Origin of the sequence: Mesotoga sp. B105.6.4 (assembly GCF_002896535.1) — a bacterium.
In the GTDB taxonomy this organism is placed as follows: Bacteria; Thermotogota; Thermotogae; order Petrotogales; family Kosmotogaceae; genus Mesotoga.
Window position 1 is genome coordinate 1 of record NZ_JWIM01000074.1, and the last position, 50,478, is coordinate 50,478.

Annotated in this window: 42 protein-coding genes and 1 pseudogene; 17 read left to right on the forward strand and 26 right to left on the reverse strand. The window is 48.1% G+C overall.

The window, feature by feature from the left end:
- Window positions 1-244, reverse strand: a pseudogene (locus RJ60_RS13690) (reverse transcriptase domain-containing protein); the annotation flags it as partial.
- A 599-nt stretch (window positions 245-843) separates the two neighbouring features.
- On the opposite strand from RJ60_RS13690, the gene RJ60_RS13700 reads away from it, so the two are divergent.
- From RJ60_RS13700 to RJ60_RS13730, 7 genes are all read left to right on the forward strand, one after another.
- On the forward strand, window positions 844-1,830 hold the full coding sequence (locus tag RJ60_RS13700; RefSeq protein ID WP_243392352.1) for a LacI family DNA-binding transcriptional regulator: 987 nt from the start codon (window positions 844-846) through the stop codon (window positions 1,828-1,830).
- Window positions 1,831-1,857: 27 nt separating this feature from the next.
- Window positions 1,858-3,105 (forward strand): ABC transporter substrate-binding protein, encoded by a 1,248-nt coding sequence (locus RJ60_RS13705; RefSeq protein WP_103135111.1) that lies wholly within the window; start codon window positions 1,858-1,860, stop codon window positions 3,103-3,105.
- 56 nt (window positions 3,106-3,161) lie between these two features.
- Complete coding sequence (locus RJ60_RS13710) at window positions 3,162-4,058, forward strand: carbohydrate ABC transporter permease (RefSeq protein WP_103135112.1); 897 nt, start codon at window positions 3,162-3,164, stop codon at window positions 4,056-4,058.
- Window positions 4,055-4,885: a carbohydrate ABC transporter permease gene (locus tag RJ60_RS13715; protein ID WP_103135113.1), complete on the forward strand. Its 831-nt coding sequence runs from the start codon at window positions 4,055-4,057 to the stop codon at window positions 4,883-4,885. The genes RJ60_RS13710 and RJ60_RS13715 overlap by 4 nt, the downstream gene beginning before the upstream one ends.
- A gap of 12 nt (window positions 4,886-4,897) precedes the next feature.
- Complete coding sequence (locus tag RJ60_RS13720) at window positions 4,898-6,331, forward strand: cellulase family glycosylhydrolase (protein WP_146028934.1); 1,434 nt, start codon at window positions 4,898-4,900, stop codon at window positions 6,329-6,331.
- 44 nt (window positions 6,332-6,375) lie between these two features.
- Window positions 6,376-7,587, forward strand: coding sequence for a family 1 glycosylhydrolase (locus RJ60_RS13725; RefSeq protein WP_103135115.1), 1,212 nt, complete (start codon window positions 6,376-6,378; stop codon window positions 7,585-7,587).
- A gap of 77 nt (window positions 7,588-7,664) precedes the next feature.
- Window positions 7,665-10,121, forward strand: coding sequence for a glycoside hydrolase family 2 protein (locus RJ60_RS13730; RefSeq protein WP_103135116.1), 2,457 nt, complete (start codon window positions 7,665-7,667; stop codon window positions 10,119-10,121).
- A 763-nt stretch (window positions 10,122-10,884) separates the two neighbouring features.
- Here RJ60_RS13730 and RJ60_RS13735 read toward each other — a convergent pair.
- The 9 genes from RJ60_RS13735 to RJ60_RS13775 all read right to left on the reverse strand — a co-directional run bounded on the left by RJ60_RS13735 (window position 10,885) and on the right by RJ60_RS13775 (window position 19,849).
- Entirely contained in the window at window positions 10,885-11,718 is an 834-nt protein-coding gene (locus RJ60_RS13735; protein ID WP_219725898.1) for a carbohydrate ABC transporter permease, read from the reverse strand.
- Window positions 11,715-12,608: a carbohydrate ABC transporter permease gene (locus tag RJ60_RS13740; RefSeq protein WP_099830127.1), complete on the reverse strand. Its 894-nt coding sequence runs from the start codon at window positions 12,606-12,608 to the stop codon at window positions 11,715-11,717. The genes RJ60_RS13735 and RJ60_RS13740 overlap by 4 nt, the downstream gene beginning before the upstream one ends.
- A 31-nt stretch (window positions 12,609-12,639) precedes the next feature.
- Window positions 12,640-13,914 carry an ABC transporter substrate-binding protein gene (locus RJ60_RS13745; RefSeq protein WP_103135117.1) on the reverse strand — a complete coding sequence of 425 codons (1,275 nt, stop codon included), beginning with the start codon at window positions 13,912-13,914 and terminating at the stop codon, window positions 12,640-12,642.
- A complete protein-coding gene (locus RJ60_RS13750) occupies window positions 13,911-14,732 on the reverse strand; it encodes a metallophosphoesterase (protein ID WP_180979971.1) in 822 nt (273 codons plus the stop codon). Before RJ60_RS13750 ends, RJ60_RS13745 begins: the two co-directional genes overlap by 4 nt.
- Window positions 14,733-14,736: 4 nt before the next feature.
- Window positions 14,737-15,738 carry a LacI family DNA-binding transcriptional regulator gene (locus tag RJ60_RS13755; protein WP_180979972.1) on the reverse strand — a complete coding sequence of 334 codons (1,002 nt, stop codon included), beginning with the start codon at window positions 15,736-15,738 and terminating at the stop codon, window positions 14,737-14,739.
- Between the two features lie 397 nt (window positions 15,739-16,135).
- On the reverse strand, window positions 16,136-16,606 hold the full coding sequence (locus RJ60_RS13760; RefSeq protein ID WP_103135120.1) for a hypothetical protein: 471 nt from the start codon (window positions 16,604-16,606) through the stop codon (window positions 16,136-16,138).
- Window positions 16,607-16,621: 15 nt separating this feature from the next.
- Window positions 16,622-17,032 (reverse strand): helix-turn-helix transcriptional regulator, encoded by a 411-nt coding sequence (locus RJ60_RS13765; protein WP_103135121.1) that lies wholly within the window; start codon window positions 17,030-17,032, stop codon window positions 16,622-16,624.
- An 881-nt stretch (window positions 17,033-17,913) separates the two neighbouring features.
- Entirely contained in the window at window positions 17,914-18,651 is a 738-nt protein-coding gene (locus RJ60_RS13770) for an SGNH/GDSL hydrolase family protein (protein WP_258006351.1), read from the reverse strand.
- 751 nt (window positions 18,652-19,402) lie between these two features.
- Entirely contained in the window at window positions 19,403-19,849 is a 447-nt protein-coding gene (locus RJ60_RS13775; protein ID WP_258006352.1) for a hypothetical protein, read from the reverse strand.
- 300 nt (window positions 19,850-20,149) lie between these two features.
- On the opposite strand from RJ60_RS13775, the gene RJ60_RS13780 reads away from it, so the two are divergent.
- A complete protein-coding gene (locus tag RJ60_RS13780) occupies window positions 20,150-22,135 on the forward strand; it encodes a S9 family peptidase (RefSeq protein ID WP_103135123.1) in 1,986 nt (661 codons plus the stop codon).
- Between the two features lie 178 nt (window positions 22,136-22,313).
- Window positions 22,314-24,134, forward strand: coding sequence for a glycogen debranching N-terminal domain-containing protein (locus tag RJ60_RS13785; protein WP_103135124.1), 1,821 nt, complete (start codon window positions 22,314-22,316; stop codon window positions 24,132-24,134).
- 243 nt (window positions 24,135-24,377) lie between these two features.
- Here RJ60_RS13785 and RJ60_RS13790 read toward each other — a convergent pair whose 3' ends face one another.
- The 3 genes from RJ60_RS13790 to eis form a co-directional block, all read right to left on the reverse strand.
- On the reverse strand, window positions 24,378-24,686 hold the full coding sequence (locus RJ60_RS13790; protein ID WP_103135125.1) for a hypothetical protein: 309 nt from the start codon (window positions 24,684-24,686) through the stop codon (window positions 24,378-24,380).
- A 664-nt stretch (window positions 24,687-25,350) separates the two neighbouring features.
- The gene (locus RJ60_RS13800) at window positions 25,351-25,863 is read right to left on the reverse strand and encodes a GrpB family protein (RefSeq protein ID WP_103135127.1); all 513 of its coding nucleotides are present in this window, start codon (window positions 25,861-25,863) and stop codon (window positions 25,351-25,353) included.
- Window positions 25,864-25,900: 37 nt separating this feature from the next.
- A complete protein-coding gene (gene eis / locus RJ60_RS13805; protein WP_103135128.1) occupies window positions 25,901-27,109 on the reverse strand; it encodes an enhanced intracellular survival protein Eis in 1,209 nt (402 codons plus the stop codon).
- A 1,575-nt stretch (window positions 27,110-28,684) separates the two neighbouring features.
- Between eis and RJ60_RS15855 the strand changes: the two genes are divergently transcribed.
- Window positions 28,685-28,945 carry a hypothetical protein gene (locus tag RJ60_RS15855; RefSeq protein WP_219725899.1) on the forward strand — a complete coding sequence of 87 codons (261 nt, stop codon included), beginning with the start codon at window positions 28,685-28,687 and terminating at the stop codon, window positions 28,943-28,945.
- A gap of 20 nt (window positions 28,946-28,965) precedes the next feature.
- Complete coding sequence (locus RJ60_RS15860; RefSeq protein WP_219725900.1) at window positions 28,966-29,547, forward strand: hypothetical protein; 582 nt, start codon at window positions 28,966-28,968, stop codon at window positions 29,545-29,547.
- Window positions 29,548-29,958: 411 nt separating this feature from the next.
- On the opposite strand, the gene RJ60_RS13820 is transcribed toward RJ60_RS15860, so the two are convergent.
- Genes RJ60_RS13820 through RJ60_RS13855 form a run of 8 tightly spaced genes read right to left on the reverse strand, consistent with a single transcriptional unit; the run spans window position 29,959 to window position 38,519 of the window.
- Window positions 29,959-30,993 carry a Gfo/Idh/MocA family protein gene (locus RJ60_RS13820; RefSeq protein ID WP_103135129.1) on the reverse strand — a complete coding sequence of 345 codons (1,035 nt, stop codon included), beginning with the start codon at window positions 30,991-30,993 and terminating at the stop codon, window positions 29,959-29,961.
- 41 nt (window positions 30,994-31,034) lie between these two features.
- On the reverse strand, window positions 31,035-32,456 hold the full coding sequence (locus RJ60_RS13825; protein WP_103135130.1) for a DUF4127 family protein: 1,422 nt from the start codon (window positions 32,454-32,456) through the stop codon (window positions 31,035-31,037).
- Window positions 32,453-33,781: an FAD-dependent oxidoreductase gene (locus tag RJ60_RS13830; RefSeq protein WP_103135131.1), complete on the reverse strand. Its 1,329-nt coding sequence runs from the start codon at window positions 33,779-33,781 to the stop codon at window positions 32,453-32,455. The genes RJ60_RS13825 and RJ60_RS13830 overlap by 4 nt, the downstream gene beginning before the upstream one ends.
- Window positions 33,782-33,797: 16 nt before the next feature.
- Window positions 33,798-34,652, reverse strand: a complete 855-nt coding sequence (locus RJ60_RS13835; protein WP_103135132.1) for a carbohydrate ABC transporter permease — start codon at window positions 34,650-34,652, stop codon at window positions 33,798-33,800.
- Window positions 34,649-35,536, reverse strand: a complete 888-nt coding sequence (locus tag RJ60_RS13840; protein ID WP_099830092.1) for a carbohydrate ABC transporter permease — start codon at window positions 35,534-35,536, stop codon at window positions 34,649-34,651. Before RJ60_RS13840 ends, RJ60_RS13835 begins: the two co-directional genes overlap by 4 nt.
- 59 nt (window positions 35,537-35,595) lie before the next feature.
- Window positions 35,596-36,828 (reverse strand): ABC transporter substrate-binding protein, encoded by a 1,233-nt coding sequence (locus RJ60_RS13845; protein WP_103135133.1) that lies wholly within the window; start codon window positions 36,826-36,828, stop codon window positions 35,596-35,598.
- A 15-nt stretch (window positions 36,829-36,843) separates the two neighbouring features.
- Window positions 36,844-37,521: a hypothetical protein gene (locus tag RJ60_RS13850; RefSeq protein ID WP_103135134.1), complete on the reverse strand. Its 678-nt coding sequence runs from the start codon at window positions 37,519-37,521 to the stop codon at window positions 36,844-36,846.
- Window positions 37,521-38,519, reverse strand: a complete 999-nt coding sequence (locus RJ60_RS13855; protein WP_308410921.1) for a LacI family DNA-binding transcriptional regulator — start codon at window positions 38,517-38,519, stop codon at window positions 37,521-37,523. The genes RJ60_RS13850 and RJ60_RS13855 overlap by 1 nt, the downstream gene beginning before the upstream one ends.
- An 854-nt stretch (window positions 38,520-39,373) precedes the next feature.
- On the opposite strand from RJ60_RS13855, the gene RJ60_RS13860 reads away from it, so the two are divergent.
- Both RJ60_RS13860 and RJ60_RS13870 read left to right on the forward strand, forming a co-directional pair.
- Window positions 39,374-39,790, forward strand: a complete 417-nt coding sequence (locus RJ60_RS13860; protein WP_099830088.1) for a hypothetical protein — start codon at window positions 39,374-39,376, stop codon at window positions 39,788-39,790.
- Window positions 39,791-40,533: 743 nt separating this feature from the next.
- On the forward strand, window positions 40,534-42,642 hold the full coding sequence (locus tag RJ60_RS13870; protein WP_103135137.1) for a lipopolysaccharide assembly protein LapB: 2,109 nt from the start codon (window positions 40,534-40,536) through the stop codon (window positions 42,640-42,642).
- A 179-nt stretch (window positions 42,643-42,821) separates the two neighbouring features.
- Here RJ60_RS13870 and RJ60_RS13875 read toward each other — a convergent pair whose 3' ends face one another.
- Together RJ60_RS13875 and RJ60_RS13890 are read right to left on the reverse strand one after the other, a co-directional pair.
- Complete coding sequence (locus RJ60_RS13875; protein WP_103135138.1) at window positions 42,822-43,790, reverse strand: ABC transporter ATP-binding protein; 969 nt, start codon at window positions 43,788-43,790, stop codon at window positions 42,822-42,824.
- 775 nt (window positions 43,791-44,565) lie between these two features.
- Window positions 44,566-45,396: an ADP-ribosylglycohydrolase family protein gene (locus RJ60_RS13890; RefSeq protein ID WP_099830081.1), complete on the reverse strand. Its 831-nt coding sequence runs from the start codon at window positions 45,394-45,396 to the stop codon at window positions 44,566-44,568.
- A gap of 228 nt (window positions 45,397-45,624) precedes the next feature.
- Here RJ60_RS13890 and RJ60_RS13895 point away from each other — a divergent pair, with 228 nt between their 5' ends.
- From RJ60_RS13895 to RJ60_RS13905, 4 genes are all read left to right on the forward strand, one after another.
- Window positions 45,625-45,858 (forward strand): nucleotidyltransferase domain-containing protein, encoded by a 234-nt coding sequence (locus RJ60_RS13895; RefSeq protein ID WP_103135140.1) that lies wholly within the window; start codon window positions 45,625-45,627, stop codon window positions 45,856-45,858.
- Window positions 45,859-45,950: 92 nt separating this feature from the next.
- A complete protein-coding gene (locus tag RJ60_RS15675; protein WP_180979973.1) occupies window positions 45,951-46,124 on the forward strand; it encodes a hypothetical protein in 174 nt (57 codons plus the stop codon).
- A 21-nt stretch (window positions 46,125-46,145) separates the two neighbouring features.
- The gene (locus RJ60_RS13900) at window positions 46,146-46,448 is read left to right on the forward strand and encodes a hypothetical protein (protein WP_103135141.1); all 303 of its coding nucleotides are present in this window, start codon (window positions 46,146-46,148) and stop codon (window positions 46,446-46,448) included.
- A gap of 48 nt (window positions 46,449-46,496) precedes the next feature.
- The gene (locus RJ60_RS13905; protein ID WP_103135142.1) at window positions 46,497-46,760 is read left to right on the forward strand and encodes a hypothetical protein; all 264 of its coding nucleotides are present in this window, start codon (window positions 46,497-46,499) and stop codon (window positions 46,758-46,760) included.
- A gap of 466 nt (window positions 46,761-47,226) precedes the next feature.
- Here the strand turns inward: RJ60_RS13905 and RJ60_RS13910 are convergent, their stop codons facing one another.
- The 3 genes from RJ60_RS13910 to RJ60_RS13925 all read right to left on the reverse strand — a co-directional run bounded on the left by RJ60_RS13910 (window position 47,227) and on the right by RJ60_RS13925 (window position 49,490).
- On the reverse strand, window positions 47,227-47,817 hold the full coding sequence (locus RJ60_RS13910; protein ID WP_103135143.1) for a plasmid pRiA4b ORF-3 family protein: 591 nt from the start codon (window positions 47,815-47,817) through the stop codon (window positions 47,227-47,229).
- Between the two features lie 996 nt (window positions 47,818-48,813).
- The gene (locus tag RJ60_RS15680) at window positions 48,814-48,999 is read right to left on the reverse strand and encodes a hypothetical protein (RefSeq protein ID WP_180979974.1); all 186 of its coding nucleotides are present in this window, start codon (window positions 48,997-48,999) and stop codon (window positions 48,814-48,816) included.
- Between the two features lie 215 nt (window positions 49,000-49,214).
- Window positions 49,215-49,490 carry an AbrB/MazE/SpoVT family DNA-binding domain-containing protein gene (locus RJ60_RS13925; RefSeq protein WP_103135145.1) on the reverse strand — a complete coding sequence of 92 codons (276 nt, stop codon included), beginning with the start codon at window positions 49,488-49,490 and terminating at the stop codon, window positions 49,215-49,217.
- Window positions 49,491-50,478 lie beyond the last annotated feature (988 nt).

Genomic DNA, 50,478 nt, shown 5'->3' on the forward strand with positions numbered 1-50,478 from the left:
CTCTGAAGGTGTATCCTAGAAAGTCAAAGCTTGTATTTGGATACTCGTCCTTCCTCTTATCGTCTTTGCAGTAGACAATACGGGTCTTCTCTGGATGAAGCTCCAGTTTGCATTCTTCCATTCTTGTCTTAAGACTTTCAAGAAGAAGCTGGGCTTCCTCCAGAGTTCTACAGTGTATCACTCCATCATCTGCGTATCTGGCAAAGGGCTTATCCGGATGAGTCCTCTCCATCCATTTGTCAAAAACGGAGTCCCTATTTATTCCTGTATTCTGGTCGTGGTGAAGGGTGGCCTTTGCTGGTCCATCTTCGGTATTATCTGGGGATTGCGATCCTTAAGATCGTGCTCAAGGCCGTATTCTTCTCCAGAATGCCACTCTGGCTTTCGATGGGAGGGCACCTATTGATGGGCTGGCTATTGGTCTCTATAGTTTACGGCGTGTATATCAGACCAGGGATGTGGTCTATTCTCCTCATGCTCCGGGGCGGACTGTTCTACACGATCGGGGCGTCATATTCATAACGGAAAAATTCACTCCCTTCCTGGGAAAGATAGCACCATGAACTCTGGCTCATACTGGTTATGCTCGGAAATTTCACTTTCCTTCTCATGATGTTCCTTTATGTGCTTTCGTACTGAAATCTCTCCTATCAATAATATATTAACAGAATCAAGAAAATTGTTCCTGTTAGTTGCCTGCCATTGCTCCTGATTGTCTGTAATCTCTTCTGAGTGCTCTTGGTTATAATATGGCTATAATGTTAGAATAACTGCAAACGTTTCCGGATACGTTTGCGGAGAAATTTCCGTTCAATTCAATTTTCATGGGGGTGTTGTGTGGCAATGGCACGCGTCACTATAAAGGATGTGGCTGTATCTCTCGGTTTGTCGGCATCCACCGTTTCCAGGGCGCTTAATGACAAGGGCGATGTCGATCCGAAAACGAGAAAGAAAGTGAAAGAAAAGGCCTTGGAGCTGGGGTACTTTCCAAACATGGTGGCAAAGGCTCTGAAGGGGAAGGCGCTGGGACTGCTTGGAGTTGTGATAGACGACAACGCTAATCCCTTCTACGCCGAAGTGGTGAAGGGAATGGAACGCCAGGCAAGGGAATACGGTTTTCATCTCCTTCTGGTGAACACTTCCGCCGATTACGAAGAACAGGTCTTCGCTGTCGATTTTCTTCAGAGCAAGGGTGTCGATGGTATTCTGATAGCCCCGGTAGATGACACCAAGCCATACGAAATGGAGGCTCTCAGAGTGCCGTTCGTGGTTGTCGGAAGGCATTTCGAAGAGGGAGATTTCGTAGAGGTGTACAACGATGAGGTTCTTGGAGGTTATCTGGCCACGAAGCGTCTCCTCGACGGGGGCAGGCGCAACATTGTCACCATACAGCCGGCGATGAACATTTATCCGACGCGCGGAAGAAGTGAAGGTTACCGAAAGGCTCTAATGGAGTTTTCCGCAGAACTTTACAGCCAGTCCCGCGAGTTGAAGTCTTCTCCCGAACAGGCCGGAAATTCCCTGAAAGAGTATATCAAGACACAGGGATTGCCCGATGCCATCTTCGCTTACAACGATATGTACGCGCTCGAAGCTATAACCTGCCTGAAAGGAAGGAAACTGAGGGTTCCCGAAGACGTGGCCGTGGTCGGTTACGACGACATTCCCTATTCGGTGTATGTCCATCCCGCTCTGACGAGCGTCGCGCTTGACAAAGAGTGGATGGGCAAAACCAGTGTCGAACTGCTTGTGAGAATGGTTCAGGGTGAGGAGTTGAAAAAGAAAAAGTACATACAGAAACCCGTTCTCAGAGTCAGGGACTCTGGGTAGGAGTAATGGAATAAGGGAGGGTTTACCATGAAAAGGTTTTTTCTAGTTTCTTTGATCGGTTTGCTGCTGCTCTCGGTGTCGGCCTTTGGAGTAATTACACTTGAATTCTGGACCGGCTTCACCGGACCGGACGGGAGGTTCATGCAGGAACTGGTTAACCGGTTCAACCAGGAACACAAGGACGAGATACAGGTGAACATGAGTACCATGCTCTGGGCCGATTACAACACGAAGGTGCCGATAGCTCTCGCGAGCGGAAAGGGACCTGATGTCGGAGTCGCAGCCATCGACAATCTGAGGAGTTTTGTGAGTCAGGGCATGCTCCTGCCTCTGGACGATTATCTGGGGATCATGGGTATCAAGGAGGGCGATATCGTCTCCTCGGTCTGGGACGCGACCCATGTGGACGGAAGTATCTACGGGATCTCTCTGGACGTTCATCCCCTGGTTTTCTACTGGAACAAGGAACTCTTCAGAGAGGCCGGACTGGATCCGGAAAATCCGCCTATGACGCGCGAGGCTTTCATCGAGGCGGCGAAAGCGCTTACCAAAGACACCAACGGCGACGGCACGATAGACCAGTGGGGCACGATGATTCCAGTCGGTTGGCCGAACTACTTCATTTGGTTCTCGGCCTTCTTCTCCAACGGTGGAGAGCTTTTCAATGAAGATCTCACGAAAGCCACTTTTGCCAGTCCCGCCGGTATGGACGCCATGCAGTTCTTGGTAGATCTTGTTTTCAAGTACAAAGTCTCTCCAGAAAAGGTGCAGGTCGATGCCGATATCGACGCTTTCAAGAGAGGAACCTGCGCAATGGAATTCAACGGAATCTGGATGCTCACAAACTACATGGAAGTAGAGGGGCTAGAATTCGGCGCAGGTCCGGTGCCGCAGTTCGGTTCGGAAAGACCGGCAAACTGGGCCGGCTCTCATACGCTGGTGATTTACAAACAGAGGAAACAGGATCTGGAGAAAACTGAGGCCGCCGCCAGGTTCATCGGCTGGATAAGCAACCACAGTTATGATTGGGCTCTTGCCGGGCAGATACCGGTCAACGTATCCGTTCAGAACAGCGAGCAATTCCAGGCACTTCCATATCACAGTTCCATTGCAAAGGGTGTCGCGAACGTCGTCTTCCCGCCATTCTTCCCCAAGTACGGAGATTCGACAGGCCCGATATGGGAGGCGCTGAACCTGGCCATCCTGGGTCAGAAGACCGTCGAGCAGGCTTTGAAAGACGCTGAAAAGATCAGCAACGAAATTTTGCAGGATTGATTATCCCGACGCCTTTCCCGTAAGCGGGAGAGGCGTTCTCTCTAGAGGTGGTCGCTTTGAACACCAAAAAGGCGGTTCCTTATTTGCTCCTGTTACCGCACGCGGTTTTTTTTGGGATCTTTTTCATCTATCCGCTTTTCAAGAGCCTGTATATGAGTTTTACCGAGTGGGGGCTCTTTCAGGGAATGATCAGATACGTCGGTCTGGAGAACTACGCCAGACTTTTCGACTTCGGTGGTTACCGTTCGCAGTACTTCTGGAGTGCCATCTGGGTCACTGTGCAGTTCGTTTTGTACTCGGTACCGGTACTCGTGTCCGTTTCTCTGGCGCTGGCCCTGATTCTCAACAACAGAAAATTGAAGATGAAGAGCTTCCACCTCACGGCCTTCTTCTTGCCTACGGCCCTCTCGGTGACGGTTGTGGCCGTCATGTGGAGGTGGATATTGAACGTTCATTCCGGTCTTTTGAATTATCTGCTGGGCTTCTTCGGAATCGAAAAGATACCGTGGCTGACCGATCTTCCCTGGGTCTGGGGAGCGATGATCATCGCGACCGTCTGGTGGACTGTAGGGTGGAACACGGTTATTTTTCTGGGTGGACTGTCGAAGATACCGGAACCGCTTTACGACTCGGCAAAAGTTGACGGCGCCAACGCATTCAGAAGGTTTTTGAACGTGACGCTGCCAGGTTTGAAACAGGTCATGATGTTCGTGGTCATAACACAGGTTCTGGCCGGGTTCGGTCTCTTTGCACAGCCGCAACTCATGACCGGAGGAGGCCCGGGAAGGGCGACCATCCCGATAATGCTTCATATCTACGGTGAAGCCTTCAACCCCTCCAGACCGAGAATGGGCTATGCCACTGCCATGTCGCTTATAACCGGTGTGATCATCGTTTCAGTCACGTTCATCCAGTACTTTCTCTTCACTCGAAAGAGTAAGGAGGAGAGATGATGAAAAGAAGAGGCATAACGGTGAATATAATAGCTCTGCTGATAGCGCTGGTCTTCATCTTTCCCCTTTACTGGACTTTTTTGACGGCCTTCCGTACGGAGGCGCAGATTCTTGAATGGCCGCCGAAGTTCCTGCCGACGAACCTCACGTTAGCCAACTTCGAAGAAGTGCTGGCCCATCCTCAGGATACACCCGTGTTTCAGTGGTTTATCAACAGCCTTTTCGCGGCAGTCAGTTATGCCAGTCTTTCGGTCGTTGTGTGCGTGATGGCGGCCTTTGCGCTGGCGAGAATGCAATTCAGGTTCAGAGATGCTTACTTCAAGATTATACTGGCCTCCATGGCCGTGCCCGGCATGATACACTTTCTCCCTAACTACACAACCATAGACGCTCTGGGCTGGACTGACAACCTGGTTGCGATAATCGTTCCGGGACTGGCCTCGACCTTTGGAATATTCCTGTTGAGGCAGTTCTTCATCAGTGTTCCCAGAGAGATCGAGGAGGCAGCCATAATAGACGGGGCCAACATCCGCCAGAGAATCTTCTATGTTATCGCTCCCCTGGCTAAGGAGTCGATCATCATACTCTGGGTCATGAATTTCATGGCCAACTGGAACGATTATCTCTGGGCCCTTGTGGTTCTCTACTCACCGAACAAGAGAACGATGCCGGTTGGAATGTCGACCCTTCAGGGAAAATACGTGACCCAGTACGGTCCGCTCATGGCCGGAGCCCTCTTCATCGCGGTGCCTTCGATCCTCATCTTTCTGCTTGTGCAAAGGTACTATATCAAGGGCATCGACATAAGCGGCGCCGTGAAGGAGTAAAGGGGTGATGCTGTGAAAAAGACTTTAGTGTTTTTTACGTTTTTGATCGCGGTGATGTGTATGGCATCCTTTGTGAAAGTCTCGCCCGGAGGGAAGTACTTCCAGCACGACGGAGAGGTCTTGATCCCCATAGGATTCAACGACGCGATTACGTGGCCTTCGCTCATATCGTTGAGCTACGGGAACGTTTCGGCCGCCGAAGAGTACTTCGAGAAGCTTTCCTCCTACGGCGTCAACACGCTCAGAATCATGCTCGAATACGCCCAGGACAGATCGGGAGTCTCTCTCCTGGAAAAACCGCTCGGAGTGTACAACGATTCCGTAATTAAGATGTGGGACGAGATAGTCAGACTGGCCGAAAAGTACGATATATATTTAATCGTAATTCCATGGGATCCCTTCTGGATGTACGAGAACTGGGACGTCAATCCCTACAATGAGGCGAATGGCGGACCGATAAAGACCTTGAGCCAGTTTTTGACCGATCCACAGGTCAGGCGATGGCAGAAAGAGCGGTTAAGGTTCATGGTTGAGAGGTACGGTTCCAGTGAGAGGATACTGGCCTGGGAGATGAACAACGAGATAGAGCTCTGGTACGGTCATATCTTCTACAAGGCCGATTATACGATCGGGAACGAAGCACGGGAGTGGCTGGGAGAGATGTCGGCCTTTATCCGTGAGCTGGAGATGGAACTGTACGGCGACAACCACCTCCTGACGGTTTCCACGGCCAGGCCCGGACTGACGGGTACGCTGGCGGGAAAGCTTTACAGATTCGATTACATTGATTTTTTCACCACCCACTTCTACTTCGATACGGTGAAGAACCCATCGGATCCTCTGGCGATTGCAAGAGACGTTTCGGCCAATATAAACTATCATAACTATCTCTTCGGCGACTCCCTTCCCTTCATGGACAGCGAAAGCGGACCGATCGACCGCTGGCCCCAGCCGGCAGGCTTCGACGCGGAGTGCTACAGGGCCTTTTCCTGGTCGCATTTGGCCAGCGGAGGAACTGGCACGGGTCTACGCTGGCCCTACACTTCTCCGCACATGATGCCCGATCGCCTTCTCGAGGTACTCTCTTCCATCTCGCGGTTCGTCGCTTCGGGAGGGATAGACTGGCTGAATTTCAAGGGAGTCAACCTGGATATGGAGATCTCTCTACTTTCCGAGGGAAAGACGGTTCACACTTGCAGCGGAAACGACTACGAAAATTTGAGAGAACTGATCGGCTGGGCCATGTCGGCTTCGAAGATCGGCATGGCGACGCTGGAGCTTAAGGGGCTTGAACAGGGCAAATATAGAATGGAGATCTGGCACATCTCTGAGGAGTCCAATTCGCGGCCGGTGGAGTTCTTCGATTTCGAATTTCCGCTCCGGACAAATATAGGGCTGGATATAGACCACAGCAGTTTCGCTTACAAGATCTATAAAGTTGAATGAAGGACCTATCTTCAAGAAATGAAAAGAACACAGGCGGTGATTGAGTGAAAAGAGATTTCATGTGGATAACGGGCATAGAAGATACGTTCGTCAGCGCGACCGACAGCATCTCGGCGAGACCGCTGGACGAATACGAACTGACTCAGCACTACTCTCATTGGAAGGAAGATCTGAGAAGCATCTCCAACACGGGCTTCAAATACATCAGGTACGGAATTCCCTGGTACACGATCAACCCCGAAAAAGGCAGGTACGATTTTTCCTGGACCGACAGGGTCTTCGACTTCATGAGAGAGATCGGTCTGATACCGATCGTCGATTTCATTCACTACGGTACCCCCAGCTGGATGGACAACGGCTTCCTCAACAACGACTTTCCACTGTTAATGGCCGAATACGAATTGACCGTTATGAACAGGTACAAAGATTTCCTCAAATACTACACTCCTATGAACGAACCCTTCATAACGCAAGAATTCTGCGGAAAGCTCTCCGTATGGCCCCCATACCTGAAGGGTGACGATGGATTTGTCAAGCTGCTCAACGCCACGGCCAGGGGAATCGTAGAAACGGTTTCGTCCATCAAGCGCGAACTGCCGGAGGCCTTTGCGCTGCACGTCGAGGCGTCGGGCCTCTTTTTCAGCGACGATCCCGATCTGGCCGAAACGGTGACGCTGATGAACGAATTGAGGTATGCCACCTACGATCTTGTACAGGGGCTGATCAACAACAATCATCCGCTCATCGACTACCTCAGGAGAAACGGGATGTCCTACTCCGACCTCGACTGGTTCTTACCCAGAAAAATAGAGATAGATGGCTTCGGAGTAAACTACTATCCACAGCTCAGCGTTTACAGAGTTTTCAGATCGGGAAAAGACCTCAAGACACATTCGCACTACGGGAGCGTCGAGTATCTGAGAGAATTGCTTTTGAGCTATCACAGAAGATATGGCGGCCCGATCTTTCTCACCGAAACCAGCATCAACGGTGAACCCGATCACCAGATACGCTGGTGGAGGGAATCCAGGAAGCTCTTTGAGGATCTCCTGGATGAAGGTCTGAACCTGGGAGGATATACATGGTTCCCGGCAATGGATCTGATCAACTGGGACTACCGGTATGGTACCGCTCCGGTGGAGTGTTATCTTGAACCCATGGGATTCATACAGCTTAAAATGAATCCGGGCAGGGAGTTCGAGAGAAGAAAAGGCGAACTGGCAAGAGCTATGGAGGAAGATCTGAAACGAATCTGAAAGCGCGGAAATCTTTCCCTGCTATGAGGTAAAATCGATAGAGTTCTTCACAAATAGATGAAAGTAGGTAAGCCAAGATGCGAAGCGGAAGAAAAAGAATAAACCTGGACGGAAAATGGCGGTTCGATATGTTCGGCTGCGAGCCAGAAGATCTGGCGGAGGTCGAACCGGGAAGAACGATCGACGTTCCCGCCTGTGTTGAAAGGTACTTCCCCGCCGTTACACGCGAGCAGTTCTACCTTTACTACGAACGGAGCTTCGAGCTTGCGAAGCGGCACAACAGGCGCTATTTTCTCCACTTTGGAGCAGTTGACTATCTCTGCAAAGTCTTCCTCAACGGCGAGAAACTCGGTGAGCACATCGGGGGATACCTGCCATTCGAGTTCGAGATAACCCAATTAATTCTAGACAACAACAGGCTCCAGATTCTTGTCTTCGATCCAATCGGCGGGGGAGTTCTGGACAACAGAAAGATTCCCCACGGGAAACAGAACGGAGAGCCGAACTGGTACACCAACATCTCCGGTTTATGGCAGAGCTTATGGATCGAAGAGAGACCTGAAGTCTACATACACGACCTGAAGATAGAGGCTTCCTACCTTCAGGGAAGGGTTCGTGTGAGTTTCAAAACCGATTCAATGATCGACGGAGCAGTGCTAACGCTTCTGGATAGAAAAGGAGACACCATCTCTTCAAAGAGGGCGGTCTCGAATGAAATCGATTTACCTGTTTCCGGAGTCTTTCCGTGGTCGCCCGGAGAGCCGAATCTCTACGATCTCGTTCTGGAGATCAGCTCGAGGGGCGTCCACGATCGGTTGAGCGTCAGAACCGGGTTCAAGGACTTCCAGACAGCTTCAGGCCGCCTCCTTCTCAACGGGGGGGATTTCTACATCAAGGGTGTACTGGATCAGGACTTCTATCCCGAGACTCTGTATACGGTGCCTTCCAGGGAGTACCTGGGCGAGAGCTTCCGTAAATTGAAGAGAATGGGCATCAACACTTTGAGACATCACGTCAAAGTACCCGATCCGCTTTATATGGATCTTGCCGACGAAATCGGGCTCCTCGTCTGGCAGGATTCACCCTATTTCGACGAGTTTTCTCCCACCGGCTCGCTGGAACTTCTCACAACTATACGGGGAGCGATCGAGCGCGACCTTCACCATCCTTCTCTGTGCGTCTATTCGATAATAAACGAGTCGTGGGGGATAGATCTAACCGATCGGGAACAGGCCGGCTGGCTTGAAAGAGTCTTGGACGAACTGAAGCAGGATTATCCTTCGATTATCTTCACCGACAACTCAGCCTGCATGGGCAACTACCACCTGAAGAGCGATCTGAACGACTACCACTTCTACGCGAGCTCGATAGACCGCGGAAAGCTCTGGAATTTTCTGATAGAGTCTTTCTCGAACAACCCGGCCTCCTTCTATCTCCGAGAGTACAGAGACAACTTCGAGGAAGAACCGCTCTTGGTTTCGGAGTTCGGCAACTGGTCTCTGCCTCCGAAGAAATGGCTCGAGAAGAGAGACTGGCCTCACTGGTTTTCACACATCTTTAAAAATGTCGCCATGACCCGTCCCGGGGGGGCAGGTGAAAGATTTCTGGCTAGTGAAATTGCCCGGGAGTATTCGTACGACGAGCTCTTCGAAATCTCGGTGGAGAATCAGCTGGAAAACTTGAGGATGGAGATCGATAAAATAAGGCTTCATGACAGGATACGCGGATTCGTGATAACGGAATCGAGCGATATTTTCTGGGAGTGCAACGGACTTTTAACCTTCGATAGAGACTTCAAATTTCCCCCCGAAAGGCTCGGAGCACTTCTCGAAAACGACCTCTTCGTGGCGTCTCTTGAGAGCGACACGCTCTGGCTGGGCCAGGAGGCTAGGCTTCTGGTAAGGCTTTTGAAAAGACTTCATGGCGAAACGATCTCCGTGGAGTCCGACGGCCTTTCCATCGAGCGCAGAATAGACGGTTTGGAGGGAGAGACGGTTGCCCTGTCGCTAGATACGTCTTCCATGAGTGAGGGTGTGAGAGCGTTGACCGTTCGCGTCGGAAGGGCCGTCTCCACCGTTCCGCTCCTGGTTTGCAAGAGGGGAGAAACAAAGCTTAAATTGATTAAGACCTCGAAAAGCGGCCCTTCGGAACCGGAAGACAACACCGTCCTAGTACTCGAGAGAGCCGGAATGAACGTTGGTATCTCCCCTTATTCGGCCAGGACCGTGGAGAAAGAGGATCTCCTTTCGGGAGACTGGATAAGCGGGATATTCTGGATCGTAAAAGATCTTTCCCCCTTTGCCCCGGGTGGTCACTTCAGAAAGTGTCACGGCGGGTTGATAGCCGGTAGGCCGATGATCGAAAGCGAAGGCTTTTCGAGGAGACTGATCGGAATAACATACGGCTGGCTGGCCGGATTTTACGGTTATCTAGATATGCTGGAGGGTCACAGGTTCGTCACGACCATGAATATAGATCCCTCCACTCCGCAGGGAAATCTGCTTCTCAGACAACTCGAAACTCTTCAGTATTGAGGCGCGAAAACCCATAGACGGGGATTTCAATATATCGATGTAAATTACTCAACGATGCTTCGAATAAATTGAAGTGTTAAGTTGTATAACTCAGCTTTGACAGCAAAATGGAAGAAATCGCAGGAAGAAGATCTGAAAGTATCATGAATTCGTTGTGATACTTGAATCACTTTCGAGATGCGGTGCCATTTGATATTGCTTGTCACTTTGTGTTTGCTTGCTTTGTAGTTATGTGTAGCGATATCATATAGATACCATGTTTCTCAGACTCATGGAAAAATAGGGACTCCATTTTTAGGAACAAGAGCGGTTCCTCGTTCTGACGCTTCGCGTCCAGGTTCTTGGTCATCAGTTGCAATTTTCATGATGCAAGTTGTAAGTTATAAGAACAAAAGCTAAAAAGCGGCTCTCGGTTCTGGAGTCTGGCAAAGATTGAGCAATCACTATTCTAAATGCTCTCGAGGGTTTTATCCCAGATGTCTCTCCTGTATTCCGAGATCTAGTATTCGATTTCAACAAAGACGGCTCTAAACAGCGTACAGCGGCTCTTCCAGCGATCAGCGGGTTCATCGCCTTTAAGCGGATAGCGATTCTTCGAGCGACCAGCGGGTTCCCTGCTTTTAAGCGTACAGCGGCTCTTATTCTTGCAGCTCACAACTTGGAACTGATTCTCTCCGGAGAACTGCGAACCGTTCAACGGTCAACCAGGTTCTCTTGCTCTTTCCTACCACGAACCCACTACCCCCAACCCCGGTCCGATCCGTCACCCCTTCATTCCGGATTGCATGAAGCTTGATATGAATGCCTTCTGGAAAATAGCGAAAAAGACAATTAGTGGCAGTATAACAAGCAAGGTCGCTGCCATCAACAAAGTCCAGGCAGCCGCACTTTCTGAGGCCTCCGCAAGCATCGCAAGGCCGACGGTCAATGTGCGAGCTTTGACGCTGTCTGTAACTATCAAGGGCCAGAAAAATTCGTTCCAGTGATAGGTCACGCTTATGAGCGTAAAGGCAAGATAGGTCGGTTTAAGCAGCGGGATGGCTATCGAGATCATGAACCTGAAGGTTCCGCAGCCGTCAATAGTCGCTGCCTCTTCCAGTTCTCTCGGGATTGCTGCGAAGCCCTGTCTCAGCAAGAAGACGCCGATTGCAGAGGCCACATACGGAAGCGCAATGGCAGTCTTCGTATCTAACAGGCCCATTTTGCTGATCGTCAAGTAGTTCGGAACTATGAGCGTCTGTGGAGCGATCATGAGCTGCACAAGCAGAATCATGAAGAGAATCTTCTTGAATCTGAATTCCATTCTGGCGAATGCGTAAGCGGCGAGAGTTACTGTTACAAGTTGCACTGCGAGAAGTCCGAAGGCATAGAGAATCGTGTTGAAATAATACCTCCCGAAGGGGATTATGTTGAAGACCTCTTTGAAGTTGTCTAGAGTCCATTTTTCGGGAAGCCACTTTGGAATCATCGAAAAGACTTCAGTAGGTTCTTTGAAGGCCGTAACGACTATCCAATAGAGCGGGAAAGCGAGAATCACGGCAAAGACTATCATTAACGCGATCGAGACCCACTTAGTCGTTCTTCCTCTTTTCGTCATAGTCTCTCACCCGATTCATAGAAGACTCTCCTTTCCATGAAGAAGAAGGCGAGCATTGTGAATATCAACAAGAGCACAAGGAGTATCACGGTCAGTGCCGAGGCATATCCGAAGTCCCAGTACTTGAAGGCCACCTGATAGATGTAGTAGACAAACATGTTCGTAGTGTTTGCCGGACCGCCTCTCGTCATGAGATAGATCTGATCGACCGCCTGGAAGGAGTTTATTACCGCGATTATGAATGCGAAGAATGTTGTCGGTGATAGCAAGGGCCAGGTTATCTTCCAGAATTTGCGCCAGGCAGAGGCACCGTCTATCGTAGCGACCTCATAGATTTCTGTCGGTAACTGCTGCAGCCCGCCGAGAAAGATCACCATATAGTATCCCGCGTTCTTCCAGATGGCAACAATGATCAAAGCCCACATAGCAAACCTGCTGTCGCTTACCCATTCAATACTGGGTATGCCGATCTTCCCGAGAATGTAGTTTAGGAAACCATATCCAGGGAGGAATATGTAAAGCCAGATCATCGATGCGGCGGCCATCGGTATGACGTTGGGGTAGAAGTAAGCCGTCTTAAAGAAAGAGCTTCCGATAATTTTCTGATTTACCAGAAGTGCAAGAGCCAACGCCAGAGCCATGGTTATGGGGACTGTCACAAATGCATAGAAGAGATTGTTCCCAGCTACCTGCCAGAACAGGGGAGTCGAGAAGGCTCTCTTAAAATTGTCGAGGCCCGTGAATACCGGCTCCGGCGTTGCCATATTCATTCTCATGAAACTCAGAAAGAGAGACCTGAATGCCGGGTAGTATGTAAACATGCCAAGGAAAAAGAATGTCGGCGCTATGAAAATCCACGGCAGAATTTTCTTTTTCGTTTTCGTCTTCAATCTACACACCTCCCGGCACTGGACAGGTTGATTACTTCTTATAAGGAGCAAGAATCATTTCGACTTCTTCCTGCAACTGTTTAAGCCCTGCGGAGATCGACACTCTCTCATCGAGGATATTCTGAAGAGTTGTCAAGAAAACCTCCCTAATCTGCGAGTTACTGTGGAAGGCCATCTCCCTTCTAGCAACATCAAGTTGATCTCTTGCCACCAGAATGTACGGGAATCCCTCCGCGAACTCCTTAAGAGCCTCAGTTTCGAAGGCGTCTTTGCGAACCGGTATGTATCCCGTACCTATGCTCCACCTCGCCGAGTTCTCCGGTTTGCTGAGCCACTTGACGAAGGTCCATGCGGCCTCCTTGTTCTCTTCGGGAATTCCTTTGAAGATGTAGAGGTTTCCACCTCCCGTTGGAACTGCTTTCTTGGCTTCTCCGGGAAGCGGAGCCACTCCAAAATCGAACGTGGCCGAGTTCTTTACGAAGCTGAGACTACCGGTAGAGTTGTACATCATCGATGCGGCGCCGGCAACGAAGTCCTGAGAAGCGGCTCCGTAGCTTCTGTGCCTTGGCATGACTCTCTCGACATTGGCCATGTAGGTCCACTGTTCGACGGCCTTTGCCACTTCGGGCGTGTCGAAGTAAGACTCCGTTCCCGTTTCATTCGCGTACTTTCCACCTGCCTGAAGAATCCATGCCTGAATTGTCCATGTGTCGTCTGTAATGTCTTCGAAGCCCCAGCGAGTAACGTTGCCGCGCGAATCCTTGACGGTGAGTTTTTTGGCTGCCTCAAGCAATTCCGCCCAGGTTTTCGGGGGATTTTCGGGATCTAGCCCCACTTCTCTAAAGTGGTCCTTGTTGTAGTAGAAGATCGGGGTGCTTCTCTGGAACGGTATGCTCCATGTCACGCCGTCGATCATCGAATTCTCGAGGAAACCGGCATAGAAAGGTTCTGTGAAGTTCGCGTCTTCTCCCACCATGAACTGATCCATATCTTCGATAAGATTCATGTCAAGAAGCGAGAAGATGTCGATGGCGAGAAGTAGCGCAACATCTGGAGGATTCTTTCCCTGAGCGGCTGTTACAGCCTTCTGCATTGTCTGATCGTAATTTCCGCTGTAAATCGGTTCGACGAAGATATCTGGATGCTCGCTGTTGAAGTCTGCAACGACTTCATCCATTAGAACGGCGAGCGCTCCGGCTACCTGAACGGGAAAGAAGAATCTAAGGTTAGTTACCGAAAATGCTGTTCCCGCAATAAGCACAAGTGAAACCAAGATTACTAAGAAAGTCTTGAAACCGAGTTTCATCTCTTACCCCTCCTTTTCGCGTTTTTTCTGAAGCGACCCATGAGGATGGACGGTCTAAACATATGGTTTTCTACGATAACCTCTTCTCCACTGAAATCGATCAAAGTAAACGAACCCGGGATACTACTCAGTTGATTCCATGTGTCGGTGAATGAGGGCACCGAGACGTAAAGAATTCCGTTTTCAGAGGCAATGCTTGGCCAGTGAACGTGGCCATTTATTGCGGCGATTACGTTTTCGCCTCTTTCAAACATCTGAAGCAACTCTCGCTTGTTTTCTACGTAGGCGAGATTCTCAATGCTCTCAAAATGGACATTCCTTTTTAGAGGTTGTTCATCGAGAGCCTGGTGAGTGAAAACGACTTTCTTTTCCGAAGAAGCCACAATCTCCTTTTCCAGCCATCGGAGTGCTTCGTCTGAAACCATCCCTCCAACACCCTGAACAATTGGGTCCTGCGTATTTAAAAGCAGTAAACGTAATCCTTTCAATACAACGGATCGGTTGCCGAGCTTGTTGCCTATTGCTTTTTCATGTTCCTCCTGAGTGAGATTGTCCAGATCGTGGTTCCCAGGAATGTAGTATACCGGGCATCTAGACCGGGCCAGAATGCCCGATATCTCTCGTAGTGTTCTGGCATCGCTTTCCTTGTCTACGGGGTTCAGTCTGTCTCCTAGATCGACAATCGCGTCCGGTTGGATGTTTTCGTTAACGAAATCGATCCATTCGCTCAGGAGACCGTTAACGAGGCTTCCTTTGAGTGACGACCTGTCGGGTCCGGCATGCAGATCCCCTATAACGACGAGCCTTGTGGCTATCACGAAATCACTTCCCTCTCGCCCTTGAAGATTCTCTGACAATCAGCCTGGTTCCGAGTTGAAAAGAGATCTTGTTCTTCCTCTCGCCGCTTATATACTGGAGTAGTAGGTTCGCGGCCCTTGTCCCTATTTCGTATGTATTCTGATCCAGAGTTGTCAGAGCCGGAGTGAACTGGGCCGAAAGGAAGATGTTGTCGAATCCGGTGACCGATATCTCTTCGGGAACTCCGATAGAAAGAGCCTTGCATGACACAATAGCGCCGAAGGCAATCAGATCGTTTGCACAGACAACTGCGTCATAACCACTTCCGGGGTCTGACAGCTCAGAGAATGCCCTTTCATAACCGGACTCGTATGTGAATTGCCCTCTCGTTACCTTAACATCCACACTGGAATATTCTTGCGCGACGGCCCTGGCAGCCTCCTCTCTATCTAAAGAACTCGAAACGTCTTCAGGACCGCCAAGATAAAGAAAACTCCTGTGACCTTCGTCGTAAAGATAATCAAAAACGTGCTTCATTGCACTGAAGTTGTCTATGGAAACGGATGGAAGAGTCTTTGACCAGCGTCTTCCCAACAGCACAATCGGACAACCAGATTCCTCTATCAAGGTTTCGACTGATCTGTTGTAGCCGGATCCAATGAAGAGGATACCGTCGACATGCTTTGAGAGAAGAGTGTTTATTGCTTCCCTCTCGAATTCAAGCTTTCCATCTGAATTGGCAATTATCAGGTTATAGCTCTTTCTTCGGAGTTCTTCCTCTGCACCCTTCATCATCAATGGGAAGTGTGGATTGGATAGGTCGGGAAGGACCATTCCCACGGTGAAAGTCTTCTTCATTCTGAAGCCCCTCGCCAGAACGTTAGGACTGTAGCCCATCTCCTTGACCGCTTTGAGAACGTTTTCTCTATTCTCTTCACTGACTGTGGAAACGTTATTCAAGACTCTTGAAACGGTGGCAGTCGAAACGCCTGCCTTCCGCGCTACATCTTTAATTCTAACGGTCATCTCCAATTCTCCTTCATCAAGTAATCGATTACGTAATCGATTACTCATAAAGAGAATACCATCTTGCTTCATCTGAAACAAAGTCCTCTAGAGAGGAAAGAGAGTCGTTTATTTTTGTCTGAAGGGAGATATGATGGAAATCTTTACTGAGGAAAACTCTAGTGTCGATTATGAGCTATTTGCTTAAGTTATCGTGTTTCCAGATGCCTGGAAAACACTCGTACTCTCTTCCCTAATTAACAATTTTTCTCTCGCAACAGACGCCGCAGATGCGATCGCGTTGCTTCAATTACTGAAAGTTAGTGCCTAGAAACAGTAGTAGTTGAAAGTTCAATGATTATCGACCAAAGGAAGTCTATAGAAAGCCCCGGCGCCTGGGGCTTTTGCTGCTATTTCTTCAGAAGTTTAACGGGACGGCAGATAGAATATCCATAATTCTCCGGGTCGCTCCTCTGGTAGATCGGATTCTCAGTGTTCCATTCATAACCCGAGTCTTCGGGATTCCAGTTCCAGGCCAGCTCGTTGACGGTTGACATGACTGCGGTGTTTTCTTCCTCGTAATTGTAAGGTGGGTAGTGAATACAACATACTCACTCTCTGAAACAACAGTACACTCCATACCTTTGGGAACCTCTCCGTTGTAATCCATCGGTACTTTGATTCCGTACAGATAGCCGCGCTTCTCTCCCTCGAAGTACCATCCTCCAATCTGACCATTAAGGCTTTGAATGCTTTCGAGCAAACCCGTCACTGTGTGACAGTCCTGACCGGGAATGCCTTCCTGAAGTTCCCAGAAGTGGAAGTATCCCTTAGCGTTGATATTCCTGATTCCGATGAACTTGTGTGCGGGCAGTTTCTCGATCTTCACTTCGATCCTCTCCAGTTACTTTTCGCTCAAGTTGCACCTCCTTTTGATGCCCAGAAAGTGGGGGTCGTAGACGATCCTTTTCAGCAGAAGGGGAATAGGCTTTGGGGACATTCTGAACTCTTTGGGTGAAATAGAATATGCTTTCTTGAACGATCTGCTGAAAGCCGCCTGCGAGGAAAACCCATTGTCGATAGCTATCTCGGCGATCGACTTCTCTGTATCTCGAAGCTCCAGCGCGGCCTTGCAGATCCTTCGAAGCCGGACGTAATCTCTCAGCCTAATCCCGGTAAGAGCATGGAACTTCTTTGTACAGTAGAATGGCGAGTAGAAAAGGTTCTCGCTCACTTCCGAGAGAGTTAGCCCATCTTCTAGATTTCGCTCGATAAGTTCGATTATCTGCTGAACGTTTTCGTGCCATTCGTACACAGCGATCCCCTCCTGAAACAAATATATCTGAAACGAGGGCCGAATTCTTGATTTGAGTTGCACTATATGAAATGCAATCATGAATCAAGAGCGCTAGGGCTTACTGGCAAGAAGTTCACTAGTACAATCGATTATGGGACTCATAGTAATGTGTTCCAAAATAACTACATAAGAAAACTCTGCTCGCAAAACGGAAAAGCAAAGAGAGATACTCTGTCGAATCCTAAGAAACGTAATTGGTCCTACTACTGGTCCCTTAAGAACCGCTATACGCTGTGAAGAGCAGTTCCAAGTTGTCAGTTCCGAGTTCCAGCTACAGAACCAAAATCAAAAACATCACAGCTCATCATTCTGAAGGAAAAGCCGTCCTTCGTTCGTCCAGGATCATGAACCAGTCCTTCGAAGAGCAGGTGCAAGTCGTCAGTTCCAAGAATAGCAACTGAAGCAACAATGCATTACCTTGATAGCTAGACAAGTTCATGACGGATCATGACGTTTTCTACAACGACCCCGGACGACGTGGACCGTCGACGGTCAATGATTGTGAATTCTCGTCTTTTCGCGAGCGGAGCGAGAGTCTCGACATACTCTTTCTCGATACATCCTCTATTCTGCCCGCGAAGCGGAACTGGCCTCGTGGAAGGCGAGACTGGCTCCTGAAGATCCGCTGCACGCTTATGAACATGAACCCGCTGATCGCTGATCGCTGGGTAGAGCAAGAACCCGCTGGGAAGAGCCAAGAGCCGGTGAGAAGAACCGCTGAACGCTGTGAAGAGCCGTCCTTTGCTTATGAAGAAGGAAGAGCTTCCTTAAACAGGGATTCCGGTCAAGTGCAAATGAACAGCTCTTAGTCCTTGTTCTAAGCATGAGCACTGAAGGAATCAGCTATCTGGAAGCGAAAGCTTCCTCAAGAACTCCGAGGCGCAATCTTTGATCAGGGTTGCTCCCGCGGTATTTTGATGAACATGATCTACCGTCAACAGAAATCCATTTTCCTGCGAGAGAGCGTCCCAACTCTTTCTCAACAAGGTGTGTTTGATTATCATTCTCAATGTGAATTCCCAGGAGACTTCATGCCCTGACGAAGGTCTTTTATCTGCCTTTTTCAGGTAATCGCGCTGACGTTCATTGAGATCCATATAGCACAAGTCCATCTGTGAGGTTATATTCTTGATTAGTTCAGAATACTCCACGCTTCTCTTGAAGAGAATATGTTCGGAGTCTTCTGTGATCAAAGGCAGCGACATTACGCCTATATGAGCAATGGAAGCATTCTTGAGCCTTTGCAATATTTCGGCGAGGTTTCTTGCGTAGCTCTCTTTTGAAGGTCTCTCGGGTAGTCCATTCTTTCTGATATAGGCTTTCATGGTCTTTTCTGAGTAGGTCGCCCACACGTCATTAGTTCCTACCAGGAGAATAGCAATATCTGGCTTCATGCTGGTCACTTTCTCGATTCTCTTGAGAACATCATAAGAGAGGTTTCCATTCACTCCACTATTTATAAACTGAAGCTCTCCCCCGAATTCGCTTTTCAGCATCTCGAAGTAACTCACACCCACTCGACCATAGGTAATACTATCTCCAATACAGGCAACGGTATTCATGAGCAGTCTCCTCATTTTCACTTCATACTATTATAGTCTTTATAATGCTCCATCCACTTCAATAAACTGCCGCCTTGAAAGACCATCATTTCTTTGAGGGTAGGGTCGGAAAAATAGGGACTCCATTTTATCAAGAGCGAAAGAGCGGTTCCGGCGCGCTGCGCCCAAGTTTTTCGTTCCGACGCTGCGCGTCCAGGTTCTTGCTTAAAACCGGAGAGGTGAGCGCAAGAGCGCCGAGGAACATGGACGAACGCAGGGCTGCTTCGCAGGACGCATTGCACTGAGGAGCATCGGTGGACGCAAGACTGCCTTCGGCAGGAAGCGATCTTAAAGCCAGTCAGAGGCGTTGAACCTTCTGTTTTGGTTCAACGTTGTCTTTAACAAGCGATCAGCGGGTCCTTGTTCTTAAGCGCACAGCGGATTTTCAGGAGCCAGTCACCTTCGGTGGCCAGTCTTTGCTTCGCAAAGGCCAGTCTCGCCTTCGGCGAGGTCAGTTCCGGCTGCGCCGGGCAAACATAGACAATCGAGAAAGGGCTTTGTGGAGAGGTTCGCTTCGCTCACGAGAGAAGAGAGAAGAACCAGTCACTGGTGAAATGAGACGCAAGGCTGGCGAAGAGCACGCCAGGTCGCAGTGCCCGGGAAATAATCAGCATTGACGGAAACTCATGCAGCAAAAAGAGCAAGAACTGCGAACTACGCGTCTTCACCAGAAATTAGGTTGTCGAAGATGATAAACGGAATGTGAGCCCTGGCCGAAAGACCGGGTTCAGTTCATTCTGGTGCCGACCGAGTCATCTAGCTTGACACGATACCGGGGGCCAACATAGTCAGTAACGTACATCCAGTTTCCGGCCACACCGTCGAACTGCCAGATGTTTATGTTATTGAGCTTCTCTCTTTCCGACTTCTGCAGGTAGTCCTTCGCAACGAGAAAACCGTTGAAGAGGTCGGTAGACATGATCAGTATAGATCCGAAGAAGAAGATTATCGCGGCTCCAATAATTATGGAAAGCAGCGTTCCTACTGCTCTATCCCTTTTGAGAAAAGCGATCATAGATAAGACAAAGCCCGCTACTCCCAGAGCCATAACAGAGAAGACTGGCAGCGGAATCAGTGAGAATTGTATCTGGGCAAAGAGCAAGACAACGAAGGCCAGACTAAGAAAGAAATCCCAGTTGTCTAATCGTGAATGGGGAAGGAAGGTAATCTTCATGCCAACATCTCCTTTGATTCAGCCGCTGGGATTGACACCTGCTATCTGAGGCACGAGTGAATCCTGCCAAGAGAATGGATGCGATAGCAAAAGAATGAACGATAGAAGAAACCTCTCCTATGTATCTTCTTCAAGATCATATATCTGTGAGCTAGAAAATAGAGCGATAAAGTGACTTCAATACAGGCGTTTGAAGTGGACTTTGGTGCGGTGAGAAGGCTGTTGGCAGGCCTTTTGCTTGTTTCCAAAGGATAGACTATGATAGTATTGTCTTCTTATTTCAGATGGGAGGGATATGATTTGAGCGACGGATATCTCACGATAGAGGAGCAGCTTTCGCTTCCTGTTGTAAACAGTCCCGTTATCTCGGCCGATGGCAAAAAGGTTGCCTATACGGTTAGGCGTACAGACTGGGACGACAATAAATACCTCAGTACGGTTGTTGTCTATGATGCAGAAAGTGGGACTGCTCTGCATGTCTCGAACGATGAATTCGACTCTTCTCTTCCCGATTGGGCTCCTGATTCTAGGAGACTTGCCTTTCTCCAGAAGACCGGCGGCGAAAACAAGAACGACGTTATGATCTTCGATTTCGAAGAGAAGCGAACGTTCAAACTGCTAACTTTCGAGAACGACATAAGCCAGATAAAGTGGAGCCGTAAGAACGACGGGCTTTATCTAGTTGCTGCCTCTCCCGAAAGCGAGGAACTTAAAAAGAGGAAAGAGAACTACGGCGAATTCGACTACATAGATGAAGAACCGAAGAACAGCTCTCTTTACTTCGTTCATCTATCACGCGCAATGAAGAAATACTCTTCAAGGTTCGAACTGCCCAAGGATATGAGATCTGAAGAGACGCTTTTCGATGAAGTAACCGACGGTAAAGAGTTTCATGTCTCTTCGATCGCTCTTTCTCCTGACGGAAATCATGTCGCCCTTCTTGCGCCTCCGACGAGCGATGTAAACGACTTCGACAAAGCAAAAGTATTTCTCATGAATGCCGATAGGAAACTGAAAGAACTGCCGCTGACGCATCCCAGGGGATTCGCATTCTCTCCTGATTCGAAGAAACTTGCAGTCGTTGTGCCCGAAGAAGAAGATCCCTGGATGGATAACGGGGCCGTTGAGATCGTAGATCTTTCAGATCTCTCAAAGAAACGGGTGGTGGTAAAACACGATCTGAACATAGAGCTGGTTTCCTGGACAGAGAAGGGCTTCTTCGTGAGCTGGATAGAGGACTGCACGATCAGCCTGGGCCTGCTGGGAGAGAAAGGCACCATCTCACGGCTGACGAATGAGGATCAGCTGGTTATGGCTTCCAGTACGACGCCAAATGGAGAGCACTTGGCGATGGCCATGGCCACAGATGATGAACCTGTCGAGATCTACCTCGACGGGAAGAAGATAACGGATATAGCGTCTTTGCAGCCCAAGAGAGAAAGGGTACGAAAGGAAAGGCTCTCTTGGAAGAGTAACGACGGCACCGAAATCCACGGCGTCTTGAATCTCCCGGCCGACTTCGACTCGATGAAGAAACATCCGCTTGTGGTGCTTGTTCATGGAGGCCCCACCTGGACGGCCCTTGCTGCGAGAGTGACCAGCAGTTATTACCCTATCGAGCAGCTTGTTTCAAAAGGAGTACTTGTGCTGGAGCCCAACTACCGTGGGAGCGAAGGCTATGGAAGAGACTTCAGGAAACTGAATTACAGAAATCTGGGGATTGGAGACTACGAAGACGTAATTAGCGGAGTCGATCATCTTATCGAAAAAGGTTTCGTCGACGAAGACCGCATCGGAGTAATGGGCTGGAGCCAGGGCGGGTACATCTCGGCCTTCTGTGCAACTTACGGAAAGAGATTCAAAGCCGCTTCCGTAGGAGCCGGGATATCCAACTGGATGACTTATCATGTGAACACAGACATCCATGAATTCTGTCACCGATACCTCGGCGACAACCCCTGGGAAGATCCTCAGATATACGAGCAGACTTCGCCTATCTCATACATAAAGAATGCATCAACGCCAACCCTCATTCAACACGGCGGCTCGGACACGAGAGTTCCACCGCCTAACGCCTTCGAACTTTATCAGGGGTTGAGAGAGATGAACGTTCCCGTCAGACTCGTGATCTACAAGGGCATGGGTCACGGTGCAGACAAGCCCGGCCTCCACAGGGCGATAATGATTCAGAATCTCGCCTGGTTCAGCCACTATCTTCTCGGCGAACCTTTAGAAGAGTCTTTCAAATTGAAAAGGGTCGATCGGGAGAAGACTGAGAAAAGCTAACACAGCAGGGCGTTTTGCATTGCTGCCTAGAATATACAGTGTTCTTGTCTATTTGTGCCGAGACCCTGTATTCCAAGTTCGTCTGAAACGAGTGGAGAGGTCCGGTTCAGCGGGTTTGGATAAGTGTAAAATCGAGATTCGAAGAGCCTCAGAACCCTTCAGTCCGAGAGGTGTTGAAATGAAGATCTTCAAGAATGGAAATCTCATGGTCGTGACAGATGACAAAGGGATCATCGACTGCGACAGCGAAAAGGCGGCCGGACTTTACCTGGAGGACACCCGTTTCATTTCGAGAATGGTCCTCAAATCATCGTTACCACTCAAAAGACTTCACTCTGACTTTTCATGGGACGGGATTGAAGTCCGCTATCTTGGTCTATCTAAACCCGAGGCTCCACATTTCGATATCTTTGTAACCGAAAGCCTCCGCGCGGAGGGAAACTCACTTTACGCAGAGCTCACGGTCAGGAACTATTCGGCAGAGGATATAGAAGTGTCCTTCGAATTTGAAATCAGCTGCGCCTTTGAAGACATGTTTTCTGTTAGAGGAGAAAACGACGCTTACAAAGGGCTGGATATATCTAGGACGCTGTCATCATCTACAACGAATAACTTTGAGTTTGAAAGTGACTTCGAGAAAGACATCGTTGAGAACTCTCTACCGGCTCTTTCAACTAAAATAAAGTCTGGCGGAAGTTCCAGGCTTTCCGGGAAGCTCAGACTAAGCAAAGAATTGAAGAAAGAAGCGATCTTCAAGAAGCTGTTGTCGGAAAGACCCGTGAAGGACATCTCACCTGTCAAAGACACTCCACTGCTGAATGAAAGGGAGCTGGGGGATCTCAAGACTCTCATGATTCCCACGATCTACGGGGACTTTCCTGGAGCGGGACTTCCCTGGTACGCGACCGTCTTCGGAAGGGATAGCCTCATCTTTGGCCTTCAGACAGTTGATCTTTTTCCCAAAATAGCGAGAAATATTCTTACGGTACATGCTCACCTTCAAAGTAAAGAGGAAGATCAAAAGACCGAAGCGCAGCCGGGAAAGATCGTTCACGAGACACGCCTGAACGAGCTTTCTCTGTCAGGGAAACTCCCCTTCGAAAGATACTATGGAACGATCGATGCTACCCTTCTCTTCATAATGCTAGCTCACAGGTATTACGTTCAGACAGATGACAGTAACTTCGTGAAATCCATTGAGAAGAACGTCATGGCAGCTGCAAAATGGATCGACGATTATGCCGACCCAGATAACGACGGATATATCGAGTTTGCTCCTTCGGGCAGCGGCCTCGTAAATCAGGGCTGGAAGGATTCCTCAGATTCGGTGAGCTTCGCAGACGGAAGGCTTGCAGAACCGCCCCTTGCCCTCGTAGAGGTTCAGGGATATCTGTACGACGCCTTCAAATGCCTCGAGAAGCTCGTTGTTCTCTTTGACAAACGAGAGATGGCCTCGCTCTATGCCTCTAGAGCGGCGGCTCTAAAGATCAAGTTCAATCGTGATTTCTGGCTCGAGAGCGAGAGCTACTTCGCTACGGCTCTCGATAAAGACAAGAACCCGGTCGATTCGATAACCTCAAACCCAGGCCACTGCCTCATGACAGGGATAGTGAACGAAGACTGGGCAGGTGCTCTGGCAGACAGGCTCTTTTCCGAAGAAATGTACACCGGCTGGGGAATAAGAACGCTCTCGAGCAGAATGAAGCGCTACAATCCCTTCTCTTACCACAACGGTAGCGTCTGGCCTCACGACAACTCGCTTATTCTGCTTGGGCTTATGAATTACGGCTTTTCGGAAAAGGCCAAGGAGCTCGCTCTAGACCTCTTGAAGGCGAAGGAAAGGCATCATGACAATCGCCTCCCCGAACTCTTCAGCGGTCTGTCAAAAATCGAGACGTCAGGAAAGTTAATAGAGTATCCCGCAAGTTGTTCCCCTCAGCTCTGGTCGATAGGAACGCTCTTTGTGATCTCAAGCATTCTGGCGTCTGATTCGGCCTGACACAATTTCCTGAATATTCTGGAAGACGAAAAATCAACCCGACAATGGAATCCACTCCATAGAGCTCTGATAGTCTTCGTTAGCTGTAGTGGCTTTCACTCTGAAGATGGTCCATCTCGTAGCCATAGAAGAGCTTGTAACTCCATTTACGCTTTCTGATCCTCGTCTCTTAGACATGAAAGAACTATCGAGATCTGTGCCCTTTGGCTACCATGAAGCTTTTCACGCCTGTGATAACGGTCTTCAGGCTTGACTATCTGATTTGTCGCTGTCATCTTGTCGAGACGAACTTTCGGCCAACTTCTCACCCTCTTTCCTCAGCCGCTTTGCCTTCGCTTTTGCTTTCTTTGCGCTCTTTTCTTTCATCTTTTCGTACATGTCTCTTATCCAGACATCGACAGGCGCCTTCCACTTCTCCGCTTTGTTGGGTATATTCTTTATCATCGTCTTTGGACTTATTCCCAGTTCCTTCGCCATGCGTATCGTTTCATCACCGACTCTGCATCTCTTCTTGACTTCCTTCCATTCTTCCTCTCTTTTCTTGTTAGCCATAATAACCTCCCGAAAACCTTCTTGATATTCTGAACATGAACAGGCGATATCTCGGGGCCGAAAACATGAAGCTCATCTTACAGTGCAAGATAATGAGCACGCCGGTTCTCAATAAAGAGACTTCTAACCCGGAGTTGTGAAGAAGTACTTCTTGTTTACAAATGAAAGTCTAGCATACCTCATCTTCAGAAGGAGAAATCACTGAAGAATTTGTGCCATAAACTTTACAAACAAGTCATCGTATTTCGATTATTAGACTCAGTTCCGCTCCTATAACTGAACTCATGGATTGAGTGAGCATAATTATACTAGTGGCTCAAATAGTATGATTTGCTAGAGAAGAAAGCCTCTCAAGACCATTGAAGAGTCTAGAGCGGGATCCTCCATCGAGAAGCTTCGATCGGTTTCAGAGTCAACGAAATGCAAGAAAGCGAGTCTGTCACTGAAGAGGAGACTAATAAACGTGAGAGGGATTCCGCCTGACCTTGATGTGATCTCCCGGGAGCCTGAAATATTTGGACTGTTGTCAGCATGCCCGAAATAAATAGCAAGACGGAGCCGTTCTGAGAGCAAAATGCGAAGCAGTCTCCGTTGTGGTTCTGAGGGGGCAGTGCTTTCTGCATGCCCGATTGCTCACGAATACTCTGCCCGTGTTGCGGCAATATCAATCTTCCTGCCGTCTTAGTATCCCCTGGATGAACTCGGCCTTTCCATTTGTATAGGCTTCTCTGTTGTCTCTGAACTTTTCGGCAAGCTCTTTCTTGAGAGCTGCATACTGTTCCGCAGCCTTGCTGTTTTCGCGCAAGTAGTCCCTGAAGAAGATGTGCTCTCTCCAAAACTTGCTCTCAAAAACGACCATGTGTACGTGATAATCTATCTCGCTGCCGGATCTCTCAAAGTATCTTCTCTCCGGCATTGAATCCTCGTGTTCGGGTCTGTAAAGATAGCCCGTTCCTTCAATGAGCGGTACGCAAGAGTCGGTCTGTTCAAGTGAAGATACGCCAATCATTATGTCGATAACCGGTTTTGCCCTAAGCCCCGGAACGGCCGTACTCCCTATATGTTCTATCGTCTTCTGTAGCTCATTTAGTGAAGCAGAAATCCGCCCGGCTTCCTCCTTGAAGAGTCTAGGCCAAGCAGCACTGTACTCATCTACTATTACTTGCTTTGCTCTCATTCAAATCACCGTTTTAGATTAAGTTGCTAAAAGTACCTTAAAAAGCATTATGAGTGACGATTTTGGGAAAGATCGATTCGAGAATGCAAACCTTCTCAGGAACTTCTGAGATTCCCCATGGGATGTTCTTCCAGGAGCCTTTCCGAATCCTCCCATGTCGCCACAGACTTATCGGCGAAAGCCTTCCCGCCAGGAGAGGGACAAGATCCGAAATCTCTACCTCGAAATCTTCTACGGCTTCCGTTGTCTTCGCTACACCGTCTCCGATTTCGATCTTCACATTGTTCTCGGGAAGCAGCCCGTCATGTATCTTCAGAACAACGCTTCCGGAGACAGAAGTATCCATGAGTCTTGAGATAACCTGAAGCGGGTCGAGAATTCTAACCATCCGCGATGAGGCATCTATCATCTTGAGCTCTTTTCCAGCCTGCCATCTCGAATGGAAGAAGAGTTCTATTGGAAAATCTGGTGGCATTGTCCTCATTTCGAAAGTTGCAATCTGGTCCCTATGATTCAGCAAGAATCTCTTCAGTGAATAAAGGCCGGCAAGATCGGTGAAGTTGAATTTCTCGATCACCATCTTCCTTTCTTTCTTGGAATAAATCATCATTCCATGGGGTGTGCCCTTACCATCTGTGGCAACGGCTCCGAAGAGATCTTTCTTGTGGAATATCTCCTGGCTGCAAGCGTTAATTTCCAGCGCCTCGGTGTAACGAGAGGTTTCCCACATGACTTTCCGGGCCTCTTCAATTAACGTTTTCATCTCTTCATTGTTTAGAAGCTTGCCGGAAACTAGCTTGAGACTGTCGTCTTTTAGTTCATCTGAAAGAAGAGAATGATCGAAAGTCAACTCAAGGCTCTCGAAGCCAAGCCCGAACCCCAGCCTTACGTAGAAATCATGCTTGAAAGGATCGAGCATTATGAAAGTGGCTCCATTTTCTACAGCCTCCTGTATGTCTTTAAGGAGGATCGCTTTTGTTATACCTTTGTTGCGGTATTCGGGCAGTGTAGCCACCGCCTCGACGTACCTGCATTCAAAAGGTTTGGTGCGGATCTTCGCTAGATACTTGTAGCTTATGTATGCGGCCACTAGCTTTTCCTCATCGAATGCACCCCATACATATTCCCATAGCGAGGGATCAGAAAAGAAGAATTCGCTCTCTTCTGGTTCGAAGTATTCGAATGACATAAGGAAGATCTCTACGATTCTGTCTTTATAAGAGCTGTCGACTCTTCTTATCTCCATCAAGCACCTCTTTTCCCAACAATGATACCAGATCATCATTCTATGCTCTCATTGGTATTTGCCATACTGTTAGCTTCCCAGCTTGAGAATCAGAACCGAGAGGTTATCTTATCTTTGTAAACCATTTGAATGGAATACATTTGACTTATCTAGAGAATGAGGAACCTCTTACAGAATCCTTGAGTATACTGATTAAATCCCTATAGCATCATAGCATCTTCGTTTACTGAGCTTTCCGAACTAGAGGACGAGATTTTCAGTTCATACTAGTGCGAGGGTATTCAAAAGGCACACAGTTTGTAGGTTATTAGGATATAATAAATATATGAGTGAATTGTTAAGGAAGCTGTTAGTGTCTTGACCAACAAAACATTCATGCAAAGACAATACAGCTCGACAATTGCCTGATGGCAATGTTGGAGGGGATCGTATGGGTGTAGTTAAGATTATTGGAATTGTGCTTGTTGTAGCCGGCGTCCTGGGTTTGGTGTATGGAGCGTTCACATACACTAAAGATAGTCACACTGTCGATCTTGGCGTAGCATAGATTGAGGTGAAGGAGAAAGAAACTGTACAGATTCCGATTTGGGCAGGTGTTATCTCAATAGCAGTTGGCTGTGTACTTCTGTTCTTGCCGCTTAAGAAAGGCTAGTCAGCTTTATCTGACGGCTGACGAAAACCCTCGAAATCGGTCTCCATATCCTACCACCACTCTATCAAATACTTATAGTCATCTCTTAAGCTGATTTTCTTGTGGTGCATTACGGATGTGCGCAGAGATCCAAGGACCGGGCAGATGTGTCGAAAGTGAAATCTAGAGGATTTCAAGTGTGTCTTGCCAGCTCAAGACTTCGGACTTTCGTCCAACAATATCCGAAGACGGTTCTAGACAAATCGTCTTTGCTTTAGACCACAATGTCTCGAAAGAGTTATCCTAAGTCTTTAAGAACCGGCAGTCAAGTAGTAGCAACATCCTAATTAGACTTTCAATCTCTAGTTCTTGCCACTGCCACTAACCAACGTACAGCGATGTTAGGTAATCAAAAAAAAGGACTTCTGTGGCCAGGATCTTTGAAAATAAGATCCTGGCCAACTCTTTGAAAGGCCCTTTTAGGCTGTATAGACGGCGAACGGTTTTTCCTTATCTAAGGTTTCTCAAAAGTAGTATTGAAGAGAAGGATCGGATGAGAAGAACTCGCTCCCTTCGGGTTCGCGGTATTAGTAATGAAATCAGGATAACTCGACTATCCTATCTTTGTAGGATATGTCGATTCTCCCTAGTCTGCCAAAAACCTACAGCGAGATCCCACAAAAATGATGGCAGATTTCACTACTCTCCCCTTTTAGCAAGTGGAAGCGAGGGTCACTTCTTTGCCGAAAATGCAAGTCTCTTTCGCTAGATGTGGGACGTAAAAATGATCGAATAGGGCATTTCCGGGCGGCGATCAAGGTGGTGCAAGAAACACGTGATTGGCCTTTAGAAGAGGAGAATCCTTCTGTAAGGTATTTGACGTTGACTTCTCTTCTGGGTCATGCAGAAGATTCGAGCGAATCAGAAGAACGACAGATGAAATAATGAAGCGTGGGGTGGTGCCTGCTTTGCTCGACCTCCAGAACGATGACGGCTCGTGGGGAACACCCGAGAGATTCTACACGGATAAGTATCGCGGAACCGTCTGGAATCTGATCATTCTGGCAGAGATGAGGGCAGATCCAGGCAATCCTGGGGTAAAGAAAGCCTGTGAATTCATATTGAGCAATTCGCAAGAGACAGAGCTAGGAGGGTTTCGTATTCTCGAAGCGCCAAGAGACTGTCAGGTCTCCCGGAAGGTGTAATCCCCTGCCTTACGGGCAACATGGTTTTTTCGCTCATAAGGCTCGGCTACCTTGAGGATGAGAGATTTCAGAAGGCAATCGGCTGGATATACGCCTTTCAGCGGACGGATGACGGAGTAGATAAACCACCCGTAGGAGAGGTCTACATGAGATACGAATCCTGTTGGGGACGGCAGTCATGCCACATGGGCGTAGCTCAGGCCTTGAAGGCTCTAGCTGCGATTCCGGAGGAGAAACGGAACAGGAAGATAGACGAGAAGATAGCTGAGCTCGCAGAGTACTTCCTGAAACACCGTTTCTACAAGAAGAGTCATGATCCGGAGAAAGTCGCAAAGCCGGGCTGGTTAAGACTTGGTTTTCCCCTGATGTACCAGACAGATGTTCTGGAATTGCTTGAGATATTCGCCGAGCTCAGAATCAAAGATCCCAAGCTTCAGGATGCAATCGAAATCGTTTCACTCAAGAGAAACAAAGAAGGACTCTGGAAGATGCAAAACTCCTTGAACGACGGGATGCTTGTTCCCATCGAGGAAAAGGGAAAGCCTTCGAAATGGCTTAAACTAAAGGCACTTAAGATCCTCAAGTTTTATGCCGAGCTATAGAGGTTTTGTGCCTTTGGCACGGTGCTCAGAGCAATCGTAATAACTCTGCTTACAGTGGAGGGTTTTTCAATTTGCCTCTCTTGAACCGAGATCTGCACAAAGCGCGTCGGTCGTAAAAATCAATCAAATGGAACGATTATACAAGTGATTCATACAGATCGAAGTTCTCCCTCAAAACATTTCGAGATTTTCTGAAAGAAGTTGACGCTAGAACCCTATGAAAGCCTTACATAATAACAGTTACAAGCCCTTCAGGCATCTCTTTTAAGTGTAGAGACACATAGTCACACACTTATCTGAAGTGATCTCTGTGACTCCCCAGAGCAAAAGAGTAGGAGAATTCACCTGTTTGCGAAGTGTCGAACTCCGGGATTCTCTTCACCAAATAACAGATGCTAGAACGCCTCTTCCTCAGTCTGTGGCGAAGTACTCCACCTTCACCGGGAGACGCTTCTCGGCAGACTCGAGGATCGAGAGAACGACAAGCGAGGTGTTGATGGCGTCATCGAGATTTATAAGGAATTCATCCCCAGTCGCCAGACAGTCTATGAAATGGCGGATACTCTCATATGCAAATCCCTTTGCCTTGCCATGAACGAAATGATTTACAAGTACATCGGGATGTTTGCACTCTTTCTGAGTGAAGCTCTCGATCATCTGGTTGTTGCTGAGGTCAAGATTAACCATGCCCTTGCTACCGGTGAAGTTGAACTTGATGTCGTTTACGCACGGATTCGTGTTTGGCGTTATCCAGCTGTTCTCCATTGTTGCTATCCCTCCGTTCTTGAAGGTTAGGATAGTCTGATAAATGTCGGTTGTATCATGCCCCAGGTTTTTCAGAACACCGGAAGAACTGACAGAGTAAACAGAATCTACCTCATCGCCGAAGAACCATCTCAAAGTATCTACCGAATGACTGCCCAAAAACCATAGAATAGACGATTTGCTTGACCAGGGCAGCATATCTGTCGCAACCCAGAGAACGTCATTCAATCTGAAATAGGCGCTTACCGGGTCTCCGAGTTCCCCATCATCAAGCATCTGTTTGGCGACTGCAAAGGGAGGACTCCATCTATTGTGAAGATCGGTCATTACCCGTATGTTGTTGACCTTTACCGCCTTTGATATCCTGATCAGGTCCTCTCTAGTTGTTGCAATTGGCTTCTCTACGAGGATATCCTTTCCGGCATTTGCACAATCGACAACTATCTCACCATGAGCGAAATCCGGTGTGACTACAGATACGGCATCAAAGCCAAGCCTATCTAGCATAAGGCGATGATCTTCAAATACATTTGGAATTTCAAACTCTTCGGCAAATCTCTTTGCTCTTTCTCTGTCATGATCACAGATGCCAACTAGCTCAACTTCTGGATGCTCTTTATACAGGAATGCGTGCGTTCTTCCCCATACACCTGCGCCTACAATAGCTACTCTTTTCTTCACTAAGAGCTCCCCCTTTTTTTCTCGTTGAGAAGAGATTTGCTTCAGTCAATCTTGACTTCTATTTCACATTCAAATGTCCTATCCCATGGAAGACTGAACTTCTCAATCGAGATCCGATTCTTTGAAGAGGAGAAATCATAGATGTCCAGTTTCCTCCCACGAATGAATCTCTCAAGGAACCCTTCTGCTTTCGGTACGAAAACATCGTCTCTGAAGCTTTCAAAGAGTCCTTTGGACTTGCTAACCTTGTATACGTCGCCACCGGATTCATCGATCGTTCTCTCCAGGGTGTTTCTGAGAACCCCCTGGTAAAGATGGTCGTCAAGAAGCCGTGATATGTAAAACTCGGCAAGAGCCTTCTTCTCCACTTCACAGGAACCGGAAGTCAAAGCCAGAGAAAGAAGCGTCCCCAGGCTGTTTGAAGCCGTATTCCAGGCAGAGTATCCCCAGACGTTTTTCAGCCCCAGCCCCAGATAAGCTTCAACAAAGGAAGGGTTGGACCCGTTTGGATAGAAAACGTCCAGTATGAAGACCCTCTGCTTCCTCTTGCTCAGGTTCTCCAGAGCCTCAATCGAATCGGTTGTAGATGTACCGGCGATCAGAATGCCGGTTGTAGAATCTGAAGACTGTCTCATCCCTAGAAGCTTCATATGGGACTCTACGTTCTTGCCAAATTCCCGGTCCTCGAAATCCATTACCTTGTCCCTTGTTGCTGGAGAGTCATAGATGACATCGACAGGATATTCCTGGTCTCGTCTGTAACAAATCATCTCCTGAATTACTTCATCGGCGCCGTTATGAATGAAGACTCTATCTTCGATGTCAAAGTCTTTTGCGATTCCTTCAAGTATGTCTAGTTCTCTCTCCTGAGGGCCATGCTGGAAGGTATCTTCCTGGGCAAGCACAAGAAGATCTGCACAGCCGTCTTTGACGAGCCTGAGGCATTCCTTATTCACCCGGTGATTTCTCAAACGGAGTTCACGATATCTGCTGATAAATCCTCTGGGTAGTTCATCTTCTACGGTCTCAGCCTCTTCCGCCTTTCCATGGCCCGAGAGCCACAGATACTTGTTAAGCATGGTCCACAGTTCTTTCGAGCCAGCCGATGAAACTGAGACCGACGCTCTCCTGACAATAGAAGAAAGGAAAATCTCGGCATCCGGGAATCTTCTCCTCAGCTCTCTCACCGACCTCAGCCTTTCGAGAGCTGTCTCCGCGCTTATTCCCTCCTCCCTTGAGGCTATGAGACCGCCGTAAGATAGCATATCGACAGAGATTATGAATCTGTCTGCCTCCCTTGAAAGCATCCATCCGATCAATTCCTCGCATTCTCCCGGCTTCATGTATCTTCCCAGCAGACTCTTTTTCGGGAGCTCGATCTCAATACCATTAAGATCTGCAATCATGGAAACCAGCTGGTAGTTTGGGGGTCTTTCATCCATTGGAACAACTACTGTCTTCAAAGAATTCCTCCCATCTCGACGATCTCTCTCTGTATCAGGTCAATGTTCACATCTCTGACAAGCTTTCGATGTTTCACGGCAAGTGCCGCAGAAATCCCTGCCGCCATGCCGGTTGCAGTTGCCAGCGGGCTGGTCCTTACTGCGGAAAAGGCCGTATGATCGGCACTGATAGCTCTTCCGGCAAGGATAACGTTCGCCAGACCCCTTGGTATGAGAGAACTCATGGGAATATGGTACTCGCCCGGGTAAGGAATTGAGATCGTCTTCAGTTGTGCCGAACCGGGCAGATGAATATCAATCGGATACGACCCTACTGCAATGGCGTCATCAAATGTTTTTCTATCAATCAAGTCACTAGTTCTCAAAACGTAATCTCCCACTATGTGGGTGGTCTCTCTCACCCCTATGTGACAGCCAGTCTGAATTAGAAATGAGTCTTCAAATCCGGGAATCTCTTTCTTGAGAAAGTCCATGAATCGCCAGACATCGGTGCTCCCGTTGGTCTGGGCTTCAGTTAGTTCTTTGCTTTTGTTGGCGTAACCGGCGTATCTGGTGGTGTTCATGAATATCTGCCCGGGATGGTAGGGGACTTCGAAAAACAAGAGCCTGTCCCTTTTGAAGTAGATTCCGTAGTCGTCAAGCCTTTTCATGAAGCTGAAGAACCCGGCAATTCCCAGATAGCTCAGGTCGGTATGCTCACTTATGACGAAATCATCTCTGTTCTTTGTAACATAAGACACTATCTCTTCTCTATCAACGCCCCCGATTCTCATCACCAAAGTCATCGGCTGGCAGCTGGAAGGGCTTCCGTCTCCGATGTTGTAATAGGCTCCAGCACGTATAGAAAAGTTTCCCTCGCCCGTTGAATCGATGAAAACCTTTGCATTCACTCTGTTCTGCTCGCCTGTGCTGACAGTTGTTATAGAGGTGATTGAGTCTCCCTCTCTCGAAACATGCAGGACAAGTGAGTTGAACAGAAAGTCCACGCCTTCCTCTTTGAGCATCTCAATCAGCAATGATTTCATCTTTTCGGGATCGAAAGGGGTGATTGACTTTACAAATCCAATGGGATCATCTATGTGTCCGTAACTCCCACGCATTGAAACGAGCCTGTCAATGATCTCCTGCCCGATCCCGCCTATCACCTGTCTCTCAGATGAGTGAAATGTCATCATCGGGTTTACGAGGGCAGTAGTAAGAACTCCGCCGAATGACATATCCTTCTCCAGAAGAAGCACTCTTGCTCCTGTCCTGGAGGCAGCAATAGCCGCCGATACGCCAGCCACGCCGCCGCCAACAACTACAACATCATAAACTAAATCCATTTCTTCACTTCCCAGTCTATTTGATTCCAGAACTCAAAGCGGTATCTGTGAAGTACCTTTGAAACACGAGAAATATAAGAATAACGGGCAAAATAGAAACTGTCGTTGCCGCCATAAGTGGTCCCCAGTCGGCTGTGTACCTATTCTTGAACACTTCCAGTCCCAGCTGCAGAGTCCTCATGGACCTGTCGCTTGTTACTACGAGGGGCCAGAGGAAATCATCCCAGGCCTGGGTGAATGTGAAGATCGCAAGGGCCGACATCGCAGGCTTTCCAAGCGGAAGAAAGATCTTCCTGAAGATCTTCAGTTCTGAGGCCCCATCGATCCTTGCAGCCTCCGAAAGTTCTTTTGGAAACTGCATATAGAATTGTCTCATTATGAAAACGCCAAATACGGTCATTATGTGAGGGATTACAAGACCGGCATATGTATTGAGAAGTCCGGTGCCTCCCCTTCCCAGAATATCGTTTCCGCCCACGAGCGGAAATGACTTCACCATAAGGAAAGTCGGAACCAAAGTCACCTGAACGGGTATCATCATAGTACTCAGTAGAAGGATGAACAAAACATTCTTCATAGGGAAATCAAGTCTGGCAAAAGCATAGCCTGCGAGCGAGCAAAACATGAGGTTGAACGCCATCGAAACAAGCGAGACGATTACGCTGTTCATGAAATAGTTGCTGAAGCCTCTTGTGGTGAGCGCCGACTGATAATGTTCCAGAGTAATTGTCTTCGGTAGGAATGTAGGCGGCCAGGTAAATAGCTCTGCGTTTGGCTTTAGAGAGGAGATTGCCATCCAGAAGAAGGGCGACCCGAAAATGACTGCCGCGATCGAAAGAAGTAATATGGTCCTCATCTTGTTCTTCCTCATTCGAAGGCCTCCTTCTGTCTACGTGATCGGAAACTTACGACGGACAGGGTCATGATTATTATCCCAAGAACGAACGACATTGCACTTGCATAGCCCATGTCCATGTAGTCGAAGGCAGCTCTGTAAATAAGAAGCCCGACCGTCGTTGTAGATTGCAGCGGACCCCCTCCCGTCATGACATACATCTCCGTGAAGGACTGAAGAGTGCTGATCATACCGACGATCAATACATAGATATGAACCGGTCTTAGTAGAGGGAGGGTGATCCTGAAAAACCTCCGAATAGACGAGGCACCATCTATCGCTGCCGCTTCATACAGATTCTTAGATATCCCCTGAAGACCGGCCAGATAGATGAGCATGTTCCATCCTGCTCCCCTCCATATCCTCATAGCTACAATGGAGTGAAGGGCGGTGTTTGGATTCCTGAGAAAATTTACAGGGGGTATATTGAAAAGCGAAAGGAGGAAATTCAATATACCGATTTGAGGATCATAGAGCCAGATCCAGATCATGCTTGCCGCAACCATAGGAGTAATGACTGGAAGATAGTAGATCGCCCTGAAAATTCCGATTCCTTTTAACCCACTGTTGACAAGCAAGGCAAGCAGCAGAGAGATCAGCATGTTTAGAGGCAGGACTTCAATTGAGAACTGAAAAGTCACCAGAACCGCTCTCCAAAACTCTGAGTCACCGAATATTCGGGCGTAATTCGCCAGGCCAATGAACCTGGCCTCTCCGAAACCCGAGAATTTAGTTAGACTCAGAAAGAGAGAGACAAATATCGGGACTATTTTGAAGATTATGTTGTAAACTAGCACCGGCGCAATGAATATCAAAGCCGTTACTGTTATTCGCCTCTTGAGACTGCCCGCACCGCTCACGCTTCACCTCTTAGAGATAAATGAGCCGGCCCATCCTTAGGAAGAGCCGGCTTCGGTAATTACTTCAGTTTTCTGATTTCTTCGGCCGCTCCGTCTAACGCGTTCTTCGGAGTCATGACGCCCATAATTGCACGTTCGAGATACTTGGAGATAATATCTCTTGCCTGAACCCAGAAAGGAACATTTGGATTTCCATAGGCATACTTCGAGCCTTCCACGAACTTCATCAGATTTGGATCATTCGCAATGTACTCGGCCACGACGCCGGACTGTCTTGGCGGCAGACTCCCAAGAGCCGTGTTTATAGCAACAAGCGCATCCTTCGACGTCATGAAGGAAAGGGCCTTTGTTGTTGCTTCCAGGTCCTTTGTGCTGCTTGAAACCATGAAACCCGCGAATGAGTAGAAAGCGGCTCTCCCATATCTTGCAGGTGGGAAGGCTAGACGAATCTTGGAGTAAACGTCCGGGCTGTATTCCTTGATGGCCGCGAGAGATTCGTTGTTCATGAAACACATTGCCGCTGTGCCAGCCGCAATCGGCTCAAGGTTTCCGATCGGGGTAAGACCGTATTCAGAAGCTACCTTGGCCTCTCGTATCAGGCCTACGTAATACTCTAGAGCCTCCACTCCCGGCTGGGAATTGAAAGTCGGATTGAAGTCGTTGTCGAAGAGAGCGCCGTTGTTCGCAATCAGGAAGCCTGTCCATACTTGTTGAAGATCAATCGCCGATACAGGAATGTCCAGGCCGGCCCTCACTAGCCTACCCGATTCATAGACTGTCAGCGCCTCGGCATAGGCCCTCAGCTGTTCCCAGGTTACCGGCGGTTCGTCGGGGTCGAGACCGCTCTCAATGAAGAAGTCTTCTCTGTAGGCGAGAAGTCTTCCCGAACCGAACACAGGAACCATGAAGTTCTTGCCCCTGTAAAGACCAACACCCAGAGTACCTCCAAAGTCTTCAGGGTCCTCTAGCTTGTCGATGAGACTGTCGATGTCCATTATCACGCCCGTTTCAGCAAATCCCGCGATCGCAGCCTGGCCGTGCATGAATATATCTGGTCCTATTCCGCCGGCAAAGGCAGTTGTAAGTTTTGTGGAAAGCTCTCCCCAAGGTATATACTCAACCGCGAGCTCAATGTCGGGATTAGCTTTCTCGAAGGCAGGAACCAGGTGATCATCTACGGCCTCCATCAAAGCTTCTGTAGTACCTGCAAACCAAATCGTAACCTTCGTCTTGCCAATTGCCGTGAAGCCTAGAGCAAGACAGATGATAAGAATCAAAATCCATTTCTTCATTACCACACCTCCCTGTTAGTCTCTGGTAATCTTGCTGAACTCCCTGACAATCCGTGAAAAACTCCCGATTTCAATTCCCGTTACGATCGGGCCGATAATCAGCCCCTTGAAGCCGAGATCTAGAATTCTATCTGCTTCGTCCACGGTAATCCTCTTCTGGGTTGGAATAAAGGAAGGCAGTCCTGAAAGCTCAAGCACTTCCAAATAATTGAGAAGGTCTTCCAGCGAAAGATCTTTCCCGTAGTCCTTGGGATCGATGATCGAGATCTCTACCGCATCTGCCCCAACTTTCCTTAAGTATGAAGCCATCGACTTGGAATATGTATGATTAAGAGCCAGCATCTTGCAGAGATCGTTCTTCATAACATATAGAGGGGCGTAGTCGACGTAGACGTCAAAGAAAGACAGGCCGAATTTGCTCATTTCCCCTAGTTCCTCTTCTGACGCCATTGTTTCCGCTCCGGGAACGATTCCCATACAGCAGCCAAGAGCAGAATGGATGTTCTTTGCGGTCTCTCTGACGTCGGTCCATGTGACATGAACCTTTCCAGTCACCCTGTGCTTCACATTTATGTGAAGCTTAACTGCGTCCGCACCGTTCTCAACTGCAGCCCTTGCGTATTCCAGACTGTTCTCGGGAAGACTGACTACCAAGAGTCTGCCTTTAGAATCCATTAGCTCTCTGAAATGCATTACTTCTCCCCCCTTAGAGTTTCCCCTTCCATCAAGAACGGTTCCACAAACACAACTCCCTTTGATTCAGCATTTCCCTCCATCAACTCCTGAAGCATTGTTACTGCGATTCTTCCAAGCAGATAGGGATTCAGTGCGACGGTAGTTATTTTTGGAGAGGTCATCTTGCAGAAATCTAGCCCACCAAATCCAATAACCCCTATCTCTGAAGGGATGGAAACCTTCCTGTCCTGTAGAGCCTCAATCACACCTTTCGCAAGCCAATCGGTCGTGCAGAAGATCACTTCTCTGTTTCCAGGTGTTCTGAGGTGTCTCTCGATGGCCATTCTTCCATCTTTCTCTTCGAAGGAGTTGCATTCAATAATCTTTACCCGCTCAGTTGGGAAACTGTTTTCACTAAGACATTTGAAGAAACCTTCCAGTCTATCAGCAAATGTCGAGACGTTTCTCGGCCCTGTAATGACGGTAACTGTAGAGTAGTTATACTTGATAATTTCATTGGCGGCGAGATAACCGCCTCTGACATTGTCATTGTTTACAGACGCCAGGTTTTCCAGGCCCGAGTATTTACCGATCAAGACGACCGGAATCTTCATTGCCGACAGGAAAGTCTTCAGATCGTCAGGCATTGGGATGCCTCCCACGATCAACCCTTCGACAAGATCGAGAGGGATCAGAGATTCATCGAAGCTCTTCTTGCTTCTGATCGACTGAACCAGGCAGTGAATATCCGATGACCCGGCCCCTCTCAGTATCCCCCGCTGAACTCCTGAGAAGAATTCATCGCTTTCGATTGATTTATGAGGGTTGGAAACGAAGAACATCACAACCTTACTGCCACAGCCGCTGGATATCTCGCCCGGGTATCCAAGCTTCTTCGCGACTCTCAAGACCTTCTTTTTGGTGGCTTCGCTTATGCGGCTGTCATTATTGAGTACTCTGGACACAGTTGAAATCGCCACGCCAGTGATTTCCGATATCTCTCTCAGAGTTGGCAGAAAAAGACCTCCTAACTCGTTCTTCTATGCAAATCGTGCAAAGCTGAATTCTTCATGTGATTCTAGCAATTAAGAGTCGACGAAACTAATGCCATGAGGATCGATCTACAAACTCTGCAAACGTATATCCACAATGACCAGCGATTAGAGCTATTATTCTCATCGATTAGAAAGATAGGCTAGTCCGAAAGAATGCAAACTGTGCAAAAACGTAAATAATCTGTTCTGTTAAGAGACCCGTCATAGGTAACTCGGCTACTTGTCCCGAATTCCAGTTCTTTCGACTTTCTTCTTAACAGTGCTCTCTAGAAGCAAAGTTGCTTCAGTAGACTCGCGAAAGTGATTTCTTGAGAAGGATCTCCATCTAAAACAGTTCTCCCGCTAAGTTATTCGGTTCTCATCATCACTTTCTGTCCTAGATCCGACTGACTGAACAGGCAATGGTCAAACAGAATCGATTCAAGGTTGCGTATCTGTAAATCAGCTGCAATTCTATCGTGATATTGATGATGTAGTTGTGTATTGTCTCCATGAACTCCGTAGAAGTCTGTCCTGTTTGAAAAGTCCGGTTAGAAGAACGTATCCGTTCTAGTAATGCTGCGCTTATTCCAAGTGAAGTATCTGATATCCGGGAAACGTGGTTAGAAAAGCGTTTCCAGGTGAAAGCGTGCTTGCTTGATGGCGGCTCAGAGAAGGGGGGAAGATAGAGGCAGAGGAAGTGAGCAAGAGTGGAATCTGAAATGGTAGGAATGGAGAGGCAATCGTCCAGTATGAGAGAGGAAAGGCCGTTCGCAGAGGTAAACCTGGAATACGGTCATCTTGACCTGCTGCCTGGTGCTTGAAGGAGGGAGAAAGTGATATTGGGGATCTTTCTGAAGGACAGAGAAGCCAGTTTAGAAGGTGATCGTTTTGAGGTAAAGATCGACAAAATGGAAGCGATCTATGCGGTCGCCGCTCTGGGTTCTGAAAAGCCCAGAGTTTCTTTTGAGGACTATATTACCACTGCAGATATACTTCTCAAGAGGGATGAGGAAAACATGATAATCCTGGAGTTCGAAGGCTTTGTGCCTCCGGGAAGAATAAGAGAGTTGCGGCTGATTTCAGATGAGCTGACAGTATCAGTAACTCTAGAAGAGAAAGAAACCGAAGAGATCGCCGAAGGATTCAGAGACCATCAGCCTCCCGAAGACTTTCTCTCGTACCTGAAGAGAAACATGAAGAAGAGCGAAAACCCTCTCATGATGGCCAACTTGGAGCAGGTCTCCAGTTGAGATTGCAGTTGTTTCTTGCAAGTCGAGAGCCTTATTTACGGTTGCCCAGGTGGAGAATGCGATTTTCCAACCCTTCCATGGTTACAACCAATAATTGCCGGCAAACAGGTAGAAACTGATCTTAAAACCCCGCACGATCGAGTGGACCGATTGTGTTCGTTCCGATGCGCTATTTGAAGAAAGAGGCTAGAGGTGCGAACTGATGGTTTCGAAGGTCGAGGTCTGTCACTCTGCATATCTTCACTTCTATCCTCTTTCGTCTGATCTTTGAAACACATCTTCCAGCTCTTCGTTTTTCTTCCTCAAGGAAGGATTTTAGAGGAATTGTGCCCATTCGTTCAGAAACGCTTTTGGGCAAAAGTAAGGTGGCCAAAGGGGATATGAGTGAACCCCTCTCTCACGGGAAGGGCATTTCCTCTTATGTGAGTACGCAGAAGAGAATGGATGAATAGTTGAGTTTCTGAGTTTTTTCAGCGAAAGTTCCTTCTTAACTGAACTCTTGAAAAGGGAGATGGATAGACTCAAATTCCTTATAATTGAAAAAGCAGTTGCTTAATGTGACTAGCCAAAAATCACAAATATGAGGCTTAACAATTTTAGCTAAGGACGACCGCTGCAGTTATAGTGGGTAAATCGATTCTAAAGGATAGGGAGAGGCGGTTTTCTTGAGTTCAGAGAGAATTGTGAAATCTAAGAGAATATGGAGAGCCTCTGACGATACTTGATCAAGGAGGGCAACTATCTTGAATACCTATCAGAAGAGTAGAATTGTCTATCTTCGGGATCTTATGGAGATGGGTACAGAATACTCCGGGCCGGATTTTGATCGCGAGAAGCTTCTTTATGAGGCTTCTTCCGACACCTTCGAGGAACTCGCGAAGCTACTATGCGAAGTGTTCAATCTCGAGTATGAGACGGTTATAGAGAGCGAATTGTTTTTGCTTTATTATTGGAGTGTTTTCGTCTGGGACGAAAGCATTTCCTTCGAAACAAGATTTGCTGCGGCGAAGGAGATCGTCAAAATCGGCGACAAGCTTCGACGCGAGAATCTGAATAGCGCTTCCAACAGAAATTCTGCGGGTTCAGATGATGAAGAGTCGGTCTATGAAGCAATGGGGGTAAATGAATTCAGAGGACCTGAAATGGCCCGATGGTATTATCTCGCGGGTCTCAGCGCGCTTTCGTATTTCCTTCAGCATGCCGGAACAATTGATTCAGATATTGAAGATTCTGAGGAGAAAGAACTTGAGTATCAAGCATTGAGGCTGGCGAAATACTGTCCAAGGTTCTACTTGCAGTACGTTAATCCTTATTCCGATGTCGTGTTCGGGCTTATTGAGCCTATGGTGGCACACTATGCCCTTGGTCTGAAGAAAAATGTTGAAGTGTCACTGCTGCAGTATATTTTCGAAGATACTCCTGCCGGGTTGATGGCAGGATATGGTGCGTCTGTACTTGCCCTTATCTGCCTTCTAATAAATAAGGATCAGCAAATAAGGAGGAACGCCGCCACTGTCGCGGAAAATCTGCTTGAGTGGAGTGAAGACCAGGTCAGCCCTCTGTATATCATTGTGAAGAATTCGATTGTTGATGATTCTCTTCCATTGATTCTTGGTGAAATTGTACGCAATACAGATTTCTCTCATTCAGGAAGACCAATCATGAAATTTATTAGAATGCTTCTGAAAAACAAGGAAAAGAAAGAAGCGACAGATATAGTGTGTGGAGTGTGCTCTGTTCTCCTCGATGAGGAATCCCTCGAAAAGTCGGAATCACTCGAGGAGCTGGTTTCATTTGTCACAGAGCTTAAAACCGATTCAAATACTAGATTGGCAGCAGCTCTTGTTGCAGAGAAGGTAGGCTATTCATCTAAAGCAAAGCTTCTTTATGAAATGCTTTCGAAGGCTGACCATAAGCGTTTTGATCGGTTCGTTTCTGATTCGAAAGTTCCACCGGTACTCTCTAAAGATCTCTCGTTGAGCACGGAAATGGCCCGTCTTCTTGAACGAGCCTATCATTCAACAAAGTATCTCCACAAGATCATTTTTGAGGAGAGAAAGACTCTTCTTCCTGGCCTAACCGTTTTACGTTCTGGGGATTCCCCCACAATCGAGTACAACCTCCCACCAGGAAATTACAGATTGATGAGGCTCGCCTCGATACCGGATAGTTCTGAAAGAGTTGTTCGGATGGAAAACGCACTTGCGAGAGACCCATACGAGTTTCGGCTCTACTCAATGCTGGCTAATGGGTACACTGAGATAGGCTTAGACAACAAATGTCAATACATTCTGGAAGCCGGTTATTCGAAATTGGAAACTCTATTAGGGGAAATCGAATCGGAGTCGTACTCACTCGAGTATGATCGTGCGAACAACAAGCCTCTGCTGGATCTAATCGTTGACTATGCGGATTTTCTTCGAATAAGGGTCGGTGATCAGACTCGGGCAATAGAAACCTATGAAATGCTTCTCGATATAGACCGGGAAGATGGTGTGCATGCAAAGCACGGGCTTCTCAACAGCTTATTCAGGCAGAAAAACTTCATGAAAGCCGAGAGGTTGCTGGAACGCTACCTGGAAGAGGAAGATGTAGATTTTCTTATGGGGCGCGCCTTCATCAGTGCAATAAGAAACAGAAAACAAGATGCCAACATATATCTGCTTCGCGCATTGAGAACGAATCCTCTGATTGTAGAAATGCTCTTCAGAGATATGGGATCTGTGAAGTTCGAAGAACTGAAGGAGGATGACGAAAGAGAAGCAGCAATGTATGTGCTCGACTATCGTCAGGTCTGGGAATCCAGCCCCAAGGCGTACAACTGGCTCAAGACCCGCAGGATATCCGACTGAACGATACGCTGGCTCGGTTTTCTTGGCCGGTAAGAGCCTTTACTGGCTAGTCTTTGCTTTTCTTAGAGGGCACGGTCAAAGATTTCTATCGTTTGCTGCTCGGAATCAGGGAATGCATTTCTTCGTTTGTCTCATCAATGTTAAAAATGGAGTCACCGAGAAAAAAAAGAATTCCGGGACTAGAGAAGGCACCTCGCATAGTGATCCTCGCCGATCTTCTTCATAGGGGGTATCTCGAGAGAGCAACTTTCTCCGGCAAATGGGCAACGCGGATGGAAACGGCAGCCACTAGGTGGATCGATTAGGGAGGGAATATCTCCTCCCGTTATGAGAGGCTTTCGCTTTAGACCAGTTTCTGGGGCTGGCGCCGCCGATTTAAGCAGCTTTGTGTAAGGGTGGAAAGAGCTGTTAATTATCTCTTCTGCCGGACCGATCTCCATGATCATGCCAGCATACATGACTATTATCCTGTCGCTCATATAACGGGCGCCGGCCAGATCGTGGGTTATGTATATGAAGGATACTCCATGTCGCTCTTTGAGGTTTAGCATCATGTTCATTATGCTCATCCTGTTTGAAACGTCGAGCATTGAAGTGGGCTCGTCGGCCAGAATTAGGTCGGGTTCGATCGAGAAGGCTCTGGCGATATTCACCCTCTGTCTCTGACCTCCTGAAAGCTCATGGGGAAACTTCCGTGTAAACTGTTCGGGTGGCTCAAGGCCTACCTGAATTAGTATGTTATAGACCTTTTCCGCTACTGATCTTTTGTCCTTTGCAATCTTGTGAATTATGAAGGGTCGTTCCATAATCCCGCCAACCGTTCTTGTGGGATTCAAGGCTGCGAAAGGGTCCTGAAATATCATCTGGACCCTCTTGTGGTGTTTCAGCTCTTCTTTTCGCGACATGGTGCCGCTCAACTCTCTTCCTTCAAACGCTACTCTGCCTGAAGTCTGCTTGTAGATCCTGCTTATTACGTTTGCAGTTGTAGTTTTTCCGCTGCCGGACTCTCCAACTATCGCGAGCACTTCTCCTCTTCGCAGAGAAAAAGACACGTCGTCCATTGCATGAACAACCTTTCCACGCATTCTGAAAGAGTTCAGGGGGAAGTGTTTGTTGACTCCTTCAAGAACCAGAATATTATCGTTCACTGGGCCTCGGCTCCTTTGTGAAGAAAACACGCGACGCTGTGGCGATCGGCGATTTCCTCCAGCGAGGGGCAGGACTCTCTGCAAATAGGCATTGCCAGAGGACATCGGGGGTGAAATCTGCAACCGTCAGGCTTTACGTCCCTGCACAATCTTCGCCGGAATTCCGATTCGGAGGACGGTGGACTGTTGGCGGTTGACCTGAGAAGGCCTCCCTGCCGAAGGCAGCATTGCGACCTGGGATGTTCTTCCCAGCCTTGCGTCCGCCGATGCTTCAGGCGCCTTGCGTCTTATTCCGTTCTTTCCGACCCGCACATTGCTACCCCCAACCCCGGCCTTTTGCTTTCCCTTACAACTCACAACTTGTAACTTGCAACTGAGCTTTTACAAGCGATCAGCGGGTTCTCCGCTTTTAAGCGCACTACGGTTCTTATGCTTGCAACTCGGAACTGAGAACTTGCAACTGATCTTTCAGCGTACAGCGGATCTAGGAACGAAGAACAGATCCTCGCTCTGGAACGAAGAACAGGTTTTTTCGGCGGAGAACGGATAACCGTTCAACGGCGAACTAGCTTCTTTTGCTCTCCAAGAGTTTTCATCCCCGCGAAGCGGGCCTTGCGTCCCCGGATGCTTCTCCGGGCATTGCGACCTGGCGTGGTCTTCGCCAGCCCTGCGTCCGCCGATGCTTTCCGGCGCCTTGCGTCTTATTCCGCTCTTTTCTACCCCCTACCCGCTACCCCCTACCACGGTCAAATCGAAATCTCGCTATCGACAGTTTTTATGATTTCAGGAGGGCTTCCCATTCAAAGAAGATCGCGAGGAGTTCTTTGTCTAGATAGTGCAGTGCCTTGGTTCTTATTTCATACGGTATGCTGTAGTAAGCTTCGGCTATCGCTCCGGTTATTGCTGCGATTGTGTCGGTGTCTCCGCCAAGCGAAACTGCCGTGCGAATGGCGTCTTCAAATGAATTTGATTCGAGGAAGCACTGTATGGCCTGTGGTACTGTTTCCTGACAGGTTTCATTGAAGTCATATGATGGACGAATCTCGTCGATTGTGAAATCCAGAGAGTAGTAATCTCTTGAGATCCTGACGCGAATATCCCGCTTTGAGAAGCCTTGACGAGCAAGGAAAATGGCAATGGTAGTCGCCTCAGCCCCCTTTATGCCTTCCGGGTGGTCGTGAGTGACAGAGGTTATCGTTTTTGAGAGGCTTATCGCTTCCAATTCATTTCGCGCAGTGAATCCCACAGGGCCAATGCGCATAGCAGCTCCGTTGCCGAAGCTATTGTACGGCCGAGGGTTGGCGCTGAATATCCATCTTCCAAACATTCCCCCATAACCGCAGTTAGGATAATTTCGACCGATCTGCTGCATATATTTCACTGTAAGCTCTCTTAGCAGACGGTTATAGCACATACTCAGCCTGTAGTCTTCTCGCGATTTGTCAACAACCTTCTCAGTTTCCATGATCGCTTTGGCAACGGCAAGGCTCATTATACTATCGTCCGTAGCAAAGCACTCATCTGTGAATAGTTCAAAGGCCTTGCTTCGGTGATTATTGAACTCAAATCTCGACCCGACGATATCGCCGACAATTGCCCCCAGCAAAGTTCACACCCCGCCTCTTTCATGTTGCTTGAGATTCTCCATTCCAAGTGTAACATCATCGACCTGAACGCAGCTGGAGGTTCCCACCCTATGCCTCTTCAGATGAATCTAGCAGCTCTTATCCTTTCCTGGAGATCGCCTGTGATTGCATGGAGCACAGTATTGTTTGTCAACAGAAATCCGCTCCACTTGATAGAATCGTCCTGTAAACTAACTTGCGGGAGCTGAATGAGTTATGATGGCAATAACCAGGTGAGTGAAGTCAGTATGCAGAATGGAGCGGATGTTGTGGATGAGAAGATCAAAGAGGCTCTTGTGATTAAGAACGAGAGGATCATCAAGGCGGTGATTGAGAAATCGAAGCGTGTCAGCCCGGACTCGGTAGCGTTCGTCGGCATCTATGGTTCATTCGCCACTGGAGACATACACGACAAGTCTGATTTAGATCTCTTCATTGAATAAACGATTCGAAAGGATACAGAATAGGTTCATCCTTCATTTTGGGAGACGTTGCTCATGATATCTACTGAACGAGCTGGCAACAGGTTGAAGACATGGCTAAATACTCGACACCATACATCTCAAGGCTGATGGACCTGAACATCGTCTACTACCGTAACTACAAGCAACTTCAGAGGTTTATGGAGCTTCGCGGTGAAGCTATGGAACGTCTGAACAGCCCGCTGAATGAACACGATCTGAGGAATATATTGATGCATTTCGGGTAGGCTGAGAAGACTTACGCAGAGTTGGTTCTGAGTGAAGAGTCCGGAAGAGTCAAATACGAGTCGGCCAAATTGATCAACTCTATCGAAATGATCATGTATCTAATCAACAAGTCATATGTAAGTCTTGGGTCTAGACACATACCTGAAGAGATCGAAAGGATGCGGGAATTACCGATTGGATTTCCAGGTCATTACAGACGACTCATCGAGGCCGATACACTGCGTTCAATTAAAGAGAGCGCAACTTCGCTTTTGCGGTGTACGGGGGAGAAGATAGAAGAGATCAAGTACAGAGTTAAGGGCAAGAAGAAACTTGATTCGTAGGCTCTTACAGGTAGTTACGAGGAAATCTATTCGAACTGGAGAAACAAGATGGAGCTTGCCGCAAAGACCGACAACAAGTACTTGTCTCTCATGACGGCCGCAAGTTGCCAGCGATTCTACGATGAAATGAGAGAGGAGTACGAAGGCGTGTCTATCGATCTGATGAAGCACTTCGATATCAACGATTTACAGCGGTCGGCGAGGACCTTCGACGAAGCAATGGAAAAGTACAGATTGCTCTATGACGAAAACAACGTCCAGGTTAAGAAGTATCGGACAATCGAAGAGTTCGAAGAGGACTATCTTGCGTAACTTCATAAACCGGATAACTGGATACAACATGCTTTGGATACTATATAAAGATGTTCGCACCAGTTGCTGACTGGGAATCGGAAAGAAGAATCTCCAGGAAGAAAGATTCGGGGCTCTGAAAACCCTGTGCCCTGTATTACGTATGTAGTGGCCGCTTTTCTTCTGGAATGCTCGGTAAAGTCCTTCTTTGAGAGCTTCAAAGAGAAGGCTTCTAAGATCCGCTTTTCATAAGCTGCTTAGTGAGTCGATTGCCTTCTGAGACTGCCCAGCTTCGATGCTTCGAGCCGAAACGCCCGGTTTTGAAGAAGGCTTCTCTCACCCTGGCAAGATCTCAACGGAGTTGTTTTCGAGCTGTACCGTTCCATGTCTTCTTGTCGATGAAAAGGGCCCTTTGGAGACTACTGCTATCAGTAATTTGTGTTGGAACGATAGCTCCGGTCTAGTCTTACGTCCTATTCTGCTTTCTCTAATATGTGTTCTTCAGGCGTTCATCAGGGTCGTCAAAGTGGATTTGCATCCGATCGAAGGATTCGGGGTCGTACTCTCTTCCCAGCCAGTCGATCAGATCTTCTCGATCAGGGTGCTTCTTATTCTTCATTGCCTCAACAAGATCACGATAACCCATTGTTCCTCCAACATCTTCAGGCGGGCAGGCTCGTTCACCGGCGATGCATCTAGGATACTTGACACTCAAGTCTCTACCGAGAACCTCTTCGAGAAGAATATCGTGGATCCAGTTGTCTCCGAAATCATAGAGGTATGACGCCTTTCGGTTATGAATCGAGAGATAATCGGAAATGCGCAGTTTTCTGGAATCGAGAACCTCCTTGAAATCATCTTCAATAGGAAGCCCTATATAAACAAGCTCGTCACTCTTCGGATCAACGACCTGAAATTCGTGTAGATGGTAATCAGACCAGCCCATAGCATCCTGAATTGCGACGTGAAGATCCCAGAATGTGTAGATGCCCGGAACCTGTATTCGTCGCCAGATTAACGGTGTGATGTCAAGAAGCATTATCTTAAACTGATAGATCAGCTTGTATCCCTTCTTCATCTTTTCACCTCGCTTATGGTTGGATAAACTATTATAGTGCTCTACCCATTCATGGGACAACACGTTTGGCTAATGGGATTCATAAAGACACATTGGAGACCGAGAGTTGTGGTTGTAGGCGATCCACCCTCGGAGAAGAGAGAGAAATCAGTTCCACCAGATGCAAGTTGCTGGGATTATCGGTTCTCCGAGAAAACCTAGAGAGCGAGAAGACGTTTTGAGTTTGAGGTGAAGCCTCGCTTCTAGAAAAACCATATTCGAGAGTAACAAGAGCAAGGAGAGAAAGCAGATCATGCATAGTAAGACAAACAAAAGGCCGGGGTCGGGGTGCGGGTAGGGATTGGAAAGAGCAAAGCGATATCAGTTGGCCGTTAAACAGTTCTCCTTTAGCCGAGGGAAAAACCAGTGCTTCGTTCCAGAGCGAGGATCTGTTCTTCGTTCCTAGCTAGATCCGCTGTACGCTTAAGAACAAAGACCCGCTGATCGCTTGTAAAAGCTCAGTTGCAAGTTCCAAGATGCAAGTTGTAAGAAAGAGCAAAAGGCCGGGGTTGGGAGCAGCAATGTGCGGGTCGGAAAGAGCAAAAGAAGCTAGTTCGCCGTTTAACGGTTCTTATTCAGCTTGCAACTCGGAACTGAGAACTTGCAACTGCTCCATTTCGTCGAGGACGGTGGACTGTTGACGGTCAACTATGAATTCTCGCACTCTCGAAGCGAAGCTCTCGACAATGCTCTTTCTCGATTGACCTTCTCGGTGAACGGGTTCATGATCTTGAACGGTCAACGGAGAACGGATCTTCATAGCGTTTCTAAGCCCGCGAAGCTGAACTGGCCTCGCCAAACGCGAGACTGGCCAGGCGAAGCCTGACTGGCCACCGAAGGTGACTGGCTTCTCTCCCATCTTCATGTGAGCTCAACGAACGTCTCGACAATGCTCTTTCTCCTTTGACCGGTTGATCATACGTTATTGGTGGGGAGTTGGCTCAGAACAGCTTTGCTTCATATCTTGCTTTCTTGTATGAGCTTGAGTGTCTCTCTTGTAGTTGCGACTCTGATCAATGCTCTTACTCGCTCTTCAAAGAAGTCTTTGTCGCCTGTAACAAACACATCTGGTCTAGCCTTAATAGCGGAAGCAAGAATCGGAGCATCGTACTCATCTCTGATTATCTCAATACATTGCTCCACTTCGCTTTTGTCTGGAAAGGCAGTATTTTCGCATCAAGTGATTGGAGAATATCCTCGTAATCTTCGATCACACCTGGGAACTTCCTTCTCAATACTCTCTCAACCTCTGAAACACTAAACTTGCCAGCAGAAGCACATGATTGGAATGCACCATGGTATGCAAGAGGAGTCTTTCCATTCCGTCAAAAACAATGCATGAGAGGAATGTGTTCGAATCAATCATCACTCTCATTATAAATCTCTGTGAAGAGCTTCTTTTTGACCTTTTCCAGCTCGTTTTCCAATTCTTTCTTAGTATAGCCTCTGGCTTCCGCCTCTTTCTGAAACTCCTTGACTATCATGTCGAAAGGCGACACCAGCTGATAGATTATCTTATCTCCTTCCACAGAGACCTTGAACCTGCTGTCGGGAGTGATCTTCAGTTTATCTCTCGCTTCCTTTGGTATTGTTATTTGTCCTCTCTCCGTTGGCCTAAGTAATCTGGTCGACACGCCATCACCTCCAGCAAGTAATATGATATCATGAATTCATATTTCCTATGTATGATCAGTTTTCTTCATCAACGATGCTGTTAAACGAGATCAATTATGAAATCAACACAACTTTCATCCCAAAGCAGGTCGGTTTCATCAGAGCGGTGTTAGTTGTTGTATCGGCAAGCACAAAAGAAGGGAAGGAAACAACACGCGGGGGTTCGGGTCTGGAGTCTGGGGTTTGGCGAAAAGAGACGATTTGCTCTGCAGTCATCCCGCGATCAGTTCTTTGAACCTATCGAAGGACGGGTCCTTGATCCGGGACGAAGGACCAAGGACGTCCCCTCACAGCTTATAGCGTCACTTAGCAAGCGACCAGTGATTCTTATGGAGCCGGTCAGTCCCTATCTTCGTGCTGCCTGCAGGTACGCTTTCAAGACCAGATCCCGTGCAGGATCATCACGGGATGACCCTGAACAGGTGCTTTTCAGGGCAGGCTACTGAACAGGGACTTTTCAGGGCAGGCTATGCGGAATGACGGTCTTTCTTACTTCAGGTCATCCTGGCACGCTTCTGGCCAGGATCTCGATCTTTGAAACAGTTGCAAGTTGCAGTGTGCCAAGAAGGCGAAGAAGGAAACTTCTAGCCATGCTTAATTGAAGATGAGGGAGGGCCCCTCGAAGCCGCCATGCAGGTGGAGGCTTCAAACCACCGTAAGCTGCTGTGGTAAAGAGCCATGGTAGTGAACGTTACGGGAAAAGGCGGGACAGTGATCCCGTCAGGTGAGTACCAGAGGAGACGAATACAAGTGAACCACCGTGAACGTGTCGTAAGGACCTTTAGTGTCATCTAAACCGGGAGGACCAACTATCCCGGGATAAGTCTGGAGGAAACCTGCTTACTGTCCAGATGGTGACCGGCATACAGGTGGCGTGACCCTGGTACAGGCTTCGATTAGGAACTTGGGAACCTGGATCTGGATGTTAAGGGAAAAGCCGCAAGTGGA

Excerpts from the sequence above, each read along its gene's own strand:
- RJ60_RS13700 (WP_243392352.1), top strand. The coding sequence starts at position 844 with ATGGCACGCGTCACTATAAAGGATGTGGCTGTATCTCTCGGTTTGTCG.
- RJ60_RS13705 (WP_103135111.1), top strand. The coding sequence starts at position 1,858 with ATGAAAAGGTTTTTTCTAGTTTCTTTGATCGGTTTGCTGCTGCTCTCG.
- RJ60_RS13715 (WP_103135113.1), top strand. The coding sequence starts at position 4,055 with ATGATGAAAAGAAGAGGCATAACGGTGAATATAATAGCTCTGCTGATA.
- RJ60_RS13730 (WP_103135116.1), top strand. The coding sequence starts at position 7,665 with ATGCGAAGCGGAAGAAAAAGAATAAACCTGGACGGAAAATGGCGGTTC.
- RJ60_RS13735 (WP_219725898.1), bottom strand. The coding sequence starts at position 11,718 with ATGACGAAAAGAGGAAGAACGACTAAGTGGGTCTCGATCGCGTTAATG.
- RJ60_RS13745 (WP_103135117.1), bottom strand. The coding sequence starts at position 13,914 with ATGAAACTCGGTTTCAAGACTTTCTTAGTAATCTTGGTTTCACTTGTG.
- RJ60_RS13755 (WP_180979972.1), bottom strand. The coding sequence starts at position 15,738 with ATGACCGTTAGAATTAAAGATGTAGCGCGGAAGGCAGGCGTTTCGACT.
- RJ60_RS13770 (WP_258006351.1), bottom strand. The coding sequence starts at position 18,651 with ATGAGGAGACTGCTCATGAATACCGTTGCCTGTATTGGAGATAGTATT.
- RJ60_RS13775 (WP_258006352.1), bottom strand. The coding sequence starts at position 19,849 with ATGAAGATTACCTTCCTTCCCCATTCACGATTAGACAACTGGGATTTC.
- RJ60_RS13785 (WP_103135124.1), top strand. The coding sequence starts at position 22,314 with ATGAAGATCTTCAAGAATGGAAATCTCATGGTCGTGACAGATGACAAA.
- RJ60_RS13790 (WP_103135125.1), bottom strand. The coding sequence starts at position 24,686 with ATGGCTAACAAGAAAAGAGAGGAAGAATGGAAGGAAGTCAAGAAGAGA.
- RJ60_RS13800 (WP_103135127.1), bottom strand. The coding sequence starts at position 25,863 with ATGAGAGCAAAGCAAGTAATAGTAGATGAGTACAGTGCTGCTTGGCCT.
- eis (WP_103135128.1), bottom strand. The coding sequence starts at position 27,109 with ATGGAGATAAGAAGAGTCGACAGCTCTTATAAAGACAGAATCGTAGAG.
- RJ60_RS15855 (WP_219725899.1), top strand. The coding sequence starts at position 28,685 with ATGAAGCGTGGGGTGGTGCCTGCTTTGCTCGACCTCCAGAACGATGAC.
- RJ60_RS15860 (WP_219725900.1), top strand. The coding sequence starts at position 28,966 with ATGGTTTTTTCGCTCATAAGGCTCGGCTACCTTGAGGATGAGAGATTT.
- RJ60_RS13830 (WP_103135131.1), bottom strand. The coding sequence starts at position 33,781 with ATGGATTTAGTTTATGATGTTGTAGTTGTTGGCGGCGGCGTGGCTGGC.
- RJ60_RS13835 (WP_103135132.1), bottom strand. The coding sequence starts at position 34,652 with ATGAGGAAGAACAAGATGAGGACCATATTACTTCTTTCGATCGCGGCA.
- RJ60_RS13845 (WP_103135133.1), bottom strand. The coding sequence starts at position 36,828 with ATGAAGAAATGGATTTTGATTCTTATCATCTGTCTTGCTCTAGGCTTC.
- RJ60_RS13850 (WP_103135134.1), bottom strand. The coding sequence starts at position 37,521 with ATGCATTTCAGAGAGCTAATGGATTCTAAAGGCAGACTCTTGGTAGTC.
- RJ60_RS13895 (WP_103135140.1), top strand. The coding sequence starts at position 45,625 with ATGAGTTATGATGGCAATAACCAGGTGAGTGAAGTCAGTATGCAGAAT.
- RJ60_RS15675 (WP_180979973.1), top strand. The coding sequence starts at position 45,951 with ATGGCTAAATACTCGACACCATACATCTCAAGGCTGATGGACCTGAAC.
- RJ60_RS13905 (WP_103135142.1), top strand. The coding sequence starts at position 46,497 with ATGGAGCTTGCCGCAAAGACCGACAACAAGTACTTGTCTCTCATGACG.
- RJ60_RS13910 (WP_103135143.1), bottom strand. The coding sequence starts at position 47,817 with ATGAAGAAGGGATACAAGCTGATCTATCAGTTTAAGATAATGCTTCTT.